The 57,671-nt window shown below is 48.4% G+C and carries 62 protein-coding genes; 4 read left to right on the top strand and 58 right to left on the bottom strand.

Annotated features, from left to right (window positions below; genetic code table 11):
* Positions 1-129: 129 nt before the first annotated feature.
* From rimP to ACFO8Q_RS15480, 57 genes are all read right to left on the bottom strand, one after another.
* Positions 130-603: a ribosome maturation factor RimP gene (gene rimP, locus ACFO8Q_RS15760; protein WP_380026775.1), complete on the bottom strand. Its 474-nt coding sequence runs from the start codon at positions 601-603 to the stop codon at positions 130-132.
* A gap of 172 nt (positions 604-775) precedes the next feature.
* Complete coding sequence (locus ACFO8Q_RS15755) at positions 776-5,101, bottom strand: PolC-type DNA polymerase III (RefSeq protein ID WP_380026774.1); 4,326 nt, start codon at positions 5,099-5,101, stop codon at positions 776-778.
* 92 nt (positions 5,102-5,193) lie between these two features.
* Complete coding sequence (locus tag ACFO8Q_RS15750; RefSeq protein ID WP_380026773.1) at positions 5,194-5,817, bottom strand: glycosyltransferase family 2 protein; 624 nt, start codon at positions 5,815-5,817, stop codon at positions 5,194-5,196.
* Between the two features lie 108 nt (positions 5,818-5,925).
* A complete protein-coding gene (locus ACFO8Q_RS15745; RefSeq protein WP_380026771.1) occupies positions 5,926-7,635 on the bottom strand; it encodes a proline--tRNA ligase in 1,710 nt (569 codons plus the stop codon).
* Positions 7,636-7,670: 35 nt separating this feature from the next.
* Complete coding sequence (locus ACFO8Q_RS15740) at positions 7,671-8,822, bottom strand: 1-deoxy-D-xylulose-5-phosphate reductoisomerase (protein WP_380026770.1); 1,152 nt, start codon at positions 8,820-8,822, stop codon at positions 7,671-7,673.
* 50 nt (positions 8,823-8,872) lie between these two features.
* The gene (locus tag ACFO8Q_RS15735; protein ID WP_380026769.1) at positions 8,873-9,664 is read right to left on the bottom strand and encodes a phosphatidate cytidylyltransferase; all 792 of its coding nucleotides are present in this window, start codon (positions 9,662-9,664) and stop codon (positions 8,873-8,875) included.
* 13 nt (positions 9,665-9,677) lie between these two features.
* The gene (locus tag ACFO8Q_RS15730) at positions 9,678-10,439 is read right to left on the bottom strand and encodes an isoprenyl transferase (RefSeq protein ID WP_380026768.1); all 762 of its coding nucleotides are present in this window, start codon (positions 10,437-10,439) and stop codon (positions 9,678-9,680) included.
* Between the two features lie 131 nt (positions 10,440-10,570).
* Positions 10,571-11,128, bottom strand: a complete 558-nt coding sequence (frr, locus tag ACFO8Q_RS15725; protein ID WP_380026767.1) for a ribosome recycling factor — start codon at positions 11,126-11,128, stop codon at positions 10,571-10,573.
* On the bottom strand, positions 11,125-11,853 hold the full coding sequence (pyrH, locus tag ACFO8Q_RS15720) for a UMP kinase (protein ID WP_380026766.1): 729 nt from the start codon (positions 11,851-11,853) through the stop codon (positions 11,125-11,127). Before pyrH ends, frr begins: the two co-directional genes overlap by 4 nt.
* Before the next feature lie 92 nt (positions 11,854-11,945).
* Positions 11,946-12,602 carry a translation elongation factor Ts gene (gene tsf / locus ACFO8Q_RS15715; RefSeq protein ID WP_380026765.1) on the bottom strand — a complete coding sequence of 219 codons (657 nt, stop codon included), beginning with the start codon at positions 12,600-12,602 and terminating at the stop codon, positions 11,946-11,948.
* A gap of 104 nt (positions 12,603-12,706) precedes the next feature.
* Positions 12,707-13,414 carry a 30S ribosomal protein S2 gene (gene rpsB, locus ACFO8Q_RS15710; protein ID WP_380026764.1) on the bottom strand — a complete coding sequence of 236 codons (708 nt, stop codon included), beginning with the start codon at positions 13,412-13,414 and terminating at the stop codon, positions 12,707-12,709.
* 286 nt (positions 13,415-13,700) lie between these two features.
* Positions 13,701-14,111 carry a hypothetical protein gene (locus tag ACFO8Q_RS15705; RefSeq protein WP_380026763.1) on the bottom strand — a complete coding sequence of 137 codons (411 nt, stop codon included), beginning with the start codon at positions 14,109-14,111 and terminating at the stop codon, positions 13,701-13,703.
* Complete coding sequence (locus ACFO8Q_RS15700; RefSeq protein WP_380027030.1) at positions 14,108-14,554, bottom strand: DUF6115 domain-containing protein; 447 nt, start codon at positions 14,552-14,554, stop codon at positions 14,108-14,110. The genes ACFO8Q_RS15705 and ACFO8Q_RS15700 overlap by 4 nt, the downstream gene beginning before the upstream one ends.
* Positions 14,555-14,651: 97 nt before the next feature.
* On the bottom strand, positions 14,652-14,957 hold the full coding sequence (locus ACFO8Q_RS15695) for a hypothetical protein (RefSeq protein ID WP_380026762.1): 306 nt from the start codon (positions 14,955-14,957) through the stop codon (positions 14,652-14,654).
* An 18-nt stretch (positions 14,958-14,975) separates the two neighbouring features.
* Positions 14,976-16,403 (bottom strand): DUF342 domain-containing protein, encoded by a 1,428-nt coding sequence (locus ACFO8Q_RS15690; protein ID WP_380026761.1) that lies wholly within the window; start codon positions 16,401-16,403, stop codon positions 14,976-14,978.
* A 19-nt stretch (positions 16,404-16,422) separates the two neighbouring features.
* Positions 16,423-17,127, bottom strand: coding sequence for a FliA/WhiG family RNA polymerase sigma factor (locus ACFO8Q_RS15685; RefSeq protein ID WP_380026760.1), 705 nt, complete (start codon positions 17,125-17,127; stop codon positions 16,423-16,425).
* A gap of 15 nt (positions 17,128-17,142) precedes the next feature.
* Positions 17,143-17,541 (bottom strand): hypothetical protein, encoded by a 399-nt coding sequence (locus ACFO8Q_RS15680; RefSeq protein ID WP_380026759.1) that lies wholly within the window; start codon positions 17,539-17,541, stop codon positions 17,143-17,145.
* Positions 17,538-18,017 carry a chemotaxis protein CheD gene (locus tag ACFO8Q_RS15675; protein WP_380026758.1) on the bottom strand — a complete coding sequence of 160 codons (480 nt, stop codon included), beginning with the start codon at positions 18,015-18,017 and terminating at the stop codon, positions 17,538-17,540. The genes ACFO8Q_RS15680 and ACFO8Q_RS15675 overlap by 4 nt, the downstream gene beginning before the upstream one ends.
* Entirely contained in the window at positions 18,014-18,628 is a 615-nt protein-coding gene (locus ACFO8Q_RS15670) for a chemotaxis protein CheC (protein WP_380026757.1), read from the bottom strand. The genes ACFO8Q_RS15675 and ACFO8Q_RS15670 overlap by 4 nt, the downstream gene beginning before the upstream one ends.
* Before the next feature lie 3 nt (positions 18,629-18,631).
* Complete coding sequence (locus ACFO8Q_RS15665) at positions 18,632-19,117, bottom strand: chemotaxis protein CheW (RefSeq protein ID WP_380026756.1); 486 nt, start codon at positions 19,115-19,117, stop codon at positions 18,632-18,634.
* A 12-nt stretch (positions 19,118-19,129) separates the two neighbouring features.
* On the bottom strand, positions 19,130-21,193 hold the full coding sequence (locus tag ACFO8Q_RS15660; protein ID WP_380026755.1) for a chemotaxis protein CheW: 2,064 nt from the start codon (positions 21,191-21,193) through the stop codon (positions 19,130-19,132).
* A 13-nt stretch (positions 21,194-21,206) separates the two neighbouring features.
* Complete coding sequence (locus tag ACFO8Q_RS15655; RefSeq protein WP_380026754.1) at positions 21,207-22,280, bottom strand: protein-glutamate methylesterase/protein-glutamine glutaminase; 1,074 nt, start codon at positions 22,278-22,280, stop codon at positions 21,207-21,209.
* 19 nt (positions 22,281-22,299) lie between these two features.
* The gene (locus tag ACFO8Q_RS15650; protein WP_380026753.1) at positions 22,300-23,178 is read right to left on the bottom strand and encodes a MinD/ParA family protein; all 879 of its coding nucleotides are present in this window, start codon (positions 23,176-23,178) and stop codon (positions 22,300-22,302) included.
* Positions 23,171-24,355: a flagellar biosynthesis protein FlhF gene (gene flhF / locus ACFO8Q_RS15645; RefSeq protein ID WP_380027028.1), complete on the bottom strand. Its 1,185-nt coding sequence runs from the start codon at positions 24,353-24,355 to the stop codon at positions 23,171-23,173. Before flhF ends, ACFO8Q_RS15650 begins: the two co-directional genes overlap by 8 nt.
* Positions 24,355-26,394 carry a flagellar biosynthesis protein FlhA gene (gene flhA, locus ACFO8Q_RS15640; protein ID WP_380026752.1) on the bottom strand — a complete coding sequence of 680 codons (2,040 nt, stop codon included), beginning with the start codon at positions 26,392-26,394 and terminating at the stop codon, positions 24,355-24,357. The genes flhF and flhA overlap by 1 nt, the downstream gene beginning before the upstream one ends.
* A 19-nt stretch (positions 26,395-26,413) precedes the next feature.
* Positions 26,414-27,490, bottom strand: coding sequence for a flagellar biosynthesis protein FlhB (gene flhB, locus ACFO8Q_RS15635; protein ID WP_380026751.1), 1,077 nt, complete (start codon positions 27,488-27,490; stop codon positions 26,414-26,416).
* The gene (gene fliR / locus ACFO8Q_RS15630; protein ID WP_380026750.1) at positions 27,487-28,278 is read right to left on the bottom strand and encodes a flagellar biosynthetic protein FliR; all 792 of its coding nucleotides are present in this window, start codon (positions 28,276-28,278) and stop codon (positions 27,487-27,489) included. The genes flhB and fliR overlap by 4 nt, the downstream gene beginning before the upstream one ends.
* Before the next feature lie 12 nt (positions 28,279-28,290).
* Positions 28,291-28,560, bottom strand: a complete 270-nt coding sequence (gene fliQ, locus ACFO8Q_RS15625) for a flagellar biosynthesis protein FliQ (protein WP_380026749.1) — start codon at positions 28,558-28,560, stop codon at positions 28,291-28,293.
* A 65-nt stretch (positions 28,561-28,625) separates the two neighbouring features.
* Complete coding sequence (gene fliP, locus ACFO8Q_RS15620; protein ID WP_380026748.1) at positions 28,626-29,381, bottom strand: flagellar type III secretion system pore protein FliP; 756 nt, start codon at positions 29,379-29,381, stop codon at positions 28,626-28,628.
* Positions 29,374-29,928, bottom strand: a complete 555-nt coding sequence (locus ACFO8Q_RS15615; RefSeq protein ID WP_380026746.1) for a flagellar biosynthetic protein FliO — start codon at positions 29,926-29,928, stop codon at positions 29,374-29,376. The genes fliP and ACFO8Q_RS15615 overlap by 8 nt, the downstream gene beginning before the upstream one ends.
* Positions 29,929-29,961: 33 nt before the next feature.
* Complete coding sequence (locus ACFO8Q_RS15610; protein WP_380026745.1) at positions 29,962-30,324, bottom strand: response regulator; 363 nt, start codon at positions 30,322-30,324, stop codon at positions 29,962-29,964.
* Between the two features lie 21 nt (positions 30,325-30,345).
* On the bottom strand, positions 30,346-31,542 hold the full coding sequence (gene fliY, locus ACFO8Q_RS15605; protein ID WP_380026743.1) for a flagellar motor switch phosphatase FliY: 1,197 nt from the start codon (positions 31,540-31,542) through the stop codon (positions 30,346-30,348).
* A complete protein-coding gene (fliM, locus tag ACFO8Q_RS15600; RefSeq protein WP_380026742.1) occupies positions 31,532-32,530 on the bottom strand; it encodes a flagellar motor switch protein FliM in 999 nt (332 codons plus the stop codon). The genes fliY and fliM overlap by 11 nt, the downstream gene beginning before the upstream one ends.
* 35 nt (positions 32,531-32,565) lie before the next feature.
* Complete coding sequence (locus tag ACFO8Q_RS15595; protein WP_380026740.1) at positions 32,566-33,006, bottom strand: flagellar basal body-associated FliL family protein; 441 nt, start codon at positions 33,004-33,006, stop codon at positions 32,566-32,568.
* A gap of 5 nt (positions 33,007-33,011) precedes the next feature.
* Positions 33,012-33,224: a flagellar FlbD family protein gene (locus ACFO8Q_RS15590; RefSeq protein ID WP_380026739.1), complete on the bottom strand. Its 213-nt coding sequence runs from the start codon at positions 33,222-33,224 to the stop codon at positions 33,012-33,014.
* 88 nt (positions 33,225-33,312) lie between these two features.
* Positions 33,313-34,104 (bottom strand): flagellar basal body rod protein FlgG, encoded by a 792-nt coding sequence (gene flgG, locus ACFO8Q_RS15585; protein ID WP_380026738.1) that lies wholly within the window; start codon positions 34,102-34,104, stop codon positions 33,313-33,315.
* A 95-nt stretch (positions 34,105-34,199) separates the two neighbouring features.
* Positions 34,200-34,586, bottom strand: a complete 387-nt coding sequence (locus tag ACFO8Q_RS15580; protein ID WP_380026736.1) for a TIGR02530 family flagellar biosynthesis protein — start codon at positions 34,584-34,586, stop codon at positions 34,200-34,202.
* Positions 34,587-34,602: 16 nt separating this feature from the next.
* The gene (locus tag ACFO8Q_RS15575; RefSeq protein WP_380026735.1) at positions 34,603-35,013 is read right to left on the bottom strand and encodes a flagellar hook capping FlgD N-terminal domain-containing protein; all 411 of its coding nucleotides are present in this window, start codon (positions 35,011-35,013) and stop codon (positions 34,603-34,605) included.
* Positions 35,014-35,024: 11 nt separating this feature from the next.
* A complete protein-coding gene (locus ACFO8Q_RS15570; protein WP_380026733.1) occupies positions 35,025-36,323 on the bottom strand; it encodes a flagellar hook-length control protein FliK in 1,299 nt (432 codons plus the stop codon).
* A 58-nt stretch (positions 36,324-36,381) separates the two neighbouring features.
* On the bottom strand, positions 36,382-37,146 hold the full coding sequence (locus ACFO8Q_RS15565) for a hypothetical protein (protein WP_380026732.1): 765 nt from the start codon (positions 37,144-37,146) through the stop codon (positions 36,382-36,384).
* Positions 37,147-37,192: 46 nt separating this feature from the next.
* Positions 37,193-37,636 (bottom strand): flagellar export protein FliJ, encoded by a 444-nt coding sequence (gene fliJ / locus ACFO8Q_RS15560; protein ID WP_380026731.1) that lies wholly within the window; start codon positions 37,634-37,636, stop codon positions 37,193-37,195.
* Positions 37,633-38,958, bottom strand: coding sequence for a flagellar protein export ATPase FliI (fliI, locus tag ACFO8Q_RS15555; protein ID WP_380026730.1), 1,326 nt, complete (start codon positions 38,956-38,958; stop codon positions 37,633-37,635). Before fliI ends, fliJ begins: the two co-directional genes overlap by 4 nt.
* Positions 38,951-39,745, bottom strand: a complete 795-nt coding sequence (locus ACFO8Q_RS15550) for a FliH/SctL family protein (protein ID WP_380026729.1) — start codon at positions 39,743-39,745, stop codon at positions 38,951-38,953. The genes fliI and ACFO8Q_RS15550 overlap by 8 nt, the downstream gene beginning before the upstream one ends.
* The gene (gene fliG / locus ACFO8Q_RS15545; protein WP_380026728.1) at positions 39,738-40,754 is read right to left on the bottom strand and encodes a flagellar motor switch protein FliG; all 1,017 of its coding nucleotides are present in this window, start codon (positions 40,752-40,754) and stop codon (positions 39,738-39,740) included. The genes ACFO8Q_RS15550 and fliG overlap by 8 nt, the downstream gene beginning before the upstream one ends.
* Positions 40,755-40,766: 12 nt before the next feature.
* The gene (gene fliF / locus ACFO8Q_RS15540) at positions 40,767-42,275 is read right to left on the bottom strand and encodes a flagellar basal-body MS-ring/collar protein FliF (protein ID WP_380026726.1); all 1,509 of its coding nucleotides are present in this window, start codon (positions 42,273-42,275) and stop codon (positions 40,767-40,769) included.
* 40 nt (positions 42,276-42,315) lie between these two features.
* The gene (fliE, locus tag ACFO8Q_RS15535; protein WP_380026725.1) at positions 42,316-42,609 is read right to left on the bottom strand and encodes a flagellar hook-basal body complex protein FliE; all 294 of its coding nucleotides are present in this window, start codon (positions 42,607-42,609) and stop codon (positions 42,316-42,318) included.
* A 12-nt stretch (positions 42,610-42,621) separates the two neighbouring features.
* On the bottom strand, positions 42,622-43,083 hold the full coding sequence (gene flgC, locus ACFO8Q_RS15530; protein ID WP_380026724.1) for a flagellar basal body rod protein FlgC: 462 nt from the start codon (positions 43,081-43,083) through the stop codon (positions 42,622-42,624).
* A gap of 2 nt (positions 43,084-43,085) precedes the next feature.
* A complete protein-coding gene (flgB, locus tag ACFO8Q_RS15525; protein WP_380026723.1) occupies positions 43,086-43,499 on the bottom strand; it encodes a flagellar basal body rod protein FlgB in 414 nt (137 codons plus the stop codon).
* A 261-nt stretch (positions 43,500-43,760) separates the two neighbouring features.
* Positions 43,761-45,146, bottom strand: a complete 1,386-nt coding sequence (gene hslU, locus ACFO8Q_RS15520; protein ID WP_380026722.1) for an ATP-dependent protease ATPase subunit HslU — start codon at positions 45,144-45,146, stop codon at positions 43,761-43,763.
* Positions 45,147-45,159: 13 nt separating this feature from the next.
* Positions 45,160-45,702, bottom strand: a complete 543-nt coding sequence (hslV, locus tag ACFO8Q_RS15515; protein ID WP_380026721.1) for an ATP-dependent protease subunit HslV — start codon at positions 45,700-45,702, stop codon at positions 45,160-45,162.
* Positions 45,703-45,735: 33 nt separating this feature from the next.
* Positions 45,736-46,641 (bottom strand): tyrosine recombinase XerC, encoded by a 906-nt coding sequence (gene xerC / locus ACFO8Q_RS15510; RefSeq protein WP_380026720.1) that lies wholly within the window; start codon positions 46,639-46,641, stop codon positions 45,736-45,738.
* 86 nt (positions 46,642-46,727) lie between these two features.
* Complete coding sequence (trmFO, locus tag ACFO8Q_RS15505) at positions 46,728-48,041, bottom strand: FADH(2)-oxidizing methylenetetrahydrofolate--tRNA-(uracil(54)-C(5))-methyltransferase TrmFO (RefSeq protein ID WP_380026719.1); 1,314 nt, start codon at positions 48,039-48,041, stop codon at positions 46,728-46,730.
* Positions 48,042-48,071: 30 nt separating this feature from the next.
* Entirely contained in the window at positions 48,072-50,198 is a 2,127-nt protein-coding gene (gene topA / locus ACFO8Q_RS15500; RefSeq protein ID WP_380026718.1) for a type I DNA topoisomerase, read from the bottom strand.
* A gap of 124 nt (positions 50,199-50,322) precedes the next feature.
* Positions 50,323-51,417 (bottom strand): DNA-processing protein DprA, encoded by a 1,095-nt coding sequence (gene dprA / locus ACFO8Q_RS15495; protein ID WP_380026717.1) that lies wholly within the window; start codon positions 51,415-51,417, stop codon positions 50,323-50,325.
* Positions 51,418-51,744: 327 nt separating this feature from the next.
* A complete protein-coding gene (gene sucD, locus ACFO8Q_RS15490) occupies positions 51,745-52,650 on the bottom strand; it encodes a succinate--CoA ligase subunit alpha (RefSeq protein ID WP_380026716.1) in 906 nt (301 codons plus the stop codon).
* Positions 52,651-52,672: 22 nt separating this feature from the next.
* Positions 52,673-53,830, bottom strand: coding sequence for an ADP-forming succinate--CoA ligase subunit beta (gene sucC / locus ACFO8Q_RS15485; protein ID WP_380026715.1), 1,158 nt, complete (start codon positions 53,828-53,830; stop codon positions 52,673-52,675).
* 505 nt (positions 53,831-54,335) lie between these two features.
* Positions 54,336-54,494: a DUF2197 domain-containing protein gene (locus ACFO8Q_RS15480; RefSeq protein WP_380026714.1), complete on the bottom strand. Its 159-nt coding sequence runs from the start codon at positions 54,492-54,494 to the stop codon at positions 54,336-54,338.
* Between the two features lie 136 nt (positions 54,495-54,630).
* Between ACFO8Q_RS15480 and ACFO8Q_RS15475 the strand changes: the two genes are divergently transcribed.
* Genes ACFO8Q_RS15475 through ACFO8Q_RS15465 form a run of 3 tightly spaced genes read left to right on the top strand, consistent with a single transcriptional unit; the run spans position 54,631 to position 56,069 of the window.
* Positions 54,631-55,116 carry a nitroreductase family protein gene (locus tag ACFO8Q_RS15475; RefSeq protein ID WP_380027026.1) on the top strand — a complete coding sequence of 162 codons (486 nt, stop codon included), beginning with the start codon at positions 54,631-54,633 and terminating at the stop codon, positions 55,114-55,116.
* A gap of 49 nt (positions 55,117-55,165) precedes the next feature.
* Positions 55,166-55,594, top strand: a complete 429-nt coding sequence (locus tag ACFO8Q_RS15470) for a molybdopterin-dependent oxidoreductase (protein WP_380026713.1) — start codon at positions 55,166-55,168, stop codon at positions 55,592-55,594.
* A gap of 58 nt (positions 55,595-55,652) precedes the next feature.
* Positions 55,653-56,069, top strand: coding sequence for a hypothetical protein (locus ACFO8Q_RS15465; RefSeq protein ID WP_380026712.1), 417 nt, complete (start codon positions 55,653-55,655; stop codon positions 56,067-56,069).
* Here the strand turns inward: ACFO8Q_RS15465 and ACFO8Q_RS15460 are convergent.
* The gene (locus tag ACFO8Q_RS15460) at positions 56,050-56,277 is read right to left on the bottom strand and encodes a hypothetical protein (protein WP_380026711.1); all 228 of its coding nucleotides are present in this window, start codon (positions 56,275-56,277) and stop codon (positions 56,050-56,052) included. The two genes, ACFO8Q_RS15465 and ACFO8Q_RS15460, sit on opposite strands and share 20 nt — an antisense overlap.
* A 117-nt stretch (positions 56,278-56,394) precedes the next feature.
* Between ACFO8Q_RS15460 and ACFO8Q_RS15455 the strand changes: the two genes are divergently transcribed.
* Positions 56,395-57,456 carry a YifB family Mg chelatase-like AAA ATPase gene (locus ACFO8Q_RS15455; RefSeq protein WP_380026710.1) on the top strand — a complete coding sequence of 354 codons (1,062 nt, stop codon included), beginning with the start codon at positions 56,395-56,397 and terminating at the stop codon, positions 57,454-57,456.
* The last annotated feature ends 215 nt before the right edge of the window (positions 57,457-57,671 follow it).

Raw genomic sequence — 57,671 nt, 5'->3', positions numbered from 1 at the left:
CCTTTAGATCAGGATGATCTACTCCGCGGTGCGCCGCACATGGACGTGCCAGTGTCGAACCCGCCACAGGACGCGACGCTTCTGTTCGAGCCCGTATCGACGCGGGCGTTTTTAGCGGAGTAACATTTTTTAAAATGTGACAGACAAACGAGCACTGGCAATTTTGCTGACCGGTATCTCGTATTTTTTGCGGACCGTTTTTTGCAGTTCGGCCAGGACGAGCAGCTGATCATCATAAGAAATCAACTCGCCTTCAAAATCCTTTTTTCCTTCCACCGGCTCAAATGTCGTAATATGTATCTGTTTTCCGACAGATTTTTCAAAATCAGCCGGTTTCTTTAAGGGGCGCTCGGCACCAGGAGAGGAAACTTCCAGAAAGTAACTAGTCGGTATCGGGTCAACTTCATCGAGCATAGCCGATAAAGCTTCACTCACTCTTCCGCAGTCTTCAATGTCAACCCCTCCAGGCTTGTCAATGAAGATTCGAAGGAACCAGTTGGCACCTTCCTTTGCGTACTCCACATCAACCAATTCGAGTCCTTCTTGGTCTACAATCGGTGTGACGAGTTCTTCCACAATATCCACAACTCTGGGTTTAGACATTCTATCCCTCCTGGATCTTATTGACCCCTTATATAATATCGAAAGAGTGGGTTTCCCCACTCTCGAAGATCGACAATATCCTCTAATTTACCCAGCTAATTATAACACGGGAATGATGGTTATGCAAGTAAGGAACCCCGCTGAGAGCATCGCCTTCTTACTTCATTGGGTGCTAAAACAAACTGAGCTGGTTAGTTTCCGGCAAATCTTTCAAACAACCGAACCCCTGTAAGAGTTCGATTACTGTTTTGGAAGCACGGGAGCGCTGCTGAAGGTCTTCCACCGATAAAAACGGTCCATTTTCTCTTGCCGCAACAATCCCTTTGGCAGCCGATTCGCCGACACCTGCAAGAGCGCCGAACGGCGGCAGCAAGCCATCCTCCAGAATCTGGAATTTCGTTGCATCCGACTTATACAGGTCCAGCGGATAAAATTTATACCCTCTCGCCGTCATTTCGAGCGCCATCTCCAATACGGTATGGAGGGCTTTCTCCTTGGGAGCCGCGTTGATTCCTTTCGCTTCAATCTCCTCAATCTTTTTCCAGATTGCATCATATCCTTGACACATCAACTGCAGATCAAAATCATCCGCGCGGACTGAAAAATACGTAGCGTAGAATTCAAGGGGGCGGTGCACCTTGAACCAGGCAATTCGAACCGCCATCAGCACATAAGCGGCTGCGTGGGCCTTCGGGAACATATATTTGATCTGTTTGCAGGACCAGATATACCAATCCGGAACTCCAAACGACTTCATATATTCCTCGTCTTCCGGCGTGACGCCTTTCCCCTTGCGAACAGATTCCATGATCTTAAACGCCCGTCCGGGGTCAAGTCCCTGATAGATCAAATATACCATGATATCGTCACGGCAACCAATTACGTCCGGAAGTTTACAAATCCCTTTCCGGATCAATTCCTGGGCATTGTTTAACCAGACGTCCGTCCCGTGTGACAAACCTGAGATCTGAACAAGTTCGGCAAATGTGCTTGGTTTGGTGTCTTCCAGCATTTGACGGACAAACTTTGTGCCAAACTCGGGAATTCCATAGGTTCCCGTCTTCGAGCGAATCTGCTCCGGAGTTACCCCCAACGCTTCCGTCCCGCTGAACAATGACATCACTTTCGCGTCGTCCGTCGGAATTGTCTTCGGATCAATACCGGTCAAATCCTGGAGCATACGAATGACAGTCGGATCGTCGTGACCGAGAATATCCAGCTTTAACAGGTTATCATGAATCGAATGGAAGTCGAAATGGGTGGTGCGCCATTCCGAACTGTTATCATCCGCCGGATATTGAATCGGACAGCAGTCATAGATATCCATGTAATCCGGTACAACTATAATTCCGCCCGGATGCTGCCCGGTTGTTCGTTTAATGCCGGTACACCCGCCAACCAACCGGGCCACTTCAGCCCCGCGGAAGGTCTTCCCTTTCTCTTCCGCGTATTTCTTCACATACCCGAAGGCGGTTTTCTCCGCAACTGTAGCAATTGTCCCGGCTCGATAGACATAATCTTCGCCGAAAAGCTCCTGCGTGTACTTGTGAGCCCGGGGTTGGTATTCACCGGAGAAGTTCAAATCGATATCCGGAACCTTGTCTCCTTTAAACCCAAGGAAGGTTTCAAACGGAATGTCCTGGCCGTCTTTTTTCAATTTGGTTCTGCATTTCGGACAGTCTTTGTCCGGCAAATCGAATCCCGACCCCACGGAACCGTCCGCAATGAATTCACTGTGTTTACAGGATGGACACAGATAATGCGGCGGTAACGGATTCACTTCCGTAATTTCCGAGAACGTTGCCACCAGAGAAGATCCGACCGAACCCCGCGATCCAACCAGATAGCCATCTGACAGCGATTTTTTCACAAGTCTTGAGGAAATGAGATAGATCACGGCAAACCCGTGCTTAATAATCGAGGTCAGCTCTTTTTCCAATCGTTTCTCCACAATTTCCGGCAAAGGGTCACCGTACAACCTGCGGGCCATTTCATAGCACATGTTGCGCAGTTCGTCATCGGCACCTTCAATAATCGGAGTGTACAACTTGTCAGGAATCGGGCTGACATCTTCAATCTGATCCGCTATGAATTGAGAGTTCTTGACAACCACTTGCTCTGCCGTTTCATTCCCGAGGTAGGAAAAAGCGTCCAGCATCTCATTGGTGGTCATGAAATACAACGGTGGCTGGTCCCCGGCCTGAGAGTCTCCAACCGCCTGCAAAAATACATCCCGGTAAATTTCATCTTCCGGATTCAAAAAGTGAACGTCCCCTGTCGCGACAACAGGTTTATCAAGCTGCTTTCCAATCTCAACAATCTGCCGGTGGTAATCTTTCACCGAATCAAGAGATGAAATAGATTCGTTTTTAAGCAGCGGTTTATAATGTTCCAACGGCTGGATTTCAAGATAATCGTAGAATTCCGCTATCTCTGTCAGTTCTTGTTGATTCTTCCCGCGTAAAATGCCTTGGAATAATTCCCCTTGCTGACAGGCAGTTCCCACCAGCAATCCTTCCCTGTGTTTCACCAACAGACTGCGTGGGATTCGCGGATGACGGTAAAAGTATTTCACGTGGGATTCGGACACAATTTTATACAGATTTTTAAGTCCGGTTTTGTTCTTCACCAGAATGGTTGCATGAAACGGACGCACCTTCGAATAATCGACATGTCCGTCATTCTCGTTTAGCTGGGACAACCGTTCGATTCCCCGTTCTCTTATGTCTTTCAACATGTACTGGAACACTTTTGCGGTGGCTACCGTGTCATCCAGCGCCCGGTGATGGTTCACCAGTTCAATCCCGAACTTGTTGGTCAATGTTTTCAGTCGATAGTTCTTTTCAGATGGATATAACTTACGAGCCAGCGGCAAGGTATCCAGTACCGCATTGGTCCATTCCGGCATTCCGATTCGGGACGCACACACCGTTATAAATCCGAGATCGAATTCCGCATTATGTGCGACCAGCACGGCGTCACCGACAAATTCACGGAATTTCGGAAGCGCTTCTGCCAGCTTGGGCTGACCTTTCACCATCTCATTTGTGATTCCGGTGAGTTCAGTAATCTTGGGTGAAATCTCAACTTCCGGATCAATCAGCGTTGTCCATTCACCAATGATCTCTGACCCCTTCATTTTGACGGCCGCGATTTCAATCAGAGTATTTTCTGCCGCGTTGAGACCGGTAGTCTCTGTATCGAACACAATATAAGGAGTCTCATCATTGATCTCGTAATTGTTGGAGTCCGTTACTTTGTATACGATCGGCACTCCATCATCGACCACATAAGCTTCCAACCCCAGGATACTTTTAATGCCCGCCTTCTTGGCGGCGCTGTAAGCTTCCGGAAATGATTGCACAACACCGTGGTCGGTTACGGCAATCGCCGAATGCCCCCATTTTGCAGCTTGTTTCACCAGATCGCCGACCGGAGTCACCCCATCCAGTGTACTCATCTGAGTATGGAGATGCAGCTCGACCCTTTTTTCTTCTGCCGTATCACGACGGGCAGGAGGATCAATTTCAAACAGATCCTGGGCAATCAGAACAAGCTCTTTGGCAAACGTGTCGAATTGGACGGAGCCCCGTACATGTACCCATTTACCGTTGGCCAATAACTTCAATGATTCCAACGCTTTGCCTTCCTTGGCAAAAATCTTGCACATGATCGAGTCCGTATAATCCGTTACATTAAATTGAAACAGAGTTCGTCCGCTGGCCAGTTCCCGGGTTTCCAGAGCAAAAACTTTTCCCTTAACCGCGACTTTTCGCATTTCATCTCCGATCATCCGAATCTCGGTCAGCAGATCGTCAATCGGTTTACCGATCGCCAGCTTTTCTTGGGCGTTCGTCTCAGGTGAAGTCTGCTGGTTCTTCTCTTTCTCCTCTTCCGCGACAATGGCCTGCCGCATCTGCTCCACAAGAATCTGTTCTTCCGCCATGTTCTTTTGACGGATCGTTTCTACCTTTTCCTGTGCTTGTTCGTCCAAGCGGAACTTTAATTGAATCGAAAGTCCGAGCTCCTCGCGAAACCATTTTTCGATGACCGAAGGAATCCCTTTTTTCTGCAAATGCTCGACGGACAGCTGGTTCAGCAGCGAAAGAGTAAGCTGATTGTCGGTCAATTCCCGCTCTGCTTGCCGAAGTGTGCTGGCGGAAACAGGATCGTTTCCGCATACCTGCTCAATGCTCAGATTCCAGTAAGCATCCACCCAACCTTTCAGATTGGTTACCTCAGTCGGGTAACGAAAACGTGTTTTCACAGTGGCTTTCAGAGGCAGCCGCTGGCGGAATCCTTCTACAATCTGTTCATATACGGCCGGCGGCAAACGGTTCGGACAAGCGAGACAAACCACCACCTGCTGCTTCGACCGGGATACAATCACTTTTTCAATTAACGTTTGTTCCGCATGCTGGAGAACCTCCTGCTCACTCAACCCCAGCATCTCCCGAAACACCGAAAGACGTCTCCCGTTTGTTTCCACCAAGCTCAAAGGTCAAACCTCCTTAACACAATCCCACCAAAGTGACGTGAAGCGTTGTAGCAACACCGAGTACTTTGGTGGGGACCCAAACTCAATTCGTGTTACTTCCCGATCACCCGCATGATTTCCCAGTACATTTTCAAACGGGCGGCAACCCCGCGTGCCAGCCCCAGTTTTTCTTCCTTCATGCGTTGAGTCAAATCGTGCAGAATCACTTCTACAACCGGCAGCCGCAAGCGTTTGGCATGGTTGGTCATGGCCAGATCCACACCAAAGCGGGTGGTTTCAAGAGCCGGCATACTCTCTAATAATTCGCGGCGCAGTACCCGTTGACCTGTTATGGAAGGAGCAATTTTTTGGGCCCAATCGGTCCGAAACCGGCCGGAAGAAAATATGCCCATCGACATGGCGGCTTCTCCGTTTAAAACCGGTTGTCCGAGCGCTTCTACATGGTGAGGCTGCAAGCCGATTAAATCGGCATCCAACAAGGTGAGAAAAGGGGTCTCGCTTGCCCTCAACCCGGCAGCGATGGCCCCCCCTTTGCCTTGATTCTGTTCCAAGCGGATTACACGAACCCCAAACGAATTGGCAACTTCTGCCGTTTGATCGGAAGATCCATCATCCACCACTATAATTTCGTAAAAACAATCCATATCTTTCACGACACAAAGAACGTGCGGAAGATTGGCAGCTTCGTTGTATGCGGGAATAATCAACGTATTCACGTGGAAAGAGCCACCTCCAGTGTGATGGAAGCTCCTTGCAAGGGAGCCAATTGTTAGTAATTGTTCTCCCCATGTCCCCGTGTTTTTAATCCCCGGGACGCGGTTGACTTACCCGATCTGCTTCACAGCTTGGACGATGCGGGTAAGCGCTTCTTCCAGCGCAAGGTCCAATTGTTCATTGTGGCGACGCTCTTTATATTCGACCCGTCCGTCAGCCGCTCCTTTTCCGATCGTAACACGAATTGGAATTCCGGTAAGGTCGGAATCTTTGAATTTGACTCCCGGACGTTCATCCCGATCATCCAACAAGACTTCCACGCCGTTGGAACGCAAGCGTTCATACAATTCTTCGGCGAGTTTCATCTGCGTCTCGTCTTTTGCAGATACAGGAATCAGGTGAACATGGAAAGGAGCAACCGACAGCGGCCAGATAATCCCGTTGTCATCATGATTCTGTTCAACGATGGCAGAGAGTACGCGTGATACTCCAATCCCGTAGCATCCCATGATCATGACTTGCTCCTTGCCGTTTTGATCCAAATACTTGGCACCCAGTTTCTCACTGTACTTGGTACCCAACTTGAATACATGCCCAACTTCGATTCCGCGATAGAATTTGAGAGTCCCTTCGCAGCGGGGGCAAGTATCCCCTTCAATCACGTTTCGGAAATCCCCTGTCTTTTCTACAGAAAAATCGTGACCCGGCCGGACATTTTTGATATGGTGGTCCTGCTCATTAGCGCCAACAATTCCGAATGGCATTGCCGCCACTTCCCGATCGACCAGAATCGGAACGGATAATCCGACAGGGCCGGCGAAACCGACCGTTGCGCCGGTGACTTTTTGCGTGGTCTCCGCATCAGCCAGTTCCACATTTTCAGCGCCCAGGAAATTTTTGACCTTAATCTCGTTTACCTCGTGATCCCCGCGAACCAGAACCGCCACAGGTTGACCGTCCACGTTATAAATTAACGTTTTAATCAGCTGCTTGGGATCAATGCCGAACGCTTCTGTTAATTGATCAATCGTTCGAATCGCGGGTGTATGAAACTTCTCGTGTTCGCCGACTGTAACTTCACGGTACTCTTGCTTCCCCGGGCCTGACTCCGCTTTTTCCAAATTCGCGGCATAATCGCAATTGGTGCAAGTGGCGATCGTGTCTTCCCCGATATCGGCCAACGCCATGAATTCATGCGTGCCTCCTTCACCGCCGATTGCACCTGCATCCGCCTCTACGGGCCGGAAGTTTAACCCGCATCTGGTAAAAATGCGTGAGTATGCGTCATACATCGACCAGTAGGTTTTATCCAGTCCCTCCCAGTCTCCATCGAAAGAGTATGCGTCTTTCATTAAGAACTCTCGGCCCCGCAACAGGCCAAACCGAGGACGCCGTTCATCCCGAAATTTGGTTTGAATTTGATAAAGATTCATCGGCAGCTTCCGGTAGGAACGAACCTCATTCCGGACGAGGGTCGTAACCACTTCTTCGTGAGTGGGACCCAGCGCAAACTCCCGTTCATGCCGATCTTGAAGCCTGATTAATTCAGGTCCATACACCTGATAGCGTCCTGACTCCTGCCACAATTCCGCAGGCTGCATCGCAGGCATCAGAATTTCTTGCGCTCCGGCTCTGTCCATTTCTTCACGGACGATCGTTTCCACTTTTCTTAAAACCCGCCATCCCAACGGCAAATATGTATAAATTCCGGCAGCTACCTGGCGAATAAAGCCGGCCCGGAGCATCAGCTTATGGCTGACAGCTTCCGCCTCTGCCGGGGCTTCGCGAAGTGTCGGCACTAAATATGTACTCTGGCGCATTTTGCATCCTCCCATTCTTTCATAATGATCTATGATTACGACTTACCCAGCCTTCGAGCCGCCTCGCGAGCCCATTGGTCAACGGCTGCGATGTCGTCCAGCGTAGGATGGTGAATCGAGGTGTGCTGCTCCATAACTTGCATCAAGATTCTCTCAATATCCAAAAACCCTATTTTTTCACGCAAAAAAAGGTCTACTGCAGCTTCGTTGGCCGCATTTAATACCGCAGGCATACTGCCGCCCGCTTTCCCGGCTTCATAAGCCAGTCCGAGAATCGGGAACCGAACAAGGTCCGGTTTGCGGAATGTAAGTGTTCCAACGGAAAGCAAATCCAGGGAAGGCCATGAAGACTCCAGACGATTCGGATACGATAAAGCATATTGAATCGGGATTCTCATATCCGGAGTACCCAATTGGGCCAAAACCGAACGGTCCCGAAATTCTACCATGGAATGAATTATGCTTTGCGGGTGGATAAGCACCTCAATTTGTTCGTAAGGAAGTCCGAACAACCAGTGCGCTTCAATTACTTCCAATCCTTTATTCATCAGAGTAGCCGAATCAATTGTAATTTTGGCCCCCATTGACCAATTCGGGTGGGCGAGGGCATCCGCACGACTGGCAGCAGCCATTTCCTTTCTGCTTTTATCCCGAAATGCGCCACCAGAAGCGGTTAATAAAATTTTCGCCACGTCCTTCTGATTCGTACCGTGAATGCATTGAAAAATGGCTGAATGTTCACTGTCTACCGGAAGAATCCGCGAACCGTGACGTGCTGCCAGATCCGTCACCAGATGGCCTGCAGCCACCAATGTTTCCTTATTGGCTAGAGCTATATCTTTTCCTGCTTCAATCGCGGCTATAGTGGGACGTAATCCCATGGCCCCCACAACTGCAGTTACAACGATTTCTGCCTCGGAATATGTAGCGACCGCATGTAAACCCGCTTCTCCTACCTCTACTTGTAACGTACCGCCAAACCGTTCTTTCAGTTCTGCTGCAAGTGAAGGGGTGGCGACAGAAACCAGCGCCGGGCGAAATTTTTCAATCTGTTGAATCATCACAGGCAAGTTGGAGCCTGCCGCCAGTGCTGCCACTTCAAATTCGTCCGGATGAGCGGCCGCAACATCCAAAGTTTGCGTTCCAATCGAACCTGTTGATCCTAATATAGCCAGTTTTTTGGGCATTCTGTCACCTCAGAATCGAAACAATAACACTTCTGCACGCTGCTTTGAAGCTAAAAATCAAATACAAGAACGAGTAGATAATACGCGATGGGTGCGGCAAACAGCAAGCTGTCAAACCTGTCCAACACTCCGCCGTGCCCCGGAATGATCTCGCCGGAGTCTTTTACATCCAGCGACCGCTTCAGTCCCGACTCTACAAAATCTCCGATTTGTCCCGCCACCGAAATGGCCATTGCACCAACAATCCATTGTTGGATCGGATGATCTGTTCCCAAAAAGAGAGAGTAAGCAATCCCTACCAGAGCAGCAGCCGCCACCCCACCTATTGTCCCAGATACAGTTTTGTTGGGTGAGATCGATGGCCAAATCTTTGGTCCCCGAACCGCTTTCCCAACAAAATAGGCTGCGATGTCGGTTGCCCAAATCGAGAATAGAACAAACAGAACCAACCAAAGTCCATCCGGCAGCCCCCGAAGCTTCAACACATAGTGCAGGGACAAACCAATATAAATCGTGCCGACAAGAATATAGGAGATATCCCGAAAAGTAAAACGATTCTTCATTCCCACGGTCAAAAGCAAAAAACCATAAACCACCCAGAGCAGCGCAGCCTCTTTCGAGTGAAGCCATTCCGCACCAAACAAGATCCAAATCAGAGTTAACAGGAAACCTGCCAACGAGGGGATTTCAAAGTAACGATACCCCTTCATCCGGAGAAATTCTGAAAACCCCACTATCCCCAAAAAAGAAATGAGTCCGGTAAACCAAGCGCCTCCTAAGTAAACAAGCGCCAAAATACCGGGTCCGCCAATGATTCCTGTCAGAACTCTTTGGTACAACACCTAGGGCTCACTCCTATTTTAGTCCTCCAAAGCGTCTACCGCGTTTTTGGTACGCTCGAATAGCTTCGTAGAAATGCTCTTTCGTGAAATCAGGCCAAAAAACATCTGTGAACCAAAGTTCTGTATAGGCTAACTGCCAAAGCAGAAAATTGCTCAATCTTAATTCGCCGCTGGTTCGAATCAACAGATCCGGATCCGGTATGCCTTTTGTCAACAAACGAGAATTGACAGCCTCCTCGTCTATGTCATCCGGTGACAGTGTCCCGGCACGAACCTCTTCCGCAAGGGATTTGATGGCATTGACGATTTCGAAACGGCTCCCGTAATTCAGTGCTATATTCAACAACATTCCCGAATTGTTTGCGGTTTTTTCAACCGCTTCCGAAACCGACTCCCGAGTGTGTTTTGGCAGCGATTCAAGTTCACCGAGAATTTGAATTCGCACATTTTGTTTAATCAGGCTTTTTAGCTCCAACAGGAGAAACTCCTGCGGAAGACGCATCAAGAACTCAACTTCCTGTTCGGGTCGTTTCCAGTTCTCGGTTGAAAAAGCATAGAGAGTAAGGATTCGAACACCTATATCATTGGCTGCCCGGGTAATATTTTTTACCGATTCCATTCCCGCCCGATGGCCGGCGATCCTAGGCAACCCGCGTTTCTTTGCCCAACGCCCGTTACCGTCCATAATCACCGCGACGTGATAAGGAACCCCTCCAGAAGACAGTTCGTTCACGTTGCTTGTTGTCTTGCGTTGAAATAAATCCTTAAGGTTCATCGTCGTCAGTCCCCCGGAATATAAAAAAAGCTTCTGTCGAAGCGCCCCCAAACGGACGTGAAACCGCATATGGAGGAAAACTTGGCATTCGCCAAATCCCTGAGGCAGGTGAATGCCAAAGTTATACCAAGTCAGACTTCCATGATTTCTTGTTCTTTTGTTGCCAAAGCTTTATCGATCTCGCCGATAAACCGATCCGTTGTATTTTGCACTTTCTCTTGAGCGCGGCGGCTGTCATCTTCGGAAATATCACCGGCTTTTTCAAGTTTTTTGATATCCTCGTTGATATCCCGTCGAATGTTTCGAACGGCAACGCGTGCATCCTCCGCCATTTTCCGAGCCATTTTGGCCAGTTCCTGTCTTCTTTGTTCCGTAAGAGCCGGGATTGCAATTCGAATCACGGTTCCATCATTGGTAGGAGTTAATCCCAAATCCGCTTTCATGATCGCTTTTTCAATCTCGGATAATGCACCCTTGTCCCAAGGAGTGATAACCAGTAGACGCGGCTCAGGTGCACTGACGCTCGCAAGTTGGTTAATCGGCATTGTTGAGCCATAATAATCAACCTGGACCTTGTCAAGAATTCCGGGATTGGCACGGCCCGCCCGAATGGTTGCAAACTCTTTTTTAAGATTTGCGATGGCTTTATCCATCCGTTCATCCATACTTTTCATCAGATCATTCATCATTTTTGTTCCCCCCGTACAACAGTACCAATATGTTCACCCAAAACAGCTCGCTTGATATTGCCTTCTTCCGAAATATTAAAAACAATAATGGTCATATTATTGTCCATACAGAGAGAGATTGCGGTTGAATCCATTACGCCCAACCCTTTGTTAAGCACTTCCAGGTAGGATAACTCTTGGTATTTGACTGCATCCGGATTGGTTCTTGGATCGGCATTGTATACGCCGTCCACTTTGTTTTTTGCCATCAGAATGACTTCTGCTTCAATTTCCGCAGCGCGAAGAGCTGCTGTAGTATCGGTTGAGAAATACGGATTGCCTGTTCCTGCGGCAAAGATCACAACACGTTTCTTTTCCAAATGTCGGATCGCTCGCCGGCGAATGTAGGGTTCAGCGACCTGGCGCATTTCGATAGACGTTTGAACTCGCGTCTGAACACCGGCATTTTCCAATGCGTCCTGCAGAGCCAGGGCGTTCAAGACAGTTGCCAACATTCCCATATAATCGGCGGTCGCCCGGTCCATTCCCTGTGCACTGCCGGAAACTCCGCGCCATATATTGCCGCCACCGACTATAATGGCGACTTCCGTTCCCAATGCCACAATTTCTTTAATTTGGGAGGCAGTCGAATTGATCACCGCGGCATCAATTCCGTATCCGCCCGCACCGGCGAGGGCTTCACCACTCAATTTCAGAACTACCCGCTTGTACTTGGGTTGCAGCATATTCACCCTCCACTTCCTAAAAATTCAACAAAAAGGATTTCACTCCTGCAGAGGCTGGAAAAAAGGGAACACACTTTTGTGTTCCCCCCCTATTATCCTTGGATTTTTGCTTGGGACAGTACTTCTTCCACAAAGTTGTCCTGCTTCTTCTCAAGTCCCTCTCCCATTTCATAGCGTATGAAGCGACGAATGGAGATGTTTTCGCCAATTTTTGAGATTTTCTCGTTGAGCAACTCCTGAATGGTTTGATCCGGATTCTTTACAAACTCCTGCTCGAGCAAGCAAGTATCTTTGAAAAATTTGTCGATTCGACCTTCCACAATTTTGTCAACGATGTTAGCCGGCTTGCCTTCATTGAGAGTTTGCGCCCGCAGAATTTCTTTTTCTTTCTCAACATCTGCCGCAGGAACTTCCTCACGACGAACATACAAAGGCTTGGCTGCCGCAATATGCATAGCTACATCCTTAACGAATGAACGGAATTCTTCCGTCTTTGCAACAAAGTCGGTTTCACAGTTCACTTCAACCAATACGCCAATCTTACCGCCCATATGTATGTAAGATTCAACTACACCTTCTGCAGCAATTCTGCCCGCTTTTTTGGCAGCAGCCGCCAAACCGCGTTCACGGAGAATTTCAACCGCTTTTTCCATATCCCCGTTTGCTTCGGTAAGCGCTTTTTTGCAATCCATCATCCCGGCACCGGTTCTCTCACGAAGCACTTTCACATCATTAGCTGAGATACTCATTTTGAAGCCCTCCTTAATTATAATTATTTCCATGGAACCACTCTTCAACCATGTAAAAAGGGTGCCCAGGGTCGTCCAACCCTACCGCACCCCTCCATCAACTATTAAACCGTTTGCTCTTCTTCAACGCCGCCTTGAGCGCCTTCGATCAACGCGTCAGCGATCTTGGCAGTCAACAATTTAACCGCGCGGATTGCATCGTCGTTACCCGGAATCACATAGTCAATTTCATCTGGGTCACAGTTCGTGTCAACGATTCCGACAATCGGAATCCCTAGCTTTTTAGCTTCTGCAACTGCAATACGCTCTTTACGGGGATCAATGATAAAGAGTGCGCCAGGCAAGCTCTTCATACCCTTAATACCGCCGAGGAACTTCTCAAGACGTTCCATTTCTTTCTTAAGTTGAATCACTTCTTTTTTCGGAAGCACGTCAAACGTACCATCTTCCTGCATGCGCTCAAGCTCATGCAGACGTTCAATCCGCTTACGAATCGTTCCGAAGTTGGTAAGAGTACCACCCAACCAACGTTGGTTCACATAGAACATACCGGAACGTTCCGCTTCCTCTTTCACGGAATCTTGAGCTTGTTTCTTGGTTCCCACGAAAAGCATGGTTTTGCCTTCCGCCGCGAGGTCGCGAACAAAATTGTATGCTTCCTCGACTTTCTTTACAGTCTTTTGCAGGTCAATAATGTAAATGCCGTTGCGTTCGGTGAAGATGTAGCGAGACATCTTTGGGTTCCAACGACGTGTCTGATGACCGAAGTGTACACCCGCCTCCAGAAGTTGTTTCATGGAGATAATCGCCATATCCTCTACCTCCTTTCAAATGGTTGATTTCCTCCGCTGCCGTCATCCCGCAGAAAACAACCCACCAGACAGGCCCGACTCCATTTGCAGCGTTCATCCGCAATGTCGTCTGGCAAATGTGGTGCGCTGCACCTTTCTTACGGTCTATACAGCGTGTGTATTAACACCAAGTGATACTATACCATACGCGGCAATTATCACGCAAGAAAAACAACACACAAAAAAAAGACACAAAACTAAAAAAGCCATAGTCTCTGCATACCATGGCAATCACAACAAGCCTCAATTACGGAGCTTTCCCCGAAGTCAGAATCTGCAGAATCTGTCCATAATCGCCTTTGACAGGCAAGTCATAGGTTCCAATTCGGATTTGATTGGTTTTATCCTTAGCTGCCTCCAAGAAAGCGTTCGAGTCAGTGACAACCCCTTTTTTCACCAGCAGCTCCGCAATCTCAGCCGCCGTCATCCCCTCCGTGATCAGAATCTTTACCTTATCAGAGGTTTTAGGAGCTTCCTGGTTTGGCGTTGCGGCAGCAAGCGGATGCTGATTCGTTTGCGGGGGGTTCCCGCCGGTCAATGAGGAGTCGCTAACAGGAAGAGTGTCTTTGGAACTCACCAAATCGGACACTCCAAATAAAATGGAAGCAGCAATGAGACCGGTTCCAAGTCCCAAAAGGAAGTTTCGGTTCTGAATCATACGGCATTCCCCTGCTTAACCAAACTAAGGATCATTTGGATCTCGCCCATACCAATCCCAGTATCTTTCGAAATCTGTTCCGGTGTTCGTCCTTCCTTCGACATCATGACCACCCGGCTGTAGTGTTCGTTGAATACGATTGCCGGTGTAGCTTCAGGCTGCTCAACCGTTTTCTGAGCACCGCTCGCTTGTCCCAACCGCTCAATTTTTGTTTCCAGCTGGCCGATTCGTTCTCGATTCGCAGCTGTTTCCTGTCTGAGTTCGGCTTGCAGTTGCTGTATGGTATCAATCAGATACTGGTTCTCCTTTTCAAATTCATCCATGAAAGCGTGCAGACTGGCCTCGAGTTCTTTGTCTTGAGAGTTATCGGAAGTCTCCTGTTTTCCTTTTAAAATCCCATATAAAACGACGGCTATTCCCAATAAGGAAACGAATAAAAACATGTTCAAAAGCGTTTCTCCTTCCCGAGATGTCCTGTCGGTTCCCCATCCTCAAGGTCGGAATAAACTCCAGAGGTTCTCGTCACTTTGATGGGTGATTCTACCCTCGCAAATCGATTCTTTTGCCCTTATAAGGATGAGGTGGCTCCGGAGGCTGCGATTGGTTCTTTTTTCTTTTGTTTTGCTGTTTTTTCCGAGCCGAACCGGATGGTGTTTCTTGATCTGAAACAGCAGCGCTTGAGTCAGGACTTTCCGGACTGGTCAGTTTTTTTTCCGTTTGTGTTTTCATCGCCTGTTCAAAATCGGCCTGATCATTCATGCTCTGTTGCTGCAGTTGCTGCTGGATTTTTGTAACCTCGGTTATTTTGGATATCCCGACCTGAAGTTCGATATTGCGGTGTGACATACAAATCACCTCGCGTCTTTACAGAGGGATTGCTCTCACCTCTGCATCCTTAATGACAAATGAAACCCTTGAGAATGAATCACGTACATGGTACACGTAGCTGCTGATCATTACTTTTACCCCCGAATGAACCGTATCAAACACATTCACGCGAGCACTCTTGATATCCTGCATCACCAATTCAATCTCGGACAGGCGGAACATCAGTTCCTCCTCTTCCACTTTATAATGTTCGAACGTGATCCTGAGTTTTTGCAACAAGGCGGCTTTATCCGGCGGAAGATCCCCCCCCATGCCCGCCATATTTTCGAGGAGAGCAATTGCTTTCTGTGTTTTGTCTAGATTTTTATGCAATTCCTTCAGAGATTCATGAATGGATGTCATTTCGTTGCGGAGATGCGGATGTACCCCAACTTCCACTTCCGTGGGCGTCGCCATCGGAGACCCGAGGACACGAGTCAAAATTTCTTCTCCTGCCCGCACGGTTCCGCCTACGATCACTGCTTTGCGGCCTTCCATCACAATTTTTGCTCCGGCGCTCACTTGGCTGTGCATGATGCTTTCCCCGACTCTGCACGAGCCTCCCACATCGACTACGGCACTCTGTATGAAAGGTGTTTGCAAATTGCCGCCCGCTCGAATCACGCCTTTGTTGCGACCTTGGATACCACCACGTATGGTAACATTCCCACCCGCTTCAATCAGCGCCGCATCCACATATCCTTGAATTTCCACGTCGCCATCAGCCTTGATTTTGAATCCGGGCTGCACATTTCCGAGTACCCGCACCGATCCGATGAATTCAATATTTCCAACCGAAAAATCAACATCTTTCTGCACCACATATTCGTCAAAGATGTTGATTTTATTATCCATCGGAGTGTAGACCACGTGGCCGTCCACTTCTGCAATAAGGGCACAGCCGTCCTGTTCAACCGCGGTCTTGCGACCTTGCGGCAGCCTATAATCCCGACCCGGCCTCCCCGGGATCGTTTGTCCGGTCACAGCCAGTCCTTCTTGTCCGGCTGTCGGAGGGATTCGGCTAGCCAGCAGCTGCCCTTTTGTGGCCAACCGGACAGCCCCCACATCATGATAATCGACCCGCCCGTTCTCCAACACTTTCGGTTTGCGTTCACCATCTTGATCCAGATAGATTTCAATGCGTGCATCTTCACCTGCTACCGGTTCCTTGCCTTTTGCAATTCGCAAACGTTCTTTCAAATACGATTCGGGGCTCATCACAATCTGTTGACAGAGAACGAGGTCAATTCCATGCTGAATTCCGGCACTACGCAAAAAGTCCTGCAATCCGTCTAAAGAGAGGGTGAGCCCTTCAGGTGGAACAGATTCCAGAATGATGACTCCAAAAAGTCCCGCTTCCTCCAAAAACACTTTACAGTTCTTACTCCACCAGTTTTTTTCTTCCAAAGTTCCGATGCCGGTCACCCCTTTCTCTGCTCTCCGTCTACTTAAAGTCTTGCCTTCTGCGGCTTAATCCGCCTCGCAGCCTGCAAATCGCCTTTGTATGAAGTTGAGACACCCGCGCAGAGGAGACCTCCATGATTTCCGCAATTTCCTTAATTGTCAGTTCTTCATAGTAATACAACGCAACCACTAATTTTTCCTTCTCAGGCAACCGGGACACAGCTTGTTCAAGGATCGATTTCAGTTCTTGGCGGGTAACATGGGAACTTGGGTCTTCCGCCTTCGGATCGGGAATGATGTCGTGAATTCCCTGCTCCTCATCTGCGGCATGTAAAGCATCTTCCAGTGAAAAAACGGTCCCCGCAGAAATTTGCGACATTCGCTTATGAAATTCTTCGATGCTTATCCCCAGACAGGAGGCTACTTCCTCATCGGTTGCAGAATTCACTTTTTGCGCTTCGACTGCCGCGAAAGCACGTTCAATTTCTTTGGCCCATTGCCGAACTTGCCGGGGCATCCAATCCATTTCCCGCAAGCCATCCAGAACAGCTCCACGGATTCTCCAAGTTGCGAACGTTTCGAACTTGATGCCTTTTTCGGGTTCAAATCGTTCCACGGCCCCAATGAGCCCGATAGTCCCCATACTGATTAAATCTTCCCGAGAGACATGGGCAGGCAGCCCTTTCGCGACCCGATTGATGACTTGGTGAACGAGAGGCAAATATTGTGCGATCATCTCGTTCATCTGCGTCCACCTCCGTTATTCCTTCATAGCTCTGACTGCTCGTACAAGATTCGCAATTTGTTCTTCTTCCGGTTCCTTGTCGTCGGCAACGGTCCAGGGTTGAAAATCGCCGGGCGAAGGAGGTATATCAAGGGGTTCCGCCGGGAGAGACACATCAAAATGAGTCCCTGAAGTACCTGGCTGAGCTGCATCATTGTTCGTTTCCGTTTCGGACACTTTCTGTCCCAGGAAAGAAAACAGAAATTGAATGATCCAATACGCGACAGAAGTTAAGATGAAACCGAAAACACCACGTTCAAAGCTTGTAACAAAAAGGTTTCCGCCCGCCAGGCTGGAGAAAAATGCGACCCCAAATCCTGCTGCTCCTGCCAACCATAAAAAACGGATCGGAGCGGTACGCTTTGGTTTTTTCATAGGGTAGTTACTCCTTGTGCAACTGTCCGTATGGTGAGTGATCCGTCCGCAGCGGAAAAATCGATTGTCCTCCCTGCATTTCCTCCGGTGTCCTCCCCTCGAATGGGAATCCCCAGGAGCTGGAGGGACATTTTAACCGCCTCAACATTCCTAGGACCCACTCGCAGCAAATCGTTTTGGTTCAAGGTAGAAAACATTTGGGCACCACCGGCAATCTTCGCAACCATCCGGCTGACAACCGCCCCTTTTTGCTGCATCTGCTTTACCAGCATTGGAATGGCGGTATCCGCATATTTGGCAGGGTTTTCGACATCAGGTTTGCCTGCAGTTGGAAGCATAATATGAGCCAGACCCGCAACTTTGGACGATATGTCTACAATCGCAACCCCAACACAGGAACCGAGTCCCACAGTGCGAAGAATATCGGGATCTCTTGCGACATTCAGATCGGCCATGCCGACTTTGACGATATTCAAGCGAAATCCACCCCCAGCGCTTTGAATATCGCTGCAACAGAACCAGGATCAGGAAGAAAGAAGAAATGGCTGTCCACAAGCTCATTCCCCTGCCAGAACTCGGTGTCTATCACAAGGGCCGTGTCACTGTACATCCCGACATGCATCAATACCGCGTTCAGCAAAGCGCCTGCCATGTCGATCGAAATAGCCGGAACCGAGGCGTGTATGTTCGCCTTTGTAAAATCTGAAAAAGCGGAAAGATAAGAACCGGCTAAAATATTGCCGATCTCCATCAAAGCGGACTGTTCAAATTCGGTGAACCCGTTCCCTTCGAAACCCGTTAAAACTTTCAATAACATTTCGGCGCTCTCCAACTTTAGAACCAGAAACATACTTCCGGAAATATCGCCTTCCATTCGGAGAAACACCCCGACTACTACCTGTTCGGCTCCCCCCATGATCTCATCAATTTCCTGCAAAGAGACTACATGTACGCGTGGAACATTCATATCAATCTCTCTTTGCATCAAAACAGATAGGGAAGTGGCGGCATGACCGGCCCCAATGTTTCCGATTTCTTTCAGCACGCTCAGTTGAAAGTCGTTAAGCCGCAGCAATGGATCGACCATTCTTTATTTCTCCGTCTCATGATGCTGTTGTAGTTCGTCCGCGTTTAATGCTTTTTCAAGATTCAGCAGAATCAACAAGCGGTTGCCAAGGTTGGCTACCCCATCGAGATAAGAGGCCTTGACTCCCCCTACCGCTTCCGGAGGCGGTTCAATGGCTTCGGACGGAATATCGATCACATCACTGGCCGCATCCACTATGAGACCGACTTCCATCTCATCTACCGCAACAATAATGATTCGAGTAGAATCCGTATAATTCTCAGTCCCCAAACCAAACCGTGTTTTCAGATCAACAATCGGTGTTACAACTCCACGCAGATTGATAACCCCTTTAACGAACTCGGGAGTTCTCGGAACTCTGGTAATCCGCTGCATTCGCTCAATTGAGCGGACCTGATTCACTTCGACTCCATACTCCTCATCCAATAAGCGAAACACAATATATTTATTTTCCAATCCACTGTTTTCTGCCGTTTGTTTATCGAGCATCAGATTACCCCCTTAGCAAATTAACGCATTGCAATCAAGTATCAACGCGACTTGTCCGTCCCCGAGAATCGTGGATCCGGAGATTCCAAAAATTCCGCCGGAAAGATATTTGCCGAGTGATTTCAGTACCACTTCCTGCTGCCCTATGAAAGAGTCAACAACCAAAGCGGCCAGCTTCTCGCCTTTCCGAACAATTACAACATTTTCACCGTCGTGATTCTCTGGCTCTTCTCTCGGAATTGAGAACACTTCTTCCAGATAAACGAGTGGAACTACTTTTCCCCGGAAGTCCATTACGGTTTGGCTATGGACACTCTTAATGTCGGATCGTTTCAAGTGTGCCGTTTCAATAATCGATGTCAGCGGAATCGCATATTTTTCTTCACCGATATGAACAAGCATGGCTTGAATAATCGACAGGGTGAGCGGGAGTTGAATAATGAACTTGGTTCCTTCGCCAAGTACGGAATTGACTACCACTCGCCCACCCAGGGATTCAATTTTGCTTTTCACAACATCAAGCCCGACACCGCGTCCGGATACGTCCGAAATTTTCTCAGCGGTACTGAACCCGGATTTAAACATGAAATCAAATACTTGTTCATTCGTAAGAGATTCAACCCGTCCCGGGTCTGCAAGTCCCCGATCAATCGCCTTTTGCAGGATTTTGCTGCGGTCAATCCCTCGGCCGTCCTCCGAAATTTCAATAAAAACGTGGTTACCGGAATGATAGGCAATCAATTGCAGTTTGCCGACTTCATTCTTGCCCGCCTTGATCCTCTCTTCAGGCGTCTCCAGCCCGTGATCCAAGGCGTTGCGCAGCATATGAACCAAGGGATCTCCGATTTCGTCTATTACAGTGCGGTCAAGCTCGGTTTCCGCTCCCAGAATCTCGAAATCGACCTTTTTATTCAATTCTTTGGCCAAATCCCGGATCATCCGGGGGAAACGGTTAAATACGGTTTCGACAGGAACCATTCGAATGGTCATCACAAGTGACTGGAGGTCCGTGCTGACCCGCGACATATGTTCAACTGTTTCAGCCAATTCAGGATTGCTAATCTCCCTCGAGATCTGCTCAAGTCGGGTTTTATCAATTACAAGTTCGCTGAACAAATTCATTAAGACATCGAGTCTTTCAATATCCACTCGGACTGATTTGCCCGCAGCCAGTTTTTTCGCATCAGTCTGCGGCTTGCCTGTTGTGCCGTTTGATTCTTTCCCCTGCGGGGATGTTGACACAGCGGAAGCACTTACCTTAGCAGATTCAGCCGCTATACTCGCCGCGGCTGCTTCCGCTGCCGCCTGCTGGCCTTCCAGTCTGGCGGGGTCTATTTTGTGGACGTCCACCACAGCAACTTCGGATACTTGAAGACCTGTTTTCCTCACTGTCTCCAGATCTGCTTCGGTGATCAGCACGATTTCAAATTCATTTTCAAATTTTTCTTCTTCGATATCTTCGGCACTGGGTGAGGATTTAATAATCTCGCCCAGATCTTCATACGCGTTGAAGACCATGTACGAGCGGGCAGCACGCAGTACACAACCTTTATCGAGAACGATCCGAATGGAGTAGACCGATTTGCCGCTGGTGACGGATTCTTTGATTACGGTTTGTTCGTATTGATTAAAGATCACGGAAGATTCACTATTCTTCTTGCTTTGTGCAACGGAACCGGAGAATGCTGAAGGTTTTCCTTCAATCACGGAAACCACATTTTTGACAATGTCTTCGATTTCCACCGAAGCGTCTGTTCCCGTTTCAATAATGCTTGCCAATTGCGATTCCAGAATGTCCACACAGCGAAAAAGAACATCCATTACCTGTTCAGTTACGGCCAATTTGTCATTTCTCATCAGGTCCAAACCGTTTTCCATCTCGTGCGTGAGATGTGCCATTTTTTCAAACCCCATGGTTGCCGCCATGCCTTTTAGTGTATGGGCGGAGCGAAAAATCAGGTTCACAATTTCAAGATCGGTCGGGGATTGTTCCAAAGCAAGCAGGTTTTCATTAATGGCCTGTAAGTGTTCTTTGGATTCTTCAATGAACATCTCCATATACTGATTCATGTCCATCTCGAATCACCTCCTAGTTGGTTGAGAAACTAAGTATCCGGTTTGAAACTTCGTGAAGAGGCACAACGGCATCTACGCATCCCGTTTCAGCAGCCGCTTTTGGCATGCCGTAGACCACACAGGTCTCTCTGGCTTCGGAGATCGTCTTTCCTCCCGCCTGCTTGATTAATTTCAGCCCTTCTGCCCCGTCGCTCCCCATCCCGGTTAAAATAACCGCTTGTAAGGAAACGCCCTCCAAAGCTGCCACGGATCGGAACAAATTGTTTACAGCCGGACGATGTCCTCCGACTGGCGGAGTTTGGTCGAGCCGGATCACAAATTTGTTTCCTGACGAGGCCACCTGCATATGATAGCCACCAGGGGCGATATAGGCATGGCCGGGCTCCAGTTCCTGTCCATGTTCAGCTTCATGCACCCGTACCGCACACATTTGGTCGAGCCGGTTTGCCAACGATTTTGTAAATCCCGGAGGCATGTGCTGCACAATTACAACCGCAGCTTTCAGGTCGGACGGAAGTCCCGTCAGTACAGTTTGTAAGGCACGCGGACCGCCGGTAGAGGTACCGATCGCTACGATCTCGTTGACGATTCCTGAACCAGCCAACCTGAAAGGAGAGATTTTTGCAGGCGGAGTCTTAAAGGATGACATTAATGCGGGAATTCCCGGATTGGCGGAAAGCTGTTTTCCCCGCTTCGCAGCAGCTTTCACTTTTGCTATCAGCTCCGCGCTGACTTTGGCCAGATCCAGGGAAATGCTGCCCGACGGCTTTGCAATAAAGTCAAATGCACCCAATTCCAAAGCTTTTATCGTTGAGTCCGCCCCCAAAGTCGTGAGACTGCTCAGCATAATAACGGGTGTGCGGTGAAGCCGGAGAATTCTCGGCAGCGCTTCCATACCGTTCATTACCGGCATTTCAATGTCTAGCGTTACAACATCAATCCGGTGGTGAGGCAGCACATCCAACGCATCTTTCCCGTTTCGGGCGGTGGCTGCCACCTGGATTCCCGGATCTGACTGTAAAATATCTGTGATAAGACGGCGCATCAATGCGGAATCGTCTACTACCAATACACGAATAGGTTCCATTGGCGTTCCCTCACAATCCCTAGTTGCGAAAAATCTGCGTCATTCGCGAGAGAAAAGATCTGATTCCCGACTCCGGAGTTGGAGACGGATTCGCAATCTTTACTTGTTTTTTGACCAACTGTTCGATACAGTAAGTGGCTGGACTCTGAGGATATCGGATATAGAACGGAATCTGCTCTTTGACGGCCTTTGATACCAGCGGATCGTCGAGCAAATACCCGAGTATTGCAAGGTCAAGGTTCAGAAACTTCTTTGCTACGAGCACAAGTTTGTCGGCCGCCTGTTTTCCCTCAGTTATGGAGGAGGCGCGGTTTATCACCAGTTGGATGTTGGAATTGGCACTTCGTATTGCGACCAATTTGATTAACGCGTAAGCATCGGTGATTGCAGTAGGTTCCGGTGTACTCACAACAATCACCTCATCGGACGAAAGGATAAAGCGCAGAGTTCCTTCATTGAGTCCCGCTCCCGTATCAATGATCAGATATTCGGCAAAGCCATGGAGTTCTTCCAATTGGGAAATCAAATAATTTAATTGCTCCTCTTTGAGACTCAGCAGATCTTGAAGACCCGAGCCCCCGGCAATAAAATGAATGCCAAGCGGACCGAATTCCATTATGTCCCATATGGTGGCTCGTCTCTGAACCAGGTCTGCCAGAGTTCGCCGAGAAGACTTCCCCATCAGTACGTCAATATTGGCAAATCCTACATCCGCATCAAGCACCACCACTTTTTTGCCGGAAGCACTCAAACCTAGTGCAAAGTTCAAGGAGAAATTGGATTTCCCCACTCCTCCCTTTCCGCTGGTAATTGTCAAGACCCGGGTTTGCGTTTGTGATTGTGATTCGTTTTTAGCTGAAGGTACCATTTGGCGAAGCCGCTCTGCCTGATCATACATACTGTTTCTCCCCCACTACCAGTCTGGCAATCCGTTCAGGAGTAGCCACCTCGATGTCGTCCGGTACGTTTTGGCCGGTGGTCAGATAGGCAAGTGGCTTTTTAAAACGGTGTGTCAGGTTATAGATCGCACCATAACTTGTGGTTTCATCCAGCTTGGTAAAAATAAATTTATCGATGGCAACCCCTTCAAAATTCGCTACGATATGCTCCAAATCGGTAGATTTCGTTGTCAGGGACAGAACCAGACAAGTCTCGTCCGGTCTGGATGCCTGGAGAAATTGATTCAGGTGCTCCACAAAAACCAGATCTCCGTAATTACGGCCTGCGGTATCAATGAGAATCAGGTCCCGGTCCTTCATTTTCTCAATCGCCTGTTCGACCTCTTCTGTCGTAAAAACAACCTCAACCGGAATCTGCAAAATGTTGGCATATGTCTTGAGTTGTTCCACTGCTGCAATTCTGTACGTATCAGCCGTAATGAGCCCGACTCTTCGTCTGTTTTTCAACAATTCCTCTGCCGCGACCTTTGCAATCGTTGTGGTTTTTCCTACACCTGTCGGTCCTACGAAAGCTACAATCCTCGAATCGGATGCCAGAGGCGAAGGAAGCAATATGTCATTTATTTCCTTGCTTATTAAATCCGTCAGTAGATGGCGAAATTCCTGTTCGTTCAGCAAATGAATTTCCTCATTTTCTTTCACCATGTTCAGAATTAACCGCTCGGCAAATTCAGGAGACACATCGTTAGCTACCAGTTCCGAGCGAATTTTCTGGATGGGTGCCGGAAGAATTTCTGAGCTTTGATGCAGGAATTTCGCCAGAATTCCTCGAAGTTCCTGGACCTCCTTTAACACCTGAGCGTCCGAATTTTGATGAACGCCGGGTTCCGGCTGTTTGATGTGGTTCCGTTCATTTTGTGGACCCGGTTCACTGGAATTCACCGTGTTGGAAGGCTGGACAAGCGGCTGTTTTCCTTCTTTCTTTTTCTCAGCAATTTGCGGCTCCTTATCGTTAACGGCAGCCACAACCTCCAGCTGAGTGACACTAAACAATCCGAACAATCCTCTCTGTTTAATTTTCTTTGAACTGAGGATTACCGCATCATGTCCAAGATCTTGTCTGATCTTTGTTAACGCTTCCGGCATGTCTTTCACTACATACCTTTTGACAATCATCAAATGTTCACCGTCCCTCCGCTTTTAACCTCGATCGCCGGATCCAATTCGTTATAGGACAGAACCGGTAAATCGGGCAGAACTCTTTCCACGAGTCTTCTCATATGCATCCGAATATTCGGGGATGTAAGTACTACTGGAGGATTTCCGGTTGCTGTAACATATTGAATTTGTTCATTCAATGATTGGTAAATTTTTTGCGAGACCATCGGATCCAACACCAGATAAGAACCTTGTTCGGAATGCTGGATATGATCCAAAATCATCTTTTCAACTGCTGGCGACAGTGTGACCACGGTTAGTGGTTGTCCGGGAGTCCGGTATTGGTGGGTAATCTGTCTTGCCAGAGCAGCTCTTACATATTCGGTCAACAGGTCATGATCTTTGGTGTAAGATGACGCATCTGCCATGGTTTCAAGAATCGTTACCAAATCACGCACAGAAATCTTTTCTCGCAGCAGGTTGGACAATACTTTTTGGATATCTCCGATTGAATACACCGCAGGAACAACTTCTTCTACCAAAGCCGGATAGTTGTTTCGGAGAGAATCAATCAGTTGTTTGGTTTCCTGTCTTCCCAGCAACTCGTACGCATGTCTCTTCAAAATCTCGGTTAAATGGGTTGCCACAACGGAAGGAGGATCCACTACCGTATAGCCGGAGATTTCAGCCACTTCCCGCATGTCCTCCGTTATCCATAACGCCGGCAATCCAAAGGCCGGTTCTTTGGTTTGAATCCCGACGACATTCGGATCATCGATTCCGGGGCTCATGGCCAAGTAGTGATCCAACATCAATTCGCCTTTGGCAATTTCACTCCCCTTGATTTTGATGACATATTCATTGGGTCGAAGCTGAATGTTGTCGCGAATTCGAATCACGGGAACCACAATTCCAAGCTCCAAAGCGATTTGTCTGCGGATCATGATGACCCGATCCAGCAAGTCCCCGCCTTGATTCGTATCCGCGAGTGGAATCAAAGCATAACCGAATTCAAATTCAATCGGGTCAATATGGGTTAAATTCACTACGCTTTCAGGACTTCGGACTTCAGCTTGTTCCTCCTCAGCCACTTGTTCCTGAATTTTGATTTCTTCAACTGCCCGGGTCTGCTGAATTCGATATCCTCCAAATGCGACCAACGCGGCAATCGGAAGCGTGGTCAGCGGGCCAATCGGAGTAAATAACCCTAACAGAATCATCATGCCGGCCACAATATAAAGCATTCGCGGGTAAGCGAGTATTTGCCTCATCACATCTTGGCTTAAATTGCTGTCGGAGGCGGCTCTGGTCACGACAAGACCTGTCGCAGTGGAGATCAGCAGCGCGGGAATCTGGGACACCAAACCGTCACCTACTGACAGCAGCGTATATTGCTGCATCACTTCAGCAACACCCAGTCCTTTGTTGTTCATGGTCATTCCAATGATAAAACCGCCAATTATATTGATAATCACGATAATGATGGAAGCAATCGCGTCTCCTTTTACAAACTTGCTCGCACCATCCATTGCCCCGTAGAAATCCGCTTCCCGTTCGATCGTTTGACGGCGTTCGCGAGCCTCTTTTTCAGTAATAAGACCGGAGTTCAAATCCGCATCAATGCTGATCTGCTTCCCCGGCATCGCGTCCAGTGTGAAGCGAGCGGCAACTTCTGCCACACGCTCCGCCCCCTTTGTAATTACAATGAATTGGATAATGACAAGAATCAAAAACACGATAAAACCGACTACGGCGTTTCCGCCAACCACAAAGTCACCAAATGTATGTATAACCTTACCCGCTTGGCCTTGACTCAAAATCAGACGGGTGGAAGACACATTCAGCCCAAGCCGAAACAAAGTGGTAATCAGCAGCAAGGCAGGGAAAATGGAAAATTGCAGCGGTTCTTTCGTATTCATAGCCACTAAGAGAATCGTCAGGGAAACACTCAGGTTGACAATCAGCAGAAAATCAAGCAGCCAGGTAGGCAGCGGAATTACCAACATGACAACGATCCCCAGGATTCCAAAGATCACTCCAAGATCAGATATCCTCATCAGCCAATTACCTCCCTTCCTACACTTTCCGTTTTAGTCTGTACACATAGGCTAATACTTCTGCCACGGCCTGGAACAATTCCTGCGGAATCGTGTCCCCGATCTCGGCTGTCTTATATAACGTTTGCGCCAACGGCTTATTCTCCACTAATACAACGTTATTTTCTCGGGCAATCCGCCTTATTCGCTGGGCTATCTCGTCGACCCCTTTTGCCACAACGATCGGTGCATCCATTTTGTCTCCGGCATATTGAATCGCAATCGCATAGTGGGTGGGGTTGGTAATTACCACATCCGCCTTCGGCACGTCCTGCATCATTCGCCGCATTGCCATCGCTCTTTGCCGTTCTTTGATCTTTCCTTTGATGGTGGGGTTCCCTTCTGTCTTTTTGAATTCTTCTTTCACTTCTTCCTTGCTCATGCGCAGGCTGCGTTCATGATCATACTTTTGGTAGAAGTAATCAAAGATCGCAAGAGCCAAAAGGAGCAAGGCACACTTCCAGAAGATCGCAAAGGTGATTTCCCCGACAACCTGTAAAATCCCGGCAGCTTCCATGCGGGTCAGATTGGAGAAACGAACAAGTTCCCCCATGATGGAGTCATACGCGATATATCCGACAAGCCCCACTTTTAGAAGGGATTTCAGCAGTTCTATCAATGTCCGCTGAGAAAATATTCGTTTCAGCCCTTCGATCGGATTCAACTTTTCCCACTTTGGTGTGATGGGCTCGACCGTAAAGATTCCGCCGACTTGCAGGTAAACGGCAAAAAACCCCACCACAAGCACCACACCGAGAACAGGAAGCACAAATAGGGCGGTTACGAGCAGAACATCCCAGAACAATCGGGTAGTATTGGCCTCCGTAAGAAAAAACGACAGGTTGGTTGTAAAACTGTGTTTCAGGTATCCCAGCAAATTCTCTATATAAAACCCGCCCATCAGTTTGATGAGAAGGATCGTACCCAATAAGATCAGAGCTGAAGGCAGCTCAACGCTTCTCGGAATCTGGCCTTTTGTACGGGCCTCCTGCATCTTTCGGGGCGTCGGCTTTTCCGTTTTCTCTCCGGCAAATTGTTGGAGATTCCACTGGATCATACCCTTCCCCCCAGCAGTTCCAAGAGAGAGTCGACTTGTCGGAACATCAGGTGAAACATGTCTTGCAGGAAATAAACAAACACGGACATAACCAAAATCATCATAAAGAGTCCAAACAAAATTTTAACCGGCATCCCCACAACAAAAATGTTCATTTGAGGCACGGTTCTTGCCATGATCGCGAATCCCACATCAGTGATAAACAGGGCCGCTACCACAGGCATACTGATCTTCAAAGCTATCAGGAACATCGTCGAAAATGCTTTGAAGAAAAATTCCAGAAGCCCGTCTGAAAACACAAAAGCTCCAAGCTTCAAATACTCAAAACTTTGGATAATTGCGCTTATTAGGCCAAAATGGCCATCCATACCCAGAAACAAAAGAATCGCCAATAAATTTTTGAAGCTTCCCATGATGGGAACATGAAATCCGGTTTGAGGGTCAATGACGTTGACGATCGAGAATCCGATTTGGATATCAATAAATTGCCCCGCAACTTGTACGGCCGAGAAAATTAATACGCACGCGTACCCAATCACAACTCCAACCAGTGCTTCTTTCAGAATCCCTGCCATCACCAGACCCGGGTTCTGCAATAAATCACCCGTAAGCTGGTTTCCCGGCAACGAGGAGAAAGCCACTAGACTTACGAAAAATGCAAGACCGATTTTGAAGTGAGCCGGTATCCCTCGCATTCCAAAAATCGGAGCGATGAAAAACATGCTGCTAACGCGAGTAAAAACGAGCAGAAACAATTCGATCTGCATATTGAGGATTCCGAAACTCACAGCTACCTCCGCCTATCGTACAAATTGCATTAAATTCCCCATGATTCCGTTGGTGAAATCAAGTATAACGGTTAACATCCAAGGTCCGAACACGGCAAGTGCGACAATAACAGCCAGTATTTTTGGAATAAAAGCCAAGGACTGCTCCTGTACTTGCGTTGTTGCCTGCAAAATACTGACAAGCAAACCGACAACCAGCCCCAAAATCAGAACCGGGGCGGAAATCTTGAGAGTTACCCAAAGCGCTTGCTGACCCAGTTGAATGACAAAATCGGATCCCACTCTATCACCCCTCCTTAGCCCGACCCGTACTCAGGAACCTTGGCGCGACTTGTGCTCTGTTACGGCTACTGGTAGCCTTGGAGCAGCGATTTTACAATCAGATACCAACCATCTACCATGACGAATAATAAGATTTTAAAAGGAAGTGAGATCATTACCGGCGGAAGCATCATCATCCCCATTGACATAAGAGTCGTAGAAACCACCAAGTCAATGATCAGGAAAGGAATAAAAATCATGAATCCAATCTGAAAGGCGGTTTTCAGCTCACTGATTGCATAAGCCGGCACCAACGTCGATAACGGGATTTCCTCAACCGATTTTGGAATCGGGCTTTTCCGATATTCAATAAACAGCATGAGATCCTTTTCACGCGTTTGTTTCGCCATAAAATGTTTAAATGGTATCGCCGCTTGTTCAAACGCTTGGGATTGCGTCACTTGACCGGCCAAGTAAGGCTGTAAAGCCTTTTCATTCACCTGTGTCAGGGTAGGGGTCATTACAAACAATGTCATGAAAAGAGCCAATCCAATCAGCACTTGGTTCGGCGGCATCTGTTGAATGGAAAGAGCGTTCCGAACAAAAGAGAGAACCACGATGATTCGGGTGAAACAGGTCATCAGAATTAAAATAGCGGGTGCAAGCGACAAAACGGTCAAAAGCAGTATAATTTGCAGACTTGCAGCTATACTTTGCGGATCGTCCGAGGTGGTAAAATCGAGGTTTATTCCCGGTATTCCAATCCCCTCGGCAAACACCGTACCCGTATGCATCCACAATCCCACACCAACAAAAAGCAGGCACCAAATGTTTTTATTCATTTTCATCAGAGTCCCATTTCCGAATCTTTTTTCGCTGATCTTTCATCTGTTGGAGTTTCGATTGCAAAGTTTCGTAAAACGGAAGAGATTCCGTGTCTTCTTCCACTTCCGACTTTTTTTGAATCGGCAGCCATTTCGGAAGCCACGCGGGAAGATCCGGACTGCCCACCACTGCGGACTGATTTTTCAGGCGTTCGACCAACTCCTGATCCTTTATCACTTCCAATAACGTTACCTCTTCCCCAACTCCAACAACATACACTCGATCCTCCAGTGAAACCATGTGGATGGTCCGATTTGAGGTCAACGGGTGAACGGAAATTGTACGCATCATTGGATACACCCGGCCCGGGTTGGTTTTTACAGCCAAAAACTTGATCAGCAAGAAAATAACTGCTGCAAGCAAGCCCAGCACCAGAATCATTTCGACAATTCCCAAAAACAGGGACCATCCATTACCGTCACCGCCTACAGGAGGAGATTGTATCCCGCCTCCTTGTCCATTGCCCCGTTCGATCATTTTTGAAACATTATCATCAAGTGCCAAACTGCGGACCCTCCCGTTCCCCTCTAAACGTTCCTACCCGATTACCTTATGAATCGCCTCTAATACACGATCCGCTTGGAACGGTTTCACAATAAAATCCTTTGCACCCGCCTGAATTGCATCAATTACCATTGCTTGCTGGCCCATGGCGGAACACATAATCACTTTTGCGTTCGGGTCAAACTGTCGAATTTCTTTCAAAGCACCCAGACCATCCAATTCCGGCATCGTGATGTCGAGCGTTACAAGATCCGGGCTCAATTCCTTATACTTCGCGACAGCTTCTCTCCCGTCTTGGGCTTCTCCAACGACTTCGTATCCGTTTTTCGTAAGAATTTCTTTAATCATCATGCGCATAAATGCGGCATCGTCCACAATCAGAATTTTTTTTGCCATCGTAATATCCCCCTAAATTTTTTATTGAAGTTTGGTGATTCGTTCTGCGGGAGTAATTATATCCGTTACACGAACTCCAAAATTCTCATCAATAACGACTACTTCACCTTTGGCAATCAACTTGTTATTGACTAAAATATCCACCGGTTCCCCCGCCAGCTTGTCCAATTCAAGAATGGAACCCGGTCCCAGTTCGAGAATCTCCCGGATCTGCTTACGCGTTCTGCCAAGTTCTACTGTGACTTGCAGCGGGATATCCAACAATAGATTTAAATTTCCCTTGCTGATAACAGAGGGATCGACTGCATCGAAAGCGGCAAACTGGGCTGGCTGAACATTTACAGTGGGAACTGAGACATTGCCCATTGGCGGCACTCCGTACCCATTCACTGGAGGATAACCCATCGGCGCTCCAACTGCAGGGTTTGGAGCTGGTACAGCGGGAGCTTGAGGAATGGGAGCCGCCGCTTGTTCGCTCGAAGATGCAGGTTCAGGTACTGGCGGTGCAGCATTTGCAGCAGGTGCAGGTGCTGTGTCCTCTTCGCTCTTTCCGGTCAATTTGGCTAACATTGTTTTTGCGAATTTGATGGGAACCAGATGCATGATCGTCGAATCTATTAAATCGCCAACCAGAAGGCGGAAAGAGATTTTGACAAGCACATCATCCATGGGAAACAAGGCGTTGGCATGCTGCTCGTCGAAAGTCAGAATGTCTACTTTTGGGGGCGTTATATTGACCATCATGCTAAAAATGGTAGACATCGACGTCGCTGCAGATCCCATCATCTGGTTCATCGCCTCAGCAACTGCACTCATATGCAGTTCATTCAGTTCCCCTACATCCACTTTTCCATCGCCGCCAAGCATCAGATCGGCGATAATCTGAGCATCTTTCGTGCGAATGGCAAGAACATTGGAACCGACAAATCCGTCAGTGTAATCGACTTTGATTACCACATGCGGAATCGGCAGATCGTTTTCCAGTTCATCACGGCGAACAACGGAAACGCTTGGGGTCGTAATTTCAACCTTCTGGCGAAGCAATGTGGACAGAGCCGTTGCAGCAGTTCCAAAGGAAATATTTCCAATCTCCCCAAGCGCATCACGCTCGAATTCTGTTAATTCCACCGATGGGGGTGCAGTGTCGGCCTCTCCAATGCCGCTTTGGCGAAGCAATGCATCAATTTCTTCTTGTGATAGGAAGTCCTTACCTGTCATCTTCCACCACCCCTTCCTCAAGAACTTCAGTGACCTGTACGGCAATTTTTCCCCGGCTTGTTCCCGGTTGACCGAGATATTTACGGTTGCTGCCGACTTTGATTTCAACCTTCTGGTTAATGTCGTTATCAAGCTTGATTACATCACCAACAGCCAGCTGTAAGAATTCCCCGATGCTGATGGTCGAAGACCCTAATTCAACCGAAATCGGGAGATAAGCTCGCTTTAAGGAGCTTTGAATGGCTTCCAGATCCTTGGAATTGTCACGCGGCTTTTTCATATTCATCCAATAGTGAGCGGACAGCTTCGGCATGATCGGTTCCAGCACGACGTGCGGCATACAGACGTTGATCATTCCTGTCGTCTCACCAATCTTCGAAGAGAGGGATACAACCGCAACTGTTTCATTTGGTGATACCAATTGCATAAATTGCGGATTAACTTCCAGCATGTCCAGTTCCGGAATGATATCCGCAACCCCCTTCCAAGCCTCTCCAAAATACTCCAGCGATCTGCCGAACATCCGTACCATAACCGTAGTTTCAATCTCTGTCAAATTCCTGACTTCGTCCTGCCCAACCCCTTGCCCGCCAAGCAGTCGATCCAGCATCGCATAGGCTATATTGGGATTGACTTCCATCACGAACTTGCCATCCAGAGGTTGCACTCCAAAAACATTTAGAATTGTAACTTTCGGGATTGACCGGATAAACTCTTCATATGGCAGCTGTTCAACCGAAATGACCTGAATGTGAACATAAGTACGCAGTTGGGCAGAGAAATAAGTCGTTAACAGACGAGAAAAATTTTCAAAGATTCTGGTTAAACTGCGGATTTGATCCTTGGAAAAGCGCATTGCCCGTTTAAAATCGTAATTTTTGATCTTACGCTCCGTATCGTCTTTCCGAATCTCCTCGGCAGACAGTTCACCGGACGATAACGCAGACAGCAGGGCATCGATCTCACTTTGGGATAATACTTCCGCCATACAGAGTCACCCCCTTGCCTCTTTCATGTCATTGCTTATTGGACGACAATCTCGGTGATATACACATCGACGACTTTACCCTTTTGAAGATGTTTATTGATTCCTTCTTTAATGCGATCCCTTATTTGTTGATATCCCTTGTCGTTCTGAATGTCCACATGTGTTGTTGAGTGAAGGATTTGATTAATGGTGTCTTTTGCTTGCACCTTTAGAAATCCTAATTCTTCTACTGTTTTCGTTGAATCGGCTTGCAGCGAAATTCCGATTTGAATCAGGCTGGAACCGGATAAATTGGTGGTAATTTTGTCGACCACAAACTGACTCTTCGCCAGTTCTTCTGTAGATACAACTTTTGGTTTGGCCGCGGCTTCCGAGGACTTTCCGATGTATTGAAAGCCTACAATCGCTACGACTCCCAGCATTGCGATTGATATGATGATAATTAATGCAAAATTAAAGAGTTTATTTTGAAACAATTCTCTCACCCCGCGTTTTGGCGCACTTGCAAGCCGATAAGCCCAATTGATTTGTAATACTCGGTGATTAGCCGGACCACTTCATCCACAGGCTCTTTGACCACAATCTTTTTGTTGGTAACCAACGTGATCACCGTATCGGGAGTTCCTTCCACCATTTCTATCAAGGTTGCGTTAAGAGTAAGCTCGGTACCGTTGAAACGGGTAACCTTGATCATGATAATTCCTCCTTAGAGGCCTGCTTCGCCTGTCCGTATTCTATTTCCCCGCCAAGGCAGTCGTCACTTTGGCGGGGTTCGTTCAGGTTTAACGTTTCAGGTTTACAACTTCCTGCAGGATTTCATCGGATGTGGTGATAATCCTGGAGTTTGCTTGGAAACCGCGTTGAGCTACGATCATTTCCGTAAATTCATTTGTGAGTTCGACGTTGGACATCTCCAGAACACCCACCATCAACAATCCCCGGCCTTCAATTCCCGGATTCCCGACTAAGGGCTCCCCCGAGTTCGGGCTTTGCACATATAAGTTGTCTCCCGCTTTAAGCAAACCGCCCGGATTGATAAACGCAGCAGTTTGGATTGTGGCAAGAAGCTGCGAAGCACCGGTTTCATCGATATAACTTACGCCGCCTTTGTTATCAATTGTGAAGGACTGTGCATTCTCAGGAATGACAATATCGCCCGCATCAGATTGAACCCGCATTCCATTTGGCGCTACCAGAGTACGATTCCCATCCAATTTGAAATTGCCTGCACGGGTATAGTAAGTTTGGTCATCCTTCATTAAAACGAAAAACCCTTCTCCGTCAACCATCAGGTCTGTCGGTACGTTGGTGGTTTGCGCACTCCCTTGTGTATGGATGGTGTCAATCGATGAAATCGAACTTCCCAATCCGATCTGTTTGGGGTTGATTCCGCCAAGACTTCCGTCTACAGGAGCTGCTGCACCGCCCACTGTCTGGCTGAGAATATCTTTGAACATCACACGGCCCGCTTTAAATCCAGACGTATTTACATTTGCAATATTGTTTCCGATCACGTCCAATTTTGTTTGAAAACCGCGCATACCGGAAATACCGGAATACATCGAACGAAGCATTCAGATTTCGCCTCCCAAGAATCTCTGTTTGTTTTTCGAGTGAAAACGCGTCTGTCATTCGGCGTTTCCGAGAACCTCCAACAGGTGGGCCGGTTCTATAAAATCATTGCACTATCAATATTTGTAAACACATTGTCCTTCATCGACTGTTGATCAAAAGCGGTGATAATGGTGCGGTTTGGGACGTTCACAACGAACGCTGTATTTTTAAACAAAATGAGTGATTCCTTGCCGCCCTTTGCGGCGACTTGGTTAATCGCTAGTCCGATCCGCTGCAGATCCACATCGTTCAGCCGAATATTCCTTTTCTCCAGACGCTGTTTCGCATGGTTTGATACCACTATATGGGATGGTTTAAGCTGCTTGTCGAGTTCCGCTTGAAATGCGCCCGGTTCACCTGCTGATGGAGGATTCGTCTTTCTTGGGGCAGAACCGGTCACAGGTAGCGGACCGCGGACTCCAAACAGCCAGTCTTGATTCATCTCGCTTCACCTCACTTCACTTCACCATTTTGATAATATCCGCGAGATCCACCAATTGATCGTCCACTCTCAACTGCATCACGCCGTTCACCATTTCAGCACCGGTGACTTTCCCTTGTACATCCCCGCCGTCAGATTTCTTATAGGTCACATTTGCCCCGACTAAATTAAAGGCGATCCCCAGAGAGTTGATCTTTTGGAGCTTCTCCAATCCGTGGGCCGTATTCGTCATCTGTTCCAAAGCGCTGAATTGAGCCATCTGAGTAATAAACTCACGATCCTGCATCGGAGACATCGGATCTTGGTACTTCAGTTGTGTCAGTAAAATCTTTAGAAACTCGTCTTTTCCAAGTTGCTTGGAAACTGCCGATTTATTGTCGGCGGAGCTATTCGTGCTGCCGACTCCATTCGTTCCGCTTACAGCCATCCGATCACCCCCTACGCGATAGCTTCGAATTCACCATTTGCCATCCTAAGATTTTCTTGATCCATAAATTCATCAAGTGTGAAATCTGATTCGGGTTGATGTTGTTTCTGCTGATTCCGGGTGTGGGTATCCCGCTGTTGTTGTTGTCCGTCAAACATTCCCTGTTCCGAGACGGAAGATCCAGTGAAAGAGGAAGGAACCACTTCAACTCGGTTTACCTGGACACCTTGTGATTCGAGCTGCAGTTTCAACGCACCAATACCGGAATCCAATAAAGCTCGCGCATATTGGGAATCAGCCGAAATCTGGAGTGCTACGTGTCCCCCTTCCCCTTGGATCCGAACCTGAATTTCTCCCAGTCCTTCAGGAACCAAAGTCATTCGCATTTCACTCATGCCCCCGCGTTCAATCAAAGAAGCATGTTTGATCAGCGCAGCAGGAAAATCGGATTGAAACTGATCAGGCCGAATCTGAAGATAAACGGTCCGTGCCCCTTCAGCAGATCCTTGATTCGCTCCCCCGATTGTTGGCGAAACCATTGGACTCGCCATCGAGCCGGGCCCCACAGCAGATGGTTGTTGTGCTGAATGTTCGAGAATTGGGGTTGGCGCCTTAGTTTCGTTGATCCCTTGGGTAGCCGCTTGCTCTTCAAAGACACCGGAACCGACCGGTTTTTCGATTTGAGCAGGCCCCTCCGAAATTGCAGCCAATTCCGGTCGAATTTGTGATCCTTGTATAAATAACAAGGCGTCGGATTTGCGATAGCCCTTCGGTTCAACGGAGAAAGTCAAAGCACCTGATGAGACAGAGATTGAAGCCTTAGGATCTTGTTGGCTGACTGATTCAATCAGTTCCAGCAAAGCCCCCCCGGATGGAATCCCTTGTTTGGCGGCAGATTCTTTCACAGTCTTCAATGCCTCCTGCAGAGTTAAATCGGCTTTCTGGAAAAGTTCCATAATGGCTTTGCCAAGCTGCTCTTTGATGGCTTGAGGATTCCCGGAACCTGTCTGGCGGAAAGTCTGCACCCCGACTGCCGAAGCGGAGGAACCATTCAGCAACAGATGCGTTGGATACGGATACGGATTCAGTCCCAGCATAGCTATCAATTCCGCCATTTGTTCCCCGTTGATTCCGGCAAGCAGTTCAAGCAGTTCATTCCATCCGGTATTGCCGCTTTCGCCAGAGAGTTCCCCTTTTACCAACTTTTGAAACAAGCCGGTCATTTCGCTTGAAGCGGGCTGGCTTGCCGGGTTGTTCAAAGGGACGGCACCGGAGGTCTGATTTACAAGGATATTTCCTGTCGTATTCATCGTTCTCACCTCCCTTCATAAAAGCTGGTTTGTTAAGGCAGTCTGCCTCAACTTTGTGTTAGGCACGTTCGGCCGCTTTGACGGGATCCATTTTTTCCAGGATGGCCGCTTTTGCCTCCACGTTCATTCCGTTCAGAATCATCCTTGCCTGCTGGGCGGTCATCTCCGAAAGAATCTTGGCTGCTTTATCAGGAGACATCAGACTGTAGACACTTGGTGTTGTTTTGTAATGGTCTTGAGCAGATTTTTGGTCGTTTGGATTCCCTGCGTTCGATTCGATCAAGGCGGCATATTTCGGATCCATTTTTTCCAGAACAGAAGCCTTGACATCAGTGGTCATTCTGCCGATTATTGCCCTTGCTTCCACCAGGGGGAGCGAAGCCAAAATTCCGGCCGCGTTTTTAGGAGACATTTCGGAGTACACCTTGGCTTGTGTCTTCCAATATTCATCCGCCGCCTGCCGATCACTTTCCTGCTTGTCGGCCTGCTCATTTTTTTGCTTTAGTTGTGCGACCTGTTGTTCTTTTTGAGCCAGATCCTGCGCATACTGTTCGCTGGTTTGTTTCGCTTGCTCAAGGTCTTTTTTGACCTGATCCAGTTCTGCAGTAAGTTTCCGCACCTCGGAACGCTCCTGCTTGGTTTTTTCATCGGGTGGCACTATCGAACTGATGACAGGAGTCTGGCGGGCGACAGACAGCAATTTGCCGGTCACGTTATAACCCATGAACTGGAGAACCAGCCCCAAGATTAAACTGGTAAACAGCAACGGAAGGATAATAATATAAAACAACCATTCCATCTTTCCGTATGCTCTTTCTTCCATCCTGCACCTCTCCTCTCGGATCGGGATCCCTCACGGGAAAGCCTATTTATAACCGAAACCGGCGGGATTGCAAACTGATTTCATCCAACTCTGCCTGTTCCTGTCGTTTTAATTCTTCGTTTCGAATTTCAATCTGCTTGTCCTTAAGCTGCTGCCAAATTTCCTCGTCACGCTGTCGTTCCGCCAATTTGCAGCGGCTACTTTCCATCTTCTCCAACAGTTTTTGGCACAGGGCCACCTGATCCTGAATCATTTGGCGTTGAAAGTTGAGCCATTCACCCCATGCAGCAAGCTCCGCTGCGGAACCGCCTGATGCACGTTTCTGGTTGAATTTAAAATGCAAATGATCGACTTCATCCTGCATGCGATTCAGGAGTTCAGAAGCTTCGGATTGCTGCTTGCTCACCTCAAGAAGTTCCCATTCCGTTTGCCTGACCAGCATTTTTTTCACCGAGTTGATTTTTTGTATGGTTTGCAGCGTGAGACTCATACATCAACCCCCTCAAACAAATCGATTAATTCTTGGATCGATGAAACATAGTCACTCTTATCATCAACTTCTTGTCGCACAAACCGATTCATGCGCTCCCTGAGTTCAATCGCAAGGTCGATTTCCCGATTGCTGCCGGCTTGGTAAGCCCCGATCCGAATCAGGTCTTCCGCGTCCCGATAAATTGCAGCCAATTTTTTAAAAGCAACAGCCGCTTTCCGGTGTTCCGGAGCCGCCAAATCATTCATTACCCTGCTGACGCTTGCCAAAACGTCAATGGCTGGAAAGTGTCCTTTGTTGGCCAATTCCCTTGACAATACGACGTGCCCGTCAAGAATCCCGCGAACTGCATCCGCGATAGGATCATTCATGTCATCTCCGTCCACCAGAACCGTATAAAACCCTGTTATCGTTCCTCCTGCTCCTGTACCTGCTCTTTCCAGCAGTTTAGGAAGCAGCGCGAATACGGAAGGGGTATACCCTTTCGTAGCGGGAGGTTCGCCTACGGCCAAACCGATTTCCCGCTGGGCCATAGCAAATCGGGTGCATGAATCCATCATCAGATTGACGTGAAGTCCTTGGTCCCTGAAATATTCGGCGATCGTAGTCGCTATCAGAGCTCCTTTAATCCGAATCAACGCCGGTTGGTCAGATGTGGCAACCACTAGCACCGACCTTGCCATCCCTTCCGCTCCGAGATCCTTCTCAATGAACTCACGCACTTCTCTTCCTCGTTCCCCAATCAATGCAATGACATTTACATCAGCGGAAGTGTTGCGGGCAATCATTCCTAAAAGGGTACTTTTGCCCACGCCGCTTCCTGCAAATATCCCGATTCTTTGGCCCCGGCCGACACTCAGAAGACCATCGATGGATCGAACACCTACACTTAACGGAGAACGAATTGTCGGCCGAGTTAAAGGATTAGGAGGATCATTATCGGTTGGTTTTTCATCCTTGCACGGCAGAGGCCCCAAATCGTCAATCGGAATACCTACCCCATTCAGAATTCGACCCAGCAAGGGTTTGCCAACCGGAACCTGCAGAGATCTGCCGGTCCCCCGGACTTCGCTGCCCGGACCGATTGCCCCGAGATCGCCAAGCGGCATTAGCAGTACCCGGTCATCCCGAAACCCCACTACTTCGGCCATACATGGCGTCGACCGATTCACCGGATAAATCCAGCAAATGTCGCCCACTTTTGCTGTCGGACCTATTGACTCAATCGTCAAGCCGATTACTTGAACAACTTTTCCATGGTGAACAAACCGGGAGATTTTTCGAGTAACATCCAGATAGGCTTCAAGCGGAAATCTATTCACGGCTTAAGGCTGCTGCCGTCTCCAGCAAAGCCCGTTTCACCTCATTCAACTGTGTATCGATACGAGCGTCTACTGCACCCTGGCGAGTCCGCAGAATGCAGCCACCTTTCTCAATACTCGAATCAGCAGTAAACTTAAATTCGATTTGGGCATTGTACGGAGAAGAGATTTCACTTTTGATGTCGATCAGCAGCGGAATGTCGTCCGGGTGAGCATGCACTTCCACATGAGACCGATTCACAAGCTCAGCAAGGGCACCTTTTAAGGTAGCTTCCACCCAGGACATGCCGAGCTCGATCTCTCTTCCCATAATCCTTCTTGCGATCTCGCAGGCCAACACAAGGAGTTGTTGTTCCGATTGAAGCAGATACTCCTGTCGCTCGGCTTCGATTTGACTCATCCTTCCCAAAACCTCTTGGATCTTCTCCTGAAAGAGAGTCTCTCCTGCTGTTTTTCCTTCTTCAAAACCGATTTCATAGCCGGCTTTTTGCGCTTGGGCAACCGCTTCCTCGACTTGACGCCTGGAGTCAGTCAGAATCGCTTCTGCCTGCCGTTTTGCGTCATTCACAATCAAATCCGCTTCCCTACGGGTGTTTTCGAGCATCCGTGCTGCTTGTTTTTGTGCTTCTTTTATTATTTCTTCCGGCGACAAAACCGGTTCCGCTTCTTGAGGCTCCGATTCGTGATTCAGAAAGCCCGGAGGCGTTATCACCTTGACTACGGGAACGGTATGAATCGTTCGTTGTCCGGCCACCGTTGTGTATAGAGATTTCACGATTTTAGACAATGATATCGTCGCCTCCTCCGCGAGCGATTACGATTTCCCCACTCTCTTCGAGTCGTCTGATCACACCCACAATTCTCTGCTGAGCCTCTTCGACATCCCGCAAACGAACAGGCCCCATGAACTCCATATCCTGTTTAAACGTATCCGCCATGCGTTTCGACATGTTCTTAAATATGATGTCCTGAACTTCCTCACTGGCCACCTTAAGCGCCAACTGCAAATCGGCAGTCTCCACATCGCGAATAACTCTCTGGATCGATCGATTGTCGAGAAGAACAATGTCTTCGAATACGAACATCCGCTTTTTAATCTCATCGGCCAGTTCCGGATCCTGCAGTTCCAGCGATTCAAGAATCGTCTTTTCTGTTGAGCGGTCGACCCCGTTCAGAACCTGAACTATTGCATCAATACCGCCTCCGGCGGAGAAGTCGTGCACAGCCATCTGGGACAATTTTGCTTCCAGTACTCTTTCCACATCATTCACCACTTCGGGTGATGTTCTGTCCATCAGAGCAATTCGCCTCGCCACATCCGCTTGCATTTCTTGCGGCAAAGAAGACAGGATCATCCCCGCCTGAGCGGGATCCAAATAAGCCAGAACCAAAGCGATCGTTTGCGGATGCTCATTTTGGATAAAGTTCAAGATTTGGTTCGGGTCCGCCTTTCGAGCAAACTCGAAAGGCCTTACCTGCAGGGAAGCTGTTAATCGGTTGATTATATCAAGTGCCTTCTGGTTCCCAAGCGCCTTTTCCAATACTTCTTTGGCATACTCGATGCCGCCCATTGAAAGATACTCTTGCGCAACACAGATTTGATGGAATTCCTCAAGAACCGCTTCCTTCTCCGAATAATCAATTTTCCGGACATTCGCAATTTCAAGCGTCAGCTGTTCTATCTCGTCGTCCCGAAGGTGTTTGAATATCTTCGCCGAAATCTCAGGCCCTAAGGCGACGAGAAGAACAGCAGCTTTTTGGCGACCGGACAGTTTTTGTTGTGTAACGCGTGCCACGCCAGTTCACTCCTACTCCTCTGCCAGCCAAGTACGCAGTAGATTCACAAAATCATCGGGCTTCTGATTGACCATTTTTTCAAGCTGTTTTTTGATTTTCTGTTGGGAAGTTTCCTCGGGCATACTTTGCAGCGCCGCAACCGGTACGGGGATAAAGTCCTCTTCCCCGGATGTCTTGCGCCGGCGAGCGACCGCAAACGCCCCTCCGCCAAGCAACAGGAGTCCCGCGGCAATGCCGCCGAGCACCAGGGGATTTTCATACCATGATTGTTGGAAAGGATTCGGCGAAACCTGGAATGTGGTTCCCATCACCGTTATGTCGGCATTGTTGCCCCCGGTGTTTTGGTACCCTATGGCGGTCGCTACAAGGTTGGTTATATCTTGTTTCTGTTGGTTGTTAAGTTGACCGTTCACCATTACCGAGACCGACATCTTTTTGATTTCAAAAGCTTGTCCCACTGTCTCGATAATCGCTTTGTTAAGTTCGTAGTTGGTGGTCTGAGCTTTCTTTTCTCCGCTGCTGGTATTGCCTGTTGCCGATTTCGTTTGAGAGTTCGGGTTGTTTGTGTTATTGCCTGCCGCCCCTCCAGTTGAAGGGGCATTTTCAAATGTTTCACTTGTCTTTTGGTCCGAACGGACGAGCCCTCGATCACTGTCTTTAACCGGAGAGGTATATACCTCTTCCTTTTTTTGCACCTTGTCGAAGGACACCTCCGGATTCACCAACACCTCCACGTTTCCGTACCCGAACATCTTTTCCAATGTGTTGCGTATCCGTTTTTCATAGTCTTGCTGAATCATCTTCCGTACTTCAATCTCTTTGGAGGCAACGTTCCCGGTTCCAGGCTGTTGACCCTCTTCCAGGAGACGGACCCCATTTTGATCGACAATCGTTATGTTTTCCGGCTTAAGTCCTTTCACCGATCCGGCAACCAACTGCTGAATGCCTGCCACTTGCTCTTGGGAAAGCTTTGCCCCGGGGGCCAAATTCAATAAAACTGAAGCTTTGGCATCTTGCAGAGCTTCTTTCACAAACAATTTCTGTTCCTGCATCACGATATGTACTTTTGCATCCTCAACGCCTTTGATGGAACGAATCGTGTTGGCAACGGTGCCCTGCAAGGCGGTCAAATACTTGATATCAATCTCGCGTTCCGTCATTCCAACGATGTTCTTCTCATTAAAGATCCCAAAATCAATGTATCCTGACTTTGGGAGGTTGTTCATAGCAAGCTGAACCCGCGCCTTATCCGCGTGCTCTTCAGGCACCAGAACTGTAGTTCCCTGAATTTTGTTCGGAATCTTCATCTCATCAAGTTTCGCAACAATTTCACCTGCAGCCCCGGCTTCCAGATTGGAGTAGACGGCTACATAGTTTGGACGAAACGCGAACCAACTGAGAAGTACAACAGTGAGGACAAAGAATCCACCGGCAATCATTAGATTCCGGCGCTGATGAGCCTGCAGCTGTTTCCAATTCCCAGACACACGTTCTATAAGTTCACGAATCCGTTGGTTCACGATGTCACCTCATATATCTCTCTACATACTGTTACTGATGTTACATTTGCATTCGCATGATTTCCTGGTATGCATCAATCACTTTATTGCGGACCTGAATCGTCATTTGGAGAGCAAGCGAAGCTTTCTCACCGGCAATCATGATCGTATGAAGGTCGGCCCCTTGCCCCGCAGCCATTTGTTGAGTGAGCTTGGAGGCTCCCACTTCCATATCGGCCACTTTATTCAGCGTCTCCCCAAGAACGGTTGAGAAGGACGGACCTGCAGCCTCCTGATTCGTCATACCCGTCCCGGTGATCGATGAAGGGATTGGATTCGTCACGCGATTTATCATTGTCTATTCCTCCTATCGCCCGATCTCCAGAGCTTTCAAAGCCATCGTTTTGGCCGCATTCACAGCGGTGACATTCGCTTCATATCCCCTCGAAGCCGAAATCATATCGACCATCTCCATGGATATATCAACATTGGGCATTCTCACGTATCCGTACATCGGATCATTCGGATCCTTGATCGAGTCCGGATGCGTTGGATCATAAACCAATTTGAACGGAGTTTCCGTATCTTTTTCAACCGTTGCCTGAACCCCTTGACCCGGCGACTGCAAACTGTTTTGCAAAACGGAGGCGAAAGATCCCGGCCCCTGAACGGGAGTAAAAACTGCACGCTGCCTTTGATAAGGGATGGTCGGATCTTCGGCTGATCGGGTCGATTGCGCGTTGGCGATGTTATTGGCTATTACATCCATCCTCAACCGCTGTGCGGTCAGACCTGATGCACTTATAGCAATTCCGTCGAATAACCCCATGATTAGCGACCTCCTTGAATAGCGCTTCGGAGTTTTGCGAAGTGTCCGTTTAACTGTTGGATTAACGCATTGTACTTAATTTGATTGACAGCAAGCTGTGTCATTTCCGAATCGATATCTACGTTGTTTCCGTTGTTGTTTACTATCGTTGATTCCTCAACAACAATTTCAGGTTGAATTTGACTTAGGGATTGAATTCCGATCGGGATATGACGGGGGTGTGTAACCATCCCCGGTAAAGCGGCGGGACTTTCATTGAGATAAGCTTGAAGTGCAGAATCAAACGAGACGTCACTTCGCTTAAAATTCGGGGTATCCACATTGGCGATGTTATTCGCCAATACCTTATGACGAAGACTGGAAGCGTCGAGAGATCGTTCGAGAATTTGCATCGTCTTGGTAGTAAATGCATTCAATGGACAATCCCTCCATTCGGATGATTTTTTTAAGTAGTTCGTCAGGAGCAGGCACAATCCTGCAAGTTTCGACAAAAAGGGCCTAAAACCATGAATTTATCAACTTTCCAACTACACTATATTTGATTTAAGTCCTGTTTTGTATGGGTCTAACCGCCTTTGTTTTGGGTAGGTCTTTTGTCTCATTTTTAAAACCATAAAAAGCAAAAACACCCTTAAAAAATAGGCCTTAAGGGTGTTTACGAATTGATTTTTGACTGTTTACAAAATAAACTGACTCAGATCCCGGTTTTTCACAATACCAGCGAGTTTTTCCTCAACGTATGCGGGTGTTATCACGATCTTCTGAGGGCCGATATCAGCCGCTTCAAATGACAGATCTTCCAAAAGTTTTTCCAGCAGGGTATGCAGGCGGCGTGCACCGATGTTTTCAGTTTGTTGGTTCACAACTGTAGCGAGCTCAGCGATTTTCTCGATAGCATCAGCAGTGAATTCAACCTCGATCCCTTCAGTCTGCAGTAAAGCAACATACTGCTTGGTTAATGCGTTCTGGGGCTCAGTTAAGATCTGGCGAAAATCTTCTGCTGTCAGACTCTGCAGTTCTACCCGGATCGGAAAACGCCCCTGTAATTCCGGAATCAGATCCGACGGTTTTGAAATATGGAATGCACCCGCGCCAATGAACAGAATATAGTCGGTTTTCACCGGACCATACTTTGTCATCACCGTAGAACCTTCAACGATCGGGAGAATATCCCGCTGCACCCCTTCCCTCGAAACATCCGGACCGCGATGATCTTTCCCGGCAATTTTATCAATTTCGTCTATAAAAATGATACCGGACTGCTCGGCTCGGGTAACTGCTTCCTGTGTAACCTCATCCATGTCAATCAGTCTTTGCGCTTCTTCCTGGATTATAATCTTTCTTGCATCTTTTACGGGCAGCTTTCGTTTTTTCCGGCGCTTGGGCATCAAATTCCCGAGCATTTCCTGCATATTCATGCCGATTTCGTTATTGCCGCCGCCAAATAAATCAAACATTTGGGGCGTTGTGTCCTCAACATCAATTTCCACAATCGTTTCTTCCAGGTCTCCTCGTGCCAACGCGGCTCGTATATCCTTGCGACGCATTTTGATATGTTCGGGTTCTCCGGTCGTTTCCTGCTGCTGCTGGGCGTTTCCCTGGAACAGCATTTCAAATGGATTCTTGAACTGTTTTTCTTTGGCCGGGTCCGGAACGAGAATATGTACGAGTCGTTCTTCCGCCATTTGCCGGGCACGATCTTCCACACGGGTCATTTTTTCTTCTTTGACGATCCGGATGGCTGTCTCCACAAGATCTCGGACCATCGCTTCCACGTCGCGTCCGACATAACCCACTTCTGTAAACTTGGTAGCTTCAACTTTGACAAAAGGGGCACCCACCAATTTCGCAAGCCGTCTCGCGATCTCGGTTTTCCCTACACCGGTCGGCCCGATCATCAAAATATTTTTCGGAGTCACCTCATCCCGCAGTTCATCCGGAAGCAAGCTCCGCCGATAGCGGTTGCGAAGCGCCACTGCCACCATTCTCTTGGCTTGTTTTTGGCCAACAATATAACGGTCGAGTTCCGCAACGATCTGTTTTGGGGTCAGCTTTTGTTTCATGCTTCTCCTCCTCCTATTCGATTTCTTCCACGACAATGTTGGAGTTGGTAAACACACAAATTTCCGCGGCAATTTTTAAAGCCTGTTCCGCGATCTCCCGGGCCGAAAGCTCCGAATGTCTTGCCAATGCCCTGCCGGCGGCTAACGCAAATGAACCGCCCGATCCGATTGCCAAGATGCCGTCATCCGGTTCAATTACTTCCCCGTTACCGGAAATGAGCAGTAAATGTTCTTTGTTCATCACAATCAGCATCGCTTCCAGCTTATGAAGAATCTTATCGGAGCGCCATTCCTTGGCAAGCTCCACCGCTGCCCGCTGCAAATTTCCATGATATTCTTCAAGTTTTGCTTCAAATTTCTCATACAATGTGAATGCATCCGCGACGGATCCGGCAAATCCCGCCACTACTTCCCCCCGGTACAGGCGGCGGACTTTTTTGGCACCGTTTTTCATCACCATGCTGTTTCCGAAAGTAACCTGACCGTCCCCAGCCATGGCAGACTTTCCGTCTTTCCTTACAGCAAAAATAGTTGTAGCATGAAAACCGTTATTCATTGATACCCCTCCATCTGCAGACAAACCTTTGGGTCATGCCCTTGGGTGTGCATTCATATATACGCGCAGCAGCCTTTCTTTAGTCGTATGAGTGTAAATCTGTGTGCTGGAAAGACTGACGTGCCCCAGCAGCTCTTGAACAACGCGCAGGTCAGCCCCTTCATCCAACATATGAGTGGCAAAGGTGTGCCGCAAAGCGTGCGGTGAAATCGAGAGCTGGCCCGCTACCTGAAGCATATATTTGTCCACGATCCGTCTGACCGACCGATCGGACAGCGGTTCCCCCCGATAGTTCAGAAAAAGGGCTTTCTGCTCACCCCCGCCGGTACTGCCGACTAACAGACGCGGTCTCCCTCGTTCCAGGTACAAGCGGACTGCTTCGCACGCCTTCTGACCGAGAAGGACGATCCGCTCCTTGGCCCCTTTTCCGAACACACGGGCCATTCCCATTTCCAGGTCGATATCATCCAGCTCAAGACCCATGCATTCGCTGACACGGATGCCTGTTGCATACAAGAGTTCGAGAATCGCACGGTCTCTCATTCCAAGCGGCTCGTCGATCGATGGAGCTTCGACAAGCCGTTTGACCTCTTCAATATACAAAAAATTGGGTGTCCTCTTTTCCAGCTTGGGAGTTGAGACCGATTTGGCAGGGTTCTTATCGACAATCTCTTCCCGCCTCAAAAACTCATAAAGCGAACGGAGGCAAGACACCTTTCTGGCCAAAGTCTTGCGGGCTGCTTTAGCCATGTACAAACGTGACAAAAACGTTCGAATCATGACATGGGTCACCTCTCCGAACGTTTCAATTTTTTCATCTGCCAGATACGTACAGAATTGTTCCAAATCACTTTTATACGAGTCAATCGTATGCATGGAAGCATTTTTTTCCACTCGCAAATATTCCAGAAACAGTTCCACCGCTTGTTGAATTGTCATGGTCTCACCTTCCAATTCAATCGTAGCACAGCAGAATAGGCAGGAGCAAGAAACTGCCAAAAACACACGGGGGCCACGCTTGCAGATTACCGAATCGATTGGCCGATAAAAGCAGAAAGAGTGGCAAGGGCCCGCTCAGCAATTTTCTCATTTTTCACCCGCTTGTCCCGGATCTTTTCCTGCAGCGGAGGCAGCAAACCAAACGTCGCATTCATCGGTTGAAAATTATCCGGTGCCGCATGGGTAATGTAATAAGCCAAGGAACCAATTGCAGTTTCCTTCGGAAACACAAGCGGCTGCAGATCACGAGCCAATCGACCCGCGTTGATGCCTGCAATTAAACCGGCCGCTGCCGACTCCACGTACCCCTCAACCCCGGTAATTTGTCCGGCAAAGAACAGCGTATTCCGTACCTTTAATTGATACGTTTGTTCCAGCACCCGAGGTGAGTTTATGTAGGTATTGCGGTGCATAACTCCAAACCGGGCGAATTCCGCATTTTCAAGTCCCGGTATCATGCGGAACACACGTGATTGTTCTCCCCATTTCAGGTGGGTTTGGAAGCCAACGATGTTATACAACGTGGCTGCCGCATTATCCTGCCGAAGCTGCACCACAGCAAACGGAATTTTCCCTGTTCGAGGATCTGGCAATCCAACCGGTTTCATGGGACCAAAAAGCATTGTCTGACGTCCCCTTTTTGCCATCACTTCGATCGGCATACAGCCCTCAAAATAAACTTCTTTCTCAAATTCCTTTAACGGAGCCGCTTCCGCTGTAATCAACGCCTCATAAAACCGATCGAACTCTTCCTCTGACATGGGACAATTGATATAAGCTGCTTCCCCCTTGTCATATCTGGAAGCCAAGTATACTTTATCAAAATCAATGGACTCTTTGTGGACGATGGGAGCGGCCGCATCATAAAAATACAGATACTCCTGTCCGGTCAATTCCGCAATTGAACGAGACAACGATTGAGACGTTAAAGGACCTGTTGCAATCACTGCAAATCCTTCGGTGGGGACTTCCGGAAGTTCTTCCCTGAACACTTCAATCAAAGGATGCTGCGAAACCCGTTCCGTAACCTCTTGCGAGAATAAATCGCGGTCAACCGCAAGTGCACCTCCGGCCGGGACGGCCGTCTTGTCGGCAGAAGCCATGATTACCGAATCAAGCCGTCTCATTTCCTCTTTCAAAAGGCCTACCGCATTGGTCAAACTGGCTCCTCTTAACGAGTTCGAACATACTAATTCCGCGAAATTCTCCGAGATATGGGCAGCCGTTTTTACTATCGGCCTCATCTCATACAACCGGACTTTCACACCCTGCTTCGCAATTTGCCACGCTGCTTCGGAGCCGGCAAGACCGCCCCCGACAACCGTTACATAATCTGCCATCTGATCGAAAATCCCTCCACAACAATCCGGTTATTCTCCAGTTTCTGCCGCCACTGTTGGTGAAGGTGCTTCCTTATGAGTGCAATCAGCACCGGAACATACCCAAGTTTCTTTCCCTTCCCCTTTTCCGCTGCGCTTGATTACCAGCGGTTGCCCGCATTCCGGGCACGGTTTGCCAACCGGGCGATCCCAAAGGATAAAATCACAGTCCGGATACCTGTTGCATCCGTAAAAGACACGGCGCCTTTTCCCGCGGCGTTCCACCAAATGACCGCCCTCACACCTCGGACAAGGAACTCCAATTTCTTTTAAAATCGGCTTTGCATTCCGGCATTCGGGGAAGCCGGGGCAAGCCAGGAATTTTCCAAAGCGTCCGTGTTTATAAACCATAATTCGTCCGCATTTCTCACACTCAACATCAGATACTTCATCCTGGAGCGTAACGTTCTTCATTTCTTCTTCTGCCACTTTTAAATCTTTTTCAAAATCACCGTAGAAGTCATCCAACATTTTGACCCAGTCAACCTGGCCTTCTTCCACACCGTCCAAGCTTTCTTCCAGGTGAGCTGTAAATTCGGCATCAATGATCTGCGGGAAAAATTCTTTCATCATATTGACCACGATTTCCCCGAGCTCCGTCGGGACAAACCGTTTGTCTTCGAGAAGCACATACCCTCTTTTTTGAATCGTTTCCAAGGTTGGGGCATATGTGCTGGGACGTCCGATTCCAAGCTCTTCCATTGTTTTCACCAGCCTTGCTTCTGTATAGCGCGGCGGCGGTTGAGTGAAGTGCTGTTTCGGATCCAAGTTCGGCTTCTGCAGCTGCTGTCCCTCTTCAAGCGGAGGCAGAAACTTCTCGTCCTCATCCTTCCCTTCATCATTTCCTTCAATGTATAAGGTCATGAAGCCGGGGAATTTGATTTTCGATCCGGTAGCCCGGAATACCGCATCATTTGCCTGAATATCAACAGTCATCGTATCAAGCACCGCGGGTGACATCTGGGACGCGACAAAACGTTCCCAAATTAACCTATAAAGACGGAGTTGATCGCGGCTCAGATATTCTTTTACTTTTTCGGGGTGCAGGTGGACCGATGTTGGCCGAATTGCTTCGTGTGCGTCCTGAGCCCCTTCTTTCGCAGTAAATTGGCGCGCTGTTGCAGGAGAGTATCTGTCACCATATTCCCGCACAATAAAATCTTTCGCTTCAGCTTGGGCCGTCGGCGAGATACGGGTGGAGTCGGTACGCATATAGGTTATTAACCCGACTGTGCCTTCCTTGCCCAAGTCGATTCCTTCATATAATTGCTGGGCGATGGACATTGTTTTTCCGGCACGGAAATTCAATTTTCTGGCCGCCTCTTGCTGCAGGGTACTTGTAATAAAAGGAGGCGCCGGATTCCTCTTCCGCTCGCTCTTCTTTACTTCAATAACCTGATACTGAGCATCCTCAATATGAGTTAAGAGTTGGTTTACTGCTTCTTCGTTAGGCAGCTCGGTTTTCTCAATACTTTTTCCTTTTCGATAGCCATGGAACTTCGCTTCGAATTTTTGTTTTTCCACTTGGAATTGTGCGACAACCGTCCAATACTCTTCGGGAGTAAAATTGCGGATTTCATTTTCGCGATCCACAATCAAACGGACTGCTACAGATTGAACACGCCCGGCTGAGAGCCCTTTTTTCACCTTTTTCCAGAGAAGAGGCGAGATTTGATAACCGACAAGCCGATCGAGAATGCGTCTCGCCTGCTGCGCATTGACCAGATCCATATTGATTTGACGTGGATGTTTAAACGATTCTTTGATTGCATCTTGCGTAATCTCGTTAAAGACAACCCGGCACGCCGCCGCAGGATCGATTTCCAATACATTGGCCAGGTGCCATGCAATTGCTTCTCCTTCGCGGTCAGGGTCGGCTGCGAGATAAACAGCCTTTACTTTCCTGCTTTGGTCACGGAGTTCTTTTAACACGTCGCCTTTTCCGCGAATGGTTATATATTTAGGTGAAAAGTGATCTTTTATATCGACGCCGAGTTGGCTCTTCGGCAGATCGCGAACATGGCCCATCGAAGCTTTTACTACATATTTTTTTCCCAGATATTTTCCGATGGTCTTTGCTTTTGCGGGAGACTCTACAATGACAAGATAGTCTGCCAAGGACGTCTCCTCCTTTCATAGCGAGACTGAGCACTTCGCTTAGTGAGGCTTGTGAATATGCGTTGTATAATATTTCCGCGTTTTGTCATGTGCTTCTTATACTAAACTGCATGAACATTTATTGTCAAACACTGCTCCTCATATACATCTGCCCGGGCAATTGTTTCACAAGGCCTTTCAGCTCCATTTCCAGCAGCAGGCGATAAACTTCTCCTTGCGACAGTTGACTCACCCGGATCAAATGGTCCAAGTGAACCCCGCCATACCCGATTGTTTCAAGCAATTGCCTCTCTTCGGGATTTAACTGAAATGCCTCGTCTTTCATCTTATGCGAATAATTCGCCTGCCAGTCGGGATATTCCTCCCAAATATCTGCAACCCCTGTTATTATCTTGGCTCCCTCCCGGATCAAATCATTCGTTCCTTGACTTAACGGGGATGTGATAGGACCTGGTACCGCAAAAACGTCCCGACATTGTTCCAAAGCTTGGTCGGCTGTGATCAGGGAACCGCTTTTCCGGGCTGCTTCCACTACCAGAATGGCACGGGAAAGCCCTGAGATGATTCGATTCCGAACGGGAAACATGCCTGGATGAGCTGAAGCGAGAGGGGGAAATTCGGAGATGAGCAAGCCCTGCTTACAGATTCTACGGGCGAGGGAGCTATTCTGAGGGGGATAAATATTTTCAACTCCTCCGGCCAACACCGCAATCGTGGTTCCCCCCGCTTGCAACGCCGCTTCATGTGCAATCGCATCAATTCCTCGGGCCAGTCCGGAAACGATGGTCACACCTGCCGAAGCCAGTTCGGTACAAAGATTCTTGGTAACCAGAACCCCATAATTGGTCGGGGTGCGCGTTCCGACAACACCAATTGCTTTGTCATCCAGTAAGGTGAATTCGCCTTTTACGTACAGTATATGGGGAGGATCATGAATTTGCAGTAAGAAAAGGGGGTATTCGGGGTCCTTTTTATGGAGCACTCGAATGCCGGTTCGCTTTAAAAAATCGGCCTGCTCCTGAAAAGAGTAACTTTGCCTGGATACAAGGATCTCCTCTGCCACGTTGCGAGTAACTGAGGGCACCTGCAGCAGTTCCTGCGCCGGCGCCTCCCATACCGCTTCCGCACTTCCGAACTGCTCAAGCAATTTGCGGCAGCGGAGATACCCGACTCGCGGAACACTCATCAACCATTGAACGTATTCTTTTTCGGTTCGCAATTGAATTCCTCCTGTACTTAAATTTCGTTTCCTCCTTGGCGACGGAAAAGGGATGTTGCTCGATCGTTAACGCGTTATTCATAGCGGATTTGAAGGCCCTATTTCACTAATTTTGGTGAACATTTTTTGAATAGAGGATTTTCGGGGTCTTAATCCGGTGTTTTCTCTCCCCTTGCCTCCGGAAATATGGTAATAAGAACTTAAAAATCCGCTATATCAAAAACATCCGGTAAAAATTGGAGATTAAGACCTTCAAAATCCGTTAATTGCCCAACTGGTGATACCCATAAAAAAATCGAGGGAGACTTGGCAGTCTCCCTCTGGTTGTTATTTCTTCGTGATGACTTGTTCGAGCATGCCTCTTTCTTTCAAAAGTTCCACAAGAGTGGAGCCCATTTCGGAAGGCGTGGGTGCAACGCGAATTCCGCATTCCTGCATTTTTGCGATCTTTTCAGCAGCCGTTCCTTTTCCGCCGGAGATAATCGCACCTGCGTGACCCATCCGCTTTCCGGGAGGTGCAGTCGCACCTGCAATGAATCCGGCAACCGGCTTCTTCATGTTCGCTTTGATCCACTCAGCCGCCTCTTCTTCCGCAGTTCCGCCGATCTCCCCAATCATGATCACAGCATCGGTGTCCGGATCGTTGTTAAACATTTCCAGAACGTCGATAAACTCAGTTCCTTTTACAGGGTCCCCGCCAATACCGACAGCCGTCGATTGACCGATTCCACGGGTGGTCAACTGATGAACCGCTTCGTAAGTAAGGGTTCCGGAACGGGATACAACCCCGACTCGACCAGGCAGATGGATATATCCCGGCATGATTCCAATCTTACATTCGTCGGGAGTGATCACACCCGGACAGTTAGGACCAATCAAGCGGGTCCGTCTGCCTTCCATATAGCGGGCAACCTTTACCATATCCAGTACAGGAATACCTTCGGTAATACAGATCACAAGATCCAAATCTGCATCGACCGCTTCCATGATTGCATCCGCCGCAAATGCCGGTGGTACATAGATAACGGACGCGTTCGCTCCCGTTTTTTCCTTTGCTTCCGCGACTGTATCAAATACAGGGATGCCTTCTACTTCGGTACCGCCTTTTCCGGGAGTTACCCCGCCCACCATTTTTGTGCCGTACTCAATTGCCTGTTTGGCATGGAACAGACCGGTTGCACCGGTGATTCCTTGCGTAATGACTTTTGTATCTTTATTTACTAAAATACTCATGGTATTTTCCCTCCGCCCCGAATTATTTCACGAGGCCGACGATCTTCTCGGCAGCATCGGCGAGAGAGTCAGCCGCTACAATGTTAAGTCCTGATTCGTTCAGCTTCTTCTTGCCAAGTTCCACGTTGGTGCCTTCAAGACGCACCACCAACGGCTTGTCCAAGCCTACTTCTTTCGCGGCCGCGATTACACCGTCAGCGATTACGTCACACTTCATAATACCGCCGAAAATGTTGACGAGAATGCCCTGTACATTCGGGTCGGACAAAATGATTTTGAATGCGGCGGTTACTTTCTCAGTTGTTGCACCGCCCCCAACATCGAGGAAGTTCGCAGGTTGACCGCCAAAATGCTTGATGGTATCCATGGTAGCCATTGCGAGACCCGCGCCGTTCACCATACATCCGATGTTTCCTTCGAGTGCGATGTAGGACAAGTCAAACTTGGAAGCTTCGATCTCCTTCGGATCTTCTTCGTCCAAATCACGCAGTTCAAGGATGTCTTTGTGACGGAACAGTGCATTGGAATCAAAGTTTAACTTCGCATCAAGGGCAACTACCTTGCCGTCACCTGTAACCACGAGCGGGTTGATTTCAGCAATCGAGCAGTCCTTTTCGACGAATGCCTGATAAAGCGCCAGCATAAATTTAACCGCCTGGTTCACCAATTCACGCGGAATGTTGATTGCAAAAGCCAGTTTCCGCGCTTGGAAAGCCTGTAAACCAACTGCCGGGTCAACCACCTCTTTAAAGATCTTTTCCGGAGTCTTGGCTGCCACTTCTTCAATTTCCGTACCGCCCTCTTCGGACGCCATCATAACTACGCGGCCGGTTGCTCGATCCACAACAACGCCCACGTAATACTCTTTCTTTATGTCCGATAATTCCTCAATCAAAAGACGCTTAACAACTTTGCCTTCCGGGCCTGTCTGGTGAGTGACCAGTGTCATTCCCAAAATTTGCTCAGCGTATGTACGAACTTCGTCCAGATTCTTGGCAACTTTTACGCCTCCGGCTTTCCCGCGGCCACCTGCGTGAATTTGGGCTTTCACTACCGCTTTTCCGCCTAATTTTTCTGCAATTTGAACCGCTTCGTTTACAGAGAAAGCGACTTCGCCTTGCGGAACGGCCACTCCATACTGCCTGAGAACCGCTTTACCTTGATACTCATGGATATTCATCTCCGGCTGCCTCCTACCATTGATAAGTTAAATAGATGGTAACGATCTTTGGGTTTCCACCTGCTTTGCAGATGTACCATTATATGGAAAATGATCTCATGTAACCGCTTTTTATTATACCCAAATCGACAAAGGGCGACAATGCCCCTTTCAGCCGGGCGTCAGAAAGCGCTTGACAAATGGATTGACCGGGAGGGGAGCCAATATGCCGCTCTCCTCTGCTGCTCCACCCACAGAGGATCAAAAACCGATCAACAAAGAAGGAATATGACCGGAAAGCGAGCAAATCCTTCTGACCTCCGCGGGGCGGAAGGTTAATAAGCAATCAAGTGCAACGTAAATGGAATGAATAAAAGAGGGCTAATGTCCGATTAAATTTTTTGTTCATACTCATTTATCTTACCCCTGCTGACCTCAGGATCGTCCCGGTTTATCCATAAAGTAAGAAACTAAAGGGAATAATGACCCGTATCGGGATTCTGCCGAAATTTAACAGCTCTTGGCGCTATTTATATTTCTGATCGCTTTCGAATTTAATTTTTGCCTGGCACGGTTGGCAAATGTGAACATGCTTGTCTTTGGCCGCCAGAAGCTGCCCAACGTTCTGTTCCTCGGCGTCCGATACGGTTCCGCACAAACTGCAACGCAATTGATATTCTGACATGCTTTTCATCCTTTCTTTGATCTGAATACACTTATTATTACATCAGGAGGTCACATTCTTCCCTCAATTTTAAAAGTTGTGTATAGTGAAATGTGACCGTTCCAGTCATGGAGGGATTCCAGTTATGGATCATTCGATGAGCACTGTTTCGGCCGTACGGACACGAAGAACGATCAAATCGTTCAAACCCGATCCCATACCGCGCGAATTGCTTGAAGAATTGCTGGAAGCTGCCAGTTTCGCCCCGAATCACCGGATGACGGAACCATGGGAAATTCTTGTTGTCGGTCCCTCTACCCGGGCTCTTCTCAATCATAAAACAAATTTTGGCGGGGCGCCTGTCGTGCTCGCTATCCTGTCAAAACCTGCAAAGACTGAAGTGGATCGCGATGAATATTACGCTGCCGTTTCCTGCTTCATTCTCAATTTTATGCTCGCGGCTTGGGAAAAAGGCATCGGAACCGGTTGGTCTTCTCTCGGTCTTTCCAAACGGGCCCAGGAAGTTTTAGGAATCCAACCCGGCTATGAAGTCGTTGGCTTAATTCCGGTCGGATTTCCGGCAGAGGTGCCGGAGCCCAAACCCCGTACACCGATTCAAACGAAAATCAAAGAACTCCCTTAATTGCTTGCAACGGTACATTTGCTGTCAAAAGCCACAGGAGGAAAAGAAAATGGATTTCCGGGTAGTTGTAAAAGGTCTGGTCAGTACAGAATCTGTTCTCACAATCGAAGATTTCCATCAATGCAAAACTCAGGTTGATGTTCAGAAGATTGCACCGACATTTTCCGGTACCGGTGTTCCGTTCAGCGAAATTGCCGAGAAAATCGGTCCGAAGCCGGAGGCGACCCATGTAATTTTTCACGCTGCGGATGAATTTGCGGCTACCATTCCGATTTCGGAATTGCAGGAGGCCATTTTTCTTTACAAGTCGAACGGTGAGCCTCTGAAAAAGGGGTTCCCTGTTCGTTTGATTGTTCCTGACGGTTCCAGCGATTGCCTGAACGTCAAATCGGTGGTCAAAGTCGAGTTCGTTGCCGCGGATCCCGCGGATCCGGCTTCATTCGGATTTAAAAATTTGGTGGGCGAAACGGAACTGTAAACCTCTATGGATGACAGGACAGGGTATGGTATAATAAGAAGAAAGAAAGCAGGGGTGAATGCAGATGGATCATTGCTGCGGATTAACCATGGTTGCCCGCCTGCAAAATGTCTTCACCGAAGGCTCCGTCCTGATGCAAGATGTACCGATTCTTTTCTGCCCGACCTGTCACAACAGTTTGATCGCTCCGGAGATTGAGATGGACTACCAGTTGTATGCCCACAATTGTGCAGCTGACGGTGTCCGCTCTGCCAGCCTTCCGGATGCGATCGGAGAAGAAAAAATCCTGGACATTCTGGATCGATATCCGGAAGACATCCGGGTCAAAACAGGTCAACGGGTGATTCGGGAACAAATCGATTCCACGCTTGATCTTTTAAACTTTGCAAAACAACTTGGTGAACACGAGTGGTGTCAGGAATTGTTGGAGCGTTTGAAATTGTTTCGCGATCTGTCTAACGTTCAACCACACTGAAATCGCCGAGTATATCCCCATCTTGATATTCTTTAATGTGGTTTTTATATACAATAAGATTGTTTGTTTTTAAAAAATCTTTAAAATCTTCGTCACGCATGGCAGCCGTCAGGTGGTTGCCTTCCTTTTTTTCAAATCCCCACCACTTCACGTACGCTTCTTCAACTGACTCGTCCATTTTTCCAGCCGCGATTGATACACGAATCACATCGTTCATTCCTTTCCGGTTATTTTTATGTTGGATCTTGCGATTCCATTGTGCCCTGCAGGATGGATCCTTATGAGTAGATATGAAATTTTTATTCGATAAAGGGGTTGTAAAGTCATGTATGCATCAGTAAACGGAGTAGCTCTGCTCGGAATTCACGGAGAACGAATCACGGTGGAAGTCGACATCAGTAATGGACTTCCCTGCTTCGATCTTGTTGGTCTGCCGAGTTCATCGGTGAGAGAGGCCAAAGAACGGGTGCGAGCCGCTTTGCGCAACTCCGGATTTGAATTTCCTCTGGGGCGGATTACAGCCAATTTGGCTCCTGCCGATCTGCGAAAGGAAGGGCCCGGCTATGATTTGTGCCTTGCCCTCGGCATTCTGGGAGCATGTGGCTCGCTTCCTCTAGTACGTTTACAGTCGCCTGCAATTATAGGAGAGCTGTCCCTCGACGGTTCGATCCGACCCGTACATGGAGTGCTCCCGATGGTGGCGGCCGCTAAAAAAGCGGGTTATCAAGAAGCGATAGTGCCGGCAGGAAACGTACGGGAGGCGGAACTTGTGGAGGGTATCCGGATCATTGCCGTTCATCATCTGAACGAGGCGGCAGCTTATATTCGTGAAGGACGTTTGCCCAAGCAAGTTGAGCTTCCCTGTCCCCTTCCCACCTCCGCATTCCAGACAGAAGACCTGGCCGATGTACGCGGTCAACTCCATGTGAAACGAGCTTTGGAAATTGCTGCTTCCGGCAGTCACAACCTGCTCCTTATAGGTCCGCCCGGTTCCGGCAAGACGATGCTGGCCAGACGTCTCCCCTCGATCCTGCCGCCGCTCTTGCACCATGAAGCACTGGAAGTGACAATGATACACAGCACCGCCGGATTGCTGAGAGAAACTACCTCCCTGATTCAGCAGCGTCCCTTCCGAGCCCCGCATCATTCGATCTCCGGTGCAGGATTAATCGGAGGCGGTACGATTCCCAAACCGGGCGAAGTGTCGCTGGCCCACGGCGGAATCTTATTTCTTGACGAATTTCCGGAGTTCAGCAAATCTACACTCGAAGTTCTTCGCCAACCTCTGGAAGACGGTCACGTCACGATTGCTCGCGCCAATGCAACCCTTACATACCCCTCCCGTTTTTTGCTGGTGGCTGCAATGAATCCTTGTCCGTGCGGGTAATAACCTTGATGATTGGAAGCATTTCTACATTATATAAGTCAATGCAACTCCTGAAAAACATCCAAAAGGAAATCAACCTGACTTGTATCGTATTCAGCGTCACAGTCCAAGCACTTAATTACCGGGCCATTCTCGAACGTGAAATTCGTGTCTCCACATTCTGAACAGCGAACGATTAGTTTTATAACGGCAGTCACTCTCCTTGCAAGTACATT

The organism is Effusibacillus consociatus (assembly GCF_042652925.1).
Taxonomy (GTDB): Bacteria; Bacillota; Bacilli; order Tumebacillales; family Effusibacillaceae; genus Effusibacillus; species Effusibacillus consociatus.
Note: the sequence above shows the minus strand (reverse complement) of the source record. Positions and strands in the feature narration are given on the sequence as shown.

Bases quoted from the DNA above. Each gene is read 5' to 3' on its own strand.
- rpsB (WP_380026764.1), bottom strand. From the start codon at position 13,414: ATGGCGATTATCTCCATGAAACAACTTCTGGAGGCGGGTGTACACTTC.
- ACFO8Q_RS15565 (WP_380026732.1), bottom strand. From the start codon at position 37,146: ATGGAAGAAAGAGCATACGGAAAGATGGAATGGTTGTTTTATATTATT.
- flhB (WP_380026751.1), bottom strand. From the start codon at position 27,490: ATGATCCAGTGGAATCTCCAACAATTTGCCGGAGAGAAAACGGAAAAG.
- pyrH (WP_380026766.1), bottom strand. From the start codon at position 11,853: ATGCTGCAACCCAAGTACAAGCGGGTAGTTCTGAAATTGAGTGGTGAA.
- sucC (WP_380026715.1), bottom strand. From the start codon at position 53,830: ATGAATATCCATGAGTATCAAGGTAAAGCGGTTCTCAGGCAGTATGGA.
- ACFO8Q_RS15745 (WP_380026771.1), bottom strand. From the start codon at position 7,635: ATGCGCCAGAGTACATATTTAGTGCCGACACTTCGCGAAGCCCCGGCA.
- ACFO8Q_RS15695 (WP_380026762.1), bottom strand. From the start codon at position 14,957: ATGTCACACCGCAATATCGAACTTCAGGTCGGGATATCCAAAATAACC.
- ACFO8Q_RS15705 (WP_380026763.1), bottom strand. From the start codon at position 14,111: ATGATTCAGAACCGAAACTTCCTTTTGGGACTTGGAACCGGTCTCATT.
- ACFO8Q_RS15730 (WP_380026768.1), bottom strand. From the start codon at position 10,439: ATGAACCTTAAGGATTTATTTCAACGCAAGACAACAAGCAACGTGAAC.
- ACFO8Q_RS15475 (WP_380027026.1), top strand. From the start codon at position 54,631: ATGAGCACTGTTTCGGCCGTACGGACACGAAGAACGATCAAATCGTTC.
- ACFO8Q_RS15680 (WP_380026759.1), bottom strand. From the start codon at position 17,541: ATGAAAAAACCAAAGCGTACCGCTCCGATCCGTTTTTTATGGTTGGCA.
- ACFO8Q_RS15480 (WP_380026714.1), bottom strand. From the start codon at position 54,494: ATGTCAGAATATCAATTGCGTTGCAGTTTGTGCGGAACCGTATCGGAC.
- ACFO8Q_RS15685 (WP_380026760.1), bottom strand. From the start codon at position 17,127: ATGAACGAGATGATCGCACAATATTTGCCTCTCGTTCACCAAGTCATC.
- flhF (WP_380027028.1), bottom strand. From the start codon at position 24,355: ATGATTGTCAAAAGGTATGTAGTGAAAGACATGCCGGAAGCGTTAACA.
- fliM (WP_380026742.1), bottom strand. From the start codon at position 32,530: ATGGCGGAAGTATTATCCCAAAGTGAGATCGATGCCCTGCTGTCTGCG.
- ACFO8Q_RS15470 (WP_380026713.1), top strand. From the start codon at position 55,166: ATGGATTTCCGGGTAGTTGTAAAAGGTCTGGTCAGTACAGAATCTGTT.
- ACFO8Q_RS15660 (WP_380026755.1), bottom strand. From the start codon at position 21,193: ATGGACATGAATCAGTATATGGAGATGTTCATTGAAGAATCCAAAGAA.
- fliP (WP_380026748.1), bottom strand. From the start codon at position 29,381: ATGAATAAAAACATTTGGTGCCTGCTTTTTGTTGGTGTGGGATTGTGG.
- ACFO8Q_RS15610 (WP_380026745.1), bottom strand. From the start codon at position 30,324: ATGGCAAAAAAAATTCTGATTGTGGACGATGCCGCATTTATGCGCATG.
- fliJ (WP_380026731.1), bottom strand. From the start codon at position 37,636: ATGAGTCTCACGCTGCAAACCATACAAAAAATCAACTCGGTGAAAAAA.
- trmFO (WP_380026719.1), bottom strand. From the start codon at position 48,041: ATGGCAGATTATGTAACGGTTGTCGGGGGCGGTCTTGCCGGCTCCGAA.
- ACFO8Q_RS15670 (WP_380026757.1), bottom strand. From the start codon at position 18,628: ATGGTCGATCCATTGCTGCGGCTTAACGACTTTCAACTGAGCGTGCTG.
- ACFO8Q_RS15575 (WP_380026735.1), bottom strand. From the start codon at position 35,013: ATGGCTGTAAGCGGAACGAATGGAGTCGGCAGCACGAATAGCTCCGCC.
- frr (WP_380026767.1), bottom strand. From the start codon at position 11,128: ATGATGAATGATCTGATGAAAAGTATGGATGAACGGATGGATAAAGCC.
- fliE (WP_380026725.1), bottom strand. From the start codon at position 42,609: ATGATAAATCGCGTGACGAATCCAATCCCTTCATCGATCACCGGGACG.
- flhA (WP_380026752.1), bottom strand. From the start codon at position 26,394: ATGAGGATATCTGATCTTGGAGTGATCTTTGGAATCCTGGGGATCGTT.
- hslU (WP_380026722.1), bottom strand. From the start codon at position 45,146: ATGAAACAAAAGCTGACCCCAAAACAGATCGTTGCGGAACTCGACCGT.
- ACFO8Q_RS15665 (WP_380026756.1), bottom strand. From the start codon at position 19,117: ATGCTCGATAAACAAACGGCAGAAAACAGTGGATTGGAAAATAAATAT.
- rimP (WP_380026775.1), bottom strand. From the start codon at position 603: ATGTCTAAACCCAGAGTTGTGGATATTGTGGAAGAACTCGTCACACCG.
- ACFO8Q_RS15655 (WP_380026754.1), bottom strand. From the start codon at position 22,280: ATGGAACCTATTCGTGTATTGGTAGTAGACGATTCCGCATTGATGCGC.
- xerC (WP_380026720.1), bottom strand. From the start codon at position 46,641: ATGACAATTCAACAAGCGGTGGAACTGTTTCTGGAATATTTGCGAGTG.
- ACFO8Q_RS15580 (WP_380026736.1), bottom strand. From the start codon at position 34,586: ATGAATCAAGACTGGCTGTTTGGAGTCCGCGGTCCGCTACCTGTGACC.
- fliY (WP_380026743.1), bottom strand. From the start codon at position 31,542: ATGACAGGTAAGGACTTCCTATCACAAGAAGAAATTGATGCATTGCTT.
- ACFO8Q_RS15650 (WP_380026753.1), bottom strand. From the start codon at position 23,178: ATGTATGATCAGGCAGAGCGGCTTCGCCAAATGGTACCTTCAGCTAAA.
- flgG (WP_380026738.1), bottom strand. From the start codon at position 34,104: ATGCTTCGTTCGATGTATTCCGGTATTTCCGGTATGCGCGGTTTTCAA.
- ACFO8Q_RS15700 (WP_380027030.1), bottom strand. From the start codon at position 14,554: ATGTTTTTATTCGTTTCCTTATTGGGAATAGCCGTCGTTTTATATGGG.
- tsf (WP_380026765.1), bottom strand. From the start codon at position 12,602: ATGAGTATCTCAGCTAATGATGTGAAAGTGCTTCGTGAGAGAACCGGT.
- flgC (WP_380026724.1), bottom strand. From the start codon at position 43,083: ATGGGGTTATTCGACGGAATTGCTATAAGTGCATCAGGTCTGACCGCA.
- hslV (WP_380026721.1), bottom strand. From the start codon at position 45,702: ATGAATAACGGTTTTCATGCTACAACTATTTTTGCTGTAAGGAAAGAC.
- ACFO8Q_RS15455 (WP_380026710.1), top strand. From the start codon at position 56,395: ATGTATGCATCAGTAAACGGAGTAGCTCTGCTCGGAATTCACGGAGAA.
- ACFO8Q_RS15465 (WP_380026712.1), top strand. From the start codon at position 55,653: ATGCAGATGGATCATTGCTGCGGATTAACCATGGTTGCCCGCCTGCAA.
- sucD (WP_380026716.1), bottom strand. From the start codon at position 52,650: ATGAGTATTTTAGTAAATAAAGATACAAAAGTCATTACGCAAGGAATC.
- ACFO8Q_RS15570 (WP_380026733.1), bottom strand. From the start codon at position 36,323: ATGAATACGACAGGAAATATCCTTGTAAATCAGACCTCCGGTGCCGTC.
- ACFO8Q_RS15590 (WP_380026739.1), bottom strand. From the start codon at position 33,224: ATGATCAAGGTTACCCGTTTCAACGGTACCGAGCTTACTCTTAACGCA.
- ACFO8Q_RS15740 (WP_380026770.1), bottom strand. From the start codon at position 8,822: ATGCCCAAAAAACTGGCTATATTAGGATCAACAGGTTCGATTGGAACG.